This window comes from Celeribacter halophilus (assembly GCF_900114135.1).
Lineage (GTDB): Bacteria > Pseudomonadota > Alphaproteobacteria > Rhodobacterales > Rhodobacteraceae > Celeribacter > Celeribacter halophilus.
In genome coordinates this window covers 55,632-110,574 of record NZ_FORY01000005.1, presented here as the reverse complement: position 1 = coordinate 110,574, position 54,943 = coordinate 55,632, and the positions used below count along the sequence as shown (strand labels likewise).

Below are 54,943 nucleotides of genomic sequence, written 5' to 3'. Positions count from 1 at the left end.
GGACGCGGTGAAAGGGGCGGATCTCGTCGTGACCGATACTTGGGTGTCGATGCATGATCCGGCCTCCGCGCGGGAACGCCGCCACAACCAGCTGCGCCCCTACCGTGTGGATCGCAAGCTGATGGCACAGGCCAATCCGGATGCCTTGTTCATGCATTGCCTTCCGGCGCATCGCGGCGACGAGGTGACAAACAATGTCATGGACGGGCCGCAATCGGTCATTTTCGATGAGGCGGAAAACCGTTTGCACGCGCAAAAGGCGATCATGCGCTGGTGTGTCGAGTAAGCCATGTTTTTGGGCGTGTCGGTGGTGCGCCCCATTGATGAATGCAATGAAAAAGGCGCCTCGTGGGGCGCCTTTTCTACATTCTGGAAAGCGTGTCGGGCCTTAGCTGACCAAATGTGACAGGACCCAGAACACAGCCGCCGACAAGGTTGCCGCTGCGGGCACTGTGATCACCCAAGCGGCGACGATGGTCATGAAGTGACTGCGGCGGACCAGCTTGCGACGGTGGCGTTCTTCGGCTGCGATGCGCACATCCTTCTTTTTGCGCATGGTCTCGTCGAGGCGTTTCTCGTGATACCATTCGCGGAAGAAGCCCACGCCAAAGACGCCCCCCACGGCGATGTGGGTCGAGGAGACCGGTAGGCCGAGCCAGCTTGCCACGATCACGGTGATGGCGGCAGAGAGCGCCACGCAATAGGCACGCATCGGGTTGAGTTTGGTGATCTGGCTGCCGACCATACGGATGAGCTTCGGGCCGAACAGGATCAGGCCAAAGGAAATCCCGAATGCGCCGATGATCATGACCCAGTGTGGAATGTTCACCTTGCCCGCAAATTCACCGAACGCATTGGCATGAACGATTGCGGCCAGCGGCCCGACCGCATTGGCAACATCATTGGCCCCGTGGGCAAAGGACAAAAGCGCGGCGGAAATCACCAGAGGCAAACCGAAAAGTGTTTTGAGTGATTTGTTGCGGTTCTCCAACCCTTCGGACTGACGGCGCACCAGCGGGGCGGAGATGACATAGGACAGGGCCCCGATAATCGTGCCGAGTACGAGCGCTGAAAGAATATCGATCTGGATGATTTTCTTGAGGCCCTTGATCGCAAGATAGGCAGAGAAGGCTCCCATCATGATGCCGATCAGCACGGGAACCCAACGGCGGGCGGCTTCGATTTTGTCGGCCTGATAGATGATCTTGGTCTTGATGAACCACAGAAAACCCGCAGCGACCAGACCACCCAGCAAAGGTGAGACCACCCAGCTTGCGGCGATTGCACTCATGGAGGCCCAGTTCACAGAGCCAAACCCCGCGGCGGCAATTCCTGCGCCCATAACACCGCCGACGACCGAGTGGGTGGTGGAGACCGGCGCGCCGATCCATGTGGCGAGGTTGACCCACAGAGCCGAAGACAAAAGCGCAGCCATCATCGCCCAGATGAAGGTTTGGGTGTCGGCCATGGCTGTCGGGTCGATAATGCCCTTGGAAATCGTGGAAACCACGTCCCCGCCTGCCAGAAGAGCACCGGCGCTTTCGCAGAGCGCCGCGATGACAATCGCACCGCCCATAGTCAGGGCGTTGGCGCCCACAGCGGGGGCCATGTTGTTCGCCACGTCATTCGCGCCGATGTTGATCGCCATATAAGCGCCCAGAGCGGCGGCGGCGATGACAAGGGCGGAGCCGGGCTGGCCACCAAAGATCAGGGCGACGAACAAACCGGTTATGATGATGAAGGCCAGCGCAACGCCAAGCCCGACCATAGGGCGCGCGACGTGGAATGTGGCCAGTTCGACCTGACTGATGCGGTTCAGGTCCTTGTCGAGCGTCTTCCAACGCTTCGTGTGTTCTTCCTTTTCCGACATCGTCGCTCTGGCCCGTCATGAATCTGTTAAAAACGGCGCAGCGCTACCGTGCCCGGCCTTGCAATGCAAGCCTTTCACAGTCGTCAGGTGCTAAGGTGTGGCTCAGAAGTCCAGAAGCAGGTCCCGCAACTCCGGCTCGGCAACCAGAGCGGCGGCCTGTTTGGGCGACATCCAGCTTCGTTTGCGTTGGAGTTTTTCGGGGTAGTCGTCTTCGAGATGGTCCACCTCGATCGGGTAGACTGTCGCGGCCACCGGAGCGGGCAAGCCGTTGTCGAGTTTTTTCACATAGTGATACAGACCCAGCGGCTTGTCTTTCACCCGCGCAGGTTTCACGCCCGCCTCTTCCCAGGCTTCCTGAGCGGCCGTGCCCGCGCCATCGAGACCCTTGATCGGCCAGCCTTTCGGGATGATCCAGCGTCCTGTGTCGCGCGAGGTGATGAGCAGGACTTCCTTGCCCTTCTTGCCTAGGCGCCAACACAGCGCAGCCGTCTGAACGCGGTCGGGCCGGCGGAGTAGAGGATCGAAAACGCCCTCCCAAGCGGATTTGAATAGGGTAACCATGAACGAGATATGTGCCTGTTTTTGTCTATATTGCGTATATACATAAGGCATAAGCACCGAAATTGCAAGGCATCGGGTGATATGCGCCGGTTTGCATTTTTCGCCCGCTCTTGCCTTGTGCGACTTTTGCCATAGGTTTACCGGTAACATCCAATCGTTAAAATCGCGTTACCTTTGAGAGCAAGGAGCTTGTCAGCATATGTCTGAAGTCAATTCACAGGCCCGTATCGGGTTGATCGGGCTTGGCGTCATGGGGGCCAACCTGTCGCTCAACATCGCGGAAAAAGGCTTTCCCGTTGCGGTGTTCAACCGCACAGGCTCCGTCACCGATGATTTCGTCGCCTCCGCCGGAGAGTTGCGCGACAAGCTCGTGCCTGCGAAAACTTACGAAGACCTCGTGGCAGCACTCACAACGCCGCGTGCGGTGATTATCATGGTGCAAGCGGGCGGTCCCGTGGATGCGGTGATCGATGCGCTCACGCCTTTGCTCGATGAAGGCGATATGATCATTGACGCGGGCAATGCCGATTTTCATGACTCGCGCCGACGGGAAGCCGCCTTGCGGGCGAAGGGGCTGAATTTCATCGGCATGGGCGTGTCCGGCGGCGAAGAAGGGGCGCGACATGGCCCTTCGATCATGGTGGGCGGCAATCCGGCCTCCTATGAGACGATCCGCGATATTATCGAAGCCATTTCCGCCAAACATGACGGAGACCCTTGTGCGGCGCATTTCGGGCCTGACGGGGCGGGGCATTTCGTCAAGACGGTGCACAACGGGATCGAATATGCCGATATGCAAATGATTGCCGAGATTTACGGCCTCTTGCGGGATGGAGCGCACAAGGCTCCTGCGGAGATCGGCGCTTTGTTCGAATGCTGGGACAAAGGACCGCTCAAGTCCTATCTTGTAGAGATTTCCGCCAAGGTGCTTCAGGCGATTGACCCCGGCACGGGCAAGCCGATGGTGGATGTGATCGTGGATCGGGCGGGGCAAAAGGGCACCGGACGATGGACGGCAATCGAGGCGCTGACCTTGGGCCAGTCGCCTTCGACCATTGAGGCCGCTGTGGCTGCGCGTTCGTGGTCTTCGGCAAAGGATGCGCGTCTGGCCGGTGCCGATATTTTCGGTTCAGAGCCGGTGTCGGGGCTGACCTTGCCGACCGAGCCGGATTTCGAATCCGCGCTGTTGGTGGCGAAACTGGTGGCTTACGATCAGGGGTTCAAGCTGCTGAAAGCCGCGTCGGATCACTACGACTGGGGGCTTGATCTGGCCCGTGCGGCGGAGGTCTGGCGCGAGGGCTGTATCATCCGCTCGGCGCTTCTGGATGATATGGCCTCGGCGATCCGGTCGGGTCTTCCGCAAGAACAACTGATCTTCAGTGCCGACTTCGTGGCGCTGGTCAAAAACGGGCTTCCGGCGCTTCGGCGTGTTGTCGGCTATGCGTCGGCTTCCGGTCTGCCCGTTCCGGCCCTGTCCAATGCGCTGGCCTATTTCGACACGATGCGGCAGGCGCGCGGCACCACCGACCTCATTCAGGCACAGCGCGACTTCTTCGGCGCGCACGGGTTCGAGCGCACAGACGGCGGCGCGGGCCATCACGGACCGTGGGGCAGCGGCGCTCTGTAAGGGCGGCGCAGTGTAAGGCAAGGGGCGGGCGCTCTCTCGGACCGGTCTCTAGGGTCACGGGGAGCGCCGCCAGACCGCCGACGACCTACGTCCCCCGCCGTTTCGCGCGGAGTGTCGGGTCGGCTTCGGTCGGATCTTCGGGCCACGGGTGTCGAGGATAGCGGCCACGCATATCCTTGCGCACATCCGCATAGGAGGTCTTCCAGAAATTCGGCAGGTCCATCGTGACCTGAACGGGGCGCTGGGCGGGAGAGGTCAGAACCACTTTGAGCGGCACATGGTTCGGCCCGACCGTGGGGTGGCGTGTGGTGCCGAAAAATTCTTGCAACCGTCCGGTCACCTCGGGATGTTCGCCGGAGTAGTCAATCGGCAGCTTGCGCCCGACAGGGCTTTCGAACGATCCGGGCACCTCGCGGTCGAGACGCTGCATCTGGTCCCAGTCGAGCATGGCGCGCAGAGCCTCGGTGATGTCGAGCGCGCGCAGCTGGGCTTCGGTCTTCGCGCCCTTGAGATAGGGCAGGAGCCAGTCCTCCAGCGTTTCCAGAAGCGCGTCCTCCGACATGTCCGGATAGTCCGCCCCCATCAGACGCACCCGCGCCGCAAAGCGTTTCGCTGCCGCGCTCCACGGCAGTCCGATCTGGCGCAGACCGACCAGTGCGCCACGGGCAATCGCCTCTGCGGGCGCGTCTTTCCATTGCCGGTCATCCAGAACCAGCGCACCGAACATTTCCCGCCGCCGTGTTGTGACGCGGCGTTCACGCTTGTCCCAGTCACAGATATCGACCCAGTGGATCTGGTCGCCATAAAGACCGCGTAATTCGCTTTCGCTGATCTGGGCGGCCTGCCGGATGCGGGCATCCCGCGCGGCCCCGTCCGTATCCGTCACCACGATGAGACGTGCGCCTGCCAGATCGTCGGTTTCGGGCATCACGGCTCCCTTGCCGCCGGAGAGAAGGTAGCGGGGCTGGTCGCCCGGACGGCGCAATCCGATGCGGTCGGGATAGGCCAGCGCGGCCATCTCGCCAAGGCTCAGGGGCGGCGCATCCGGCAACCCTTTGCGCAGGCGCCTGGCCTCCTGTTTGATCCGCTCAAGCGTGCCGCGATCGGCATTGCCCGGAGAGGTCAGCGCGCGTATCCGCAAGGTCAAATCCACGCCCGCGCCGCGCAAGGGGTCGCGTTCGTTCAAGAGTGCGGCCAAATCTGCCGCCTGTGCCCCTGCGGTTTGCAGCATATGTGCAAGTCGAGGGTGAAGCGGTTTTGCGGCCAGAGCCTTGCCATGCGCCGTGATCCGCCCGTCAGTCTCCAGTGCGCCGAGGTTTTCGAGCAGGCTGCGCGCCTCGGACAGCGGACCGGCGGGCGGCGGGGTCAGGAAGGCAAGGTCATCTTCCGATGCGCCCCAAAGCGCCAGTTCCAACGCCAGCCCCGTAAGATCGGCGGTCTCAATCTCGGCAGGGGCAAAGGCGGGCAGGGCGCCTTCTTCGCCCTTGGTCCAGAGTCGGTAGCATACCCCTGTGGAGACACGCCCCGCGCGGCCCCGCCGCTGTTCGGCTTCGGCTTTCGAGGCCCGCTCCGTGACCAGCCGCGACATGCCGGAGGCCGGATCGAACCGTGCCCGCCGCGCCCGTCCGGCATCCACCACGATGCGGATGTCCTCAATGGTCAGGGAGGTTTCGGCAATCGACGTGGCCAAAACGATCTTGCGTCCGCTCTGTGTCGGCGCAATGGCGGCGCGCTGGTCGGCGAATTTCATGGCGCCGAACAGGGGGCGGATGGCGCAATCTGCGGGCACGCGCCCTTCAAGAAGGGACTGCACGCTGCGGATTTCGCCTTCGCCGGGCAGGAACACAAGTGCGGAGCCTTCGGCCTCGGACACCGCTTTCACGACGAGATCGGCTGTGGCCTGCTCAAGGCGTTGTTTCTTGGTCACGGGCGCGTCGAGCCAGCGGGTCTCTACAGGAAAGGCACGGCCTTCCGAGCGAATCACAGGCGCATCGTCCAGCAAGGCGGCCACGGGGGTGGCGTCCAGCGTGGCGGACATGACCACCAGCGCCAAATCGTCGCGCAGCGCCTGACGGACTTCCCAAGTGAGCGCCAGCCCGAGATCGGCGTTGAGGCTGCGTTCGTGAAATTCGTCAAAAATGACCGCGCCAATGCCGGACAGCTCGGGGTCGGTCTGCAACATGCGGGTCAGAATGCCTTCGGTCACCACTTCGATGCGGGTGGCTTTCGACAGTTTGGCCTCGCCCCGAATGCGGTAACCCACCGTCTCGCCCGCCCGCTCGCCCAGCGTTTGCGCCATGCGTTCGGCGGCGGTGCGGGCCGCAAGCCGTCGGGGCTCCAGCATGACGATCCTGCCTTTGATGACGGGCAACAGCGCCAAGGGGACGCGGGTGGTTTTCCCTGCGCCGGGAGGGGCCATGAGAACGGCGCGACCTTCGGCTTGAAGGGCGGTTGTCAGAGCGTCGAGAACATCATCAATGGGCAGGCGTGGTGTGAACATGGGCCACTTATGGGCCAAACGCCGCGCCGCGAAAAGGGGCGCGTTGAGGCAAAGCTCCACGCAAAACGATGTGCCGAAGGGGTGGACAACGCGGGCCTCTCGGGAGAAACCTGTGTCTCAGGGAAGGGCGGCAATTTTTTTGAGTGTGCCGGAAGACTGTTAATGGACATGAAACAACTTGCAGAAGACGTCATCGCCGGAAACCGTCGTGCGCTGGCGCGGGCGATCACCCTTGTGGAAAGTGGTCGGGACGATCACAGGGCGCAAGCGATCGAATTGATGGATATGATCGGGAAGTCCGGTCGTCAGGCGCTCCGGATCGGGCTATCAGGCACGCCGGGGGTCGGGAAATCCACCTTTATCGAGAGCTTCGGCATGATGCTCATCAAAGAGGGGCTCAAGGTGGCTGTTCTGGCGGTGGATCCGTCCTCCTCGCGCTCGGGAGGCTCTATTCTGGGTGACAAGACGCGGATGGAGCTGCTCTCTCGGGAGAAAAATGCCTTTATCCGTCCGTCTCCGGCGAAATCCGAACTGGGCGGTGTGGCGCGGCGCACGCGCGAGGCCGTGGGGCTTTGCGAAGCGGCGGGCTATGATCTGATCCTGATCGAGACGGTCGGCGTGGGGCAATCCGAAACCGTGGTCTCCGAGATGTCGGACCTGTTTTTGCTTTTGCTGGCCCCTGCTGGGGGCGACGAGTTGCAGGGGGTGAAGCGTGGCATCATGGAGATGGCTGACCTGATTCTGGTGAACAAGGCAGATGGTGATCTCAAATCGGCCGCCCAACGCACGTGTGCCGATTATGCCGGTGCGCTGCGGCTGATCCGCAAACGCCCGCAAGACCCGAAAGACTTTCCCAAGGCGATGACGGTCTCTGCTATCGAGGACAGGGGCTTGCGTGAGGCATGGGAAGAGATGAACACGCTGACGGACTGGCGCCGCGTCCACGGGTTCTTTGACAAGCGCCGCTCGGAACAGGCGGAATACTGGTTCGGGCAGGACATCCGGCACGGGCTTTTGTCCCAGCTTGAGAAAGAGCCGTTGAAATCCATGATCGCGGAACTGGCCCATCAGGTGGCGCAGGGGGAGATCACGCCGGGACATGCGGCGGCGGATGTGCTCAAGGCGCTTCAACAAGGTTGAGCGTTGTCGCGAGAAGGGCTTGACGATTCTCCCGTGATCGCCTATGCACCGCAAACTGAATTTCGGGCGCGGCTTCAGGGCTGTGTCCTTTTCTGTTGGAAAACGGTTTTTCCTGTCACTCTTGCTGCTTTTCGGACTTGCGTCCGTGGCGGGGGTGCGTAAAAGAGGGCCGATCAAGACAGAATATGAGTCTTTTAAACTGCGAGAGCCTAGCTTTCGAAAGTAGAAACGAGGATGAACCCATGTCGCGTCGTTGCGAACTGACCGGTAAAGGCCCGATGACTGGCAACAATGTCAGCCACGCCAAAAACAGAACCCGCCGCCGTTTCCTTCCGAACCTCAACGATGTGACGCTGATTTCGGAATCCCTCGGCCGTTCTTTCAAACTGCGGATTTCCGCCGCTGCCCTGCGCTCCGTTGACCACCGTGGTGGTCTGGATGCCTTCCTTGCGAAAGCAAAGGATGATGAGCTGTCGGATAACGCTCTGAAAATCAAGAAAGAGATCGCAAAAGCTCAGGCTGCTGCGTAATCCTTTCGGATTTCTGATTGGGAAGCCCCCGCGAAGTTTCATCTTCGCGGGGGTTTTCTCTTTTCCGCGACAGCGTGCGACAGATGTGCCGCAGGTCTCGCGGCATTCCCCCTCTTTCTTTTCACGCGTGCTTCGCTAAACTGCGCTCTGCAATGTCAGTCACTCGCACGATAAACGCCCTTGTGGTCGCTCTTTTGCTTGTCGTCACGTCCCAGTCCATGGCCGTGGCGCGGGGCACGATGCGCGATGCCACAGGTGCGGTGGTGATCTGCACTGGCACAGGACCGCTTACCGTTCTGACGGATGCGGATGGTCAACCGGTCGGACCGGCGCATATTTGTCCCGATTGTGCCCTGTCCGTGATCGCGGGGTTGGCGGAGGCATTCGACCTGCTCCCGCCTGTGCAACGCATGATGCAAGTGACCCCGCTGGTTCCGGTCCATCCTGTGCATGACACGGTCCCGCCGCGGCCCCGTGCGCGGGCGCCACCTTTGGTCTGAGTTCTTCCCTTCCAAGACACCCAAAGACCACAAGGATATGACATGACTTTCAAAACTACGCTTCTGGCCGGACTGGCCGCCTGTGCTTTCGCCCTGCCTGCTTTTGCGGATATCACTATCGAAGACGCCTATGCCCGCTCTTCCGGTATGATGGCCAAGACCGGTGCCGCTTTCTTCACCATCCACAACAGCGGCGATGAAGACGATCAACTGATCGACGCCACGTCCGACATTGCGAAAGTGACCGAGCTGCACACCCATAAAGACATGGGCGATGGCATCATGAAGATGATGCATGTTCCCGAAGGCTTCACCGTTCCCGCCCACGGGATGCATGCGCTGGCGCGTGGCGGTGATCATGTGATGTTCATGGGGCTTTTGAAGCCGATGAACCAAGGCGATATCGTCACCGTCACCCTCACCTTCGAGAAGGCCGGTGACATCACTGTTGAAATTCCGGTGGATCTGGAGCGCAAAGAAATGGAAATGCCGATGGAGCATGACCATGAACACAGCCATGAGCACGAGCATAAGCACGACTAACTCTTGCTCTGATCCGGTTTTGAAAGGCACGTGTTTCGGCGCGTGCCTTTTTTCTTGCGAAGATCGCAAAACCCTTGAAAAATGTCGGAGAGCGAAGCGGGAAATTATGGCCCGTATCGCGCTTTTCTTGACAATTGAAGAGACAGATCATGCTGAGCGTTTATACGTTGCCGGAGGCTTTCTCGCCTGCCGAATGTGATGCGATCATACTGCTGGCCCGTGAGGAAAAGCTGGCGGATGCGGGGCTTGTGAGGAACCGCTCCGACCATAACCTGCGCCGCGCCGATTTGGCGTGGCTCGACGAGCGCGCAGGCGGCGGGTGGATCATGGAGCGGATCATGAAACTGGTGGCCGAGGCCAACCGCGAATGTTTCGATTTTGCGCTGACGGAATTTGGCGAAAGCCCGCAGGTCGCCCGCTACGGGGCGGAGCGTGAGGGGCATTTCACATGGCATTCCGACATCGGCGAGGGGGCCTTGGCATCGCGGCGCAAGCTGACGATGGTGGTGCAACTGTCTGACGGGAACGACTATGAAGGTGGCATGCTGGAGCTACAACCCGATGCAAATATTCGACAAGCCGACCGCGCCAAGGGCTCTGCGGTGTTGTTCCCGTCCTTCGTGCTGCACCGTGTCACCCCCGTGACCGCTGGTGAGCGCTATTCCCTGTCAACCTGGGTGCATGGTCAGGCGTTTCGATGAGTATTTTTGCCACAAAGGAAACGCCCTTTGGCTGCTCAGGTGTTTTGAGACGCGAGAACGTCCGTGACCCAAGCGGGAACGATGCGGGATGCAGGCCCTTCATGCACCTCGTCAAAACGCGCGCCGGAGGCTTCGAGGTTTAGCTCAACTGTGCGAATGCCAAGTTGTTGTGCCATTTGGCCGAAACCTGCGGCGGGGTAGACCACGCCGGATGTGCCTATGGCGACAAAGAGGTCACTGTCTTCCAGCGCGGTTTGGATGGCGTCCATGTGGTAAGGGATTTCTCCGAACCAGACGATATCCGGTCGGGTGGCGGCAGTGCCGCAGGCGGGGCAGGGGTCTGTGACATGCATCTCCATCGGCGCGGGCCAGCGATGGCCGCAGGCGGCGCACATGGCATCTTTCAAGGCGCCGTGCATATGAATGACCTTCTGTGCGCCAGCGCGTTCCAGTAGGTCGTCCACATTCTGTGTGACCAGATAGACCGTCCCGTCATACTCCGCCTGTAAACGCGCGAGCGCCTGATGGGCGGCATTGGGTTCGGCTTTGGCAGCTTGCGTACGGCGCATGTTGTAGAATCGCTGCACCAGTTCCGGATCGCGGGCAAAGGCTTCGGGCGTGGCCACGTCTTCGACGCGGTGATCTTCCCAAAGCCCGTCCTCGGCGCGAAAGGTTTTCAATCCGCTTTCGGCTGACAGGCCTGCGCCGGAAAGAATGAAAATACCGCCTGACATTTGCGCCTCCTGTGTCTTGGTGTGTTTTGCGCCTGTGTGCATACCGCGCACGGCAGTTTCACCCTGCCTCGCGTTGCGCGGGCGAGCAAGAGGTTTGGCGGATTCGGGTGGGCGTTGTGGCACTATGCCCGCCGGTCAGCCGTTTGCCGGCTCCGGCGGGGTGTTTGGGCAGATAGGAGTGGGACTCAGCCGCAATATTGCGCGGCGGTCTCGCCGAAGGTCTTGTAGCGTTTCCAGAAGGCTTCATGGCTGGCATTGTCCGACTGGCGAATATCCTGCGCCTTTTGCGGATTCTTGAAGAACTTTGCCGCCTGACGCTGGTCCTTGTTGGAAAGGGTCAGATCGGCCGCCTGCTGGATGCAGCCGCACAGGGACCGGTTGTTGGCGGCGCGGTCAGATGCCAGACAGGCCCGCTCGATCGCACCGGCCGAAGCGCTCATCGGGGACAGGGTCGCAGTTGCGGTGGCCGCAATGGTGGCGAATGCCATTAGGGATTTCTTCATGTTTCTGCCTCTCGATCCAATGGGTGGCCCCGTCTTTTTGTGCTTACGCACCCGCAGGGTCCACGATTTTGGTGAATATCGCGCTGAGAATGCCTGAGTCTGGGCCGCGAGGCAATTGTGGAGTTTGTGATTGGGTGCGATGGGCGGAGGGTTGCCCAACCGTCAGTGAAATACCATTTTGTTGTTGTGTTTTTGAGGTGCTCCAATGGCGAAATATATATTTTTTATCGATGAGAGTGGCGATCAGGATTTGGATCGCTTTCGCGCAGGAATATCGACCAAAGGGTCTGAGCCTTTCTTGGTGTTTGGTGGTGCGCTTATTGTGGCATCGGAAAGAGAAAGCTTAGAGGAGCAGCTACAAGCCATACAAGAGCGCATTGGTAAAAACACATTGCATTGTTCCGACTTGAATCATTTGCAGCGATCCTTCTATGCGCGTTCGGCGAAAAATATGCACTTTCTCGCTTTTGGTGCGGTGTCAAAAAAAGCAACAGTGGGCGGTTACAAAAGCGAGATTGAAGGGCCGCAGCAGGCCGAATACTATTACAACAAGTGTGCTCAATATCTTTTGGAGCGCATTGCAGATTTTGCAAAGGTGAATGAGATTAAGCCTGAAGATATTCGAATCGTATTTGAGAAAAAGGGTAAACATAATTACGAGCAGTTGCGCAATTTTATATCAAGGATAAGAACTGACCCGGCGCCAAAGTATAGAAGCTCCAAGGTCTTGCGACACATTGACCCTCGAATGATTGAGGCCGTCGCAAAAAATGATGACCGATTGCTATGTCTTGCCGACTTGGTTGCTCACGCAATATTTGTAAGTCTTTCGGAAACGAAAACGAATTTCGGCATTCCTGAGCAAAGGTATTTTCGAGAGATAAAGCCAAAATTTTGGTGTGACCCTAAAACCGGACGGATCGCGAAGTGGGGGATTAAATTTATAAAGGGGCCGGTTGCAATGGAGTTGAGGGGTGAGACAATGCGGATGGTCAATAAGCTCTACAAGCCCAACGAAGCATTAATTAAAAAATAGGCATTGATTGCTACGCTTTCGTTGCTTTCTCTTGCCATTCCCCCCCTTTCCCCGCATAGAACTCAGCCAAACCATCATCTGCTGAGGCCTGTTATGACCGAGCTGAAAAATATCCGGAATTTCTCCATCGTGGCCCATATCGACCACGGCAAGTCGACGCTTGCCGACCGTCTGATCCAATCCACAAATACCGTGGCAGATCGGGATATGCAGGCGCAGTTGCTTGACAGTATGGATATCGAACGCGAACGCGGGATCACGATCAAGGCGAACTCCGTGCGCATCGACTACCATGCGCAGGACGGGCAGGATTATGTGCTCAACCTCATTGATACGCCCGGCCATGTCGACTTTGCCTATGAGGTCAGTCGCTCCATGCAGGCGGTCGAAGGCTCGCTTCTGGTGGTGGATGCTACGCAGGGGGTCGAGGCGCAGACGCTGGCCAATGTCTACCAAGCGATTGATGCGGATCACGAAATTGTCCCCGTGCTCAACAAGATCGACCTGCCCGCCGCCGAGCCGGAGCGGGTCTGTGAGCAGATCGAGGATGTGATCGGGATTGATGCCTCCGAGGCGATCGAGATTTCCGCCAAGACCGGCATCGGCATCCCCGATGTGTTGGAAGCCATCGTCACCCGTCTGCCCGCGCCCAAGGGCGAGCGCGATGCGCCGCTCAAGGCCATGCTGGTCGACAGTTGGTATGACCCCTATCTGGGGGTGGTCGTGATGATCCGTGTTATTGATGGCACGGTCAAAAAAGGCGACCAGATTCGCATGATGCAGACGCGGGCGACCTACAAGATCGACAAGCTCGCCGTGCTCAAGCCTCAGATGGTGGATATTCCCGAGCTTGGCCCGGGCGAGATCGGTATTTTTACCGCTTCGATCAAACAGGTGCGCGACACCAAGGTGGGCGACACGATCACCCACGAGAAAAAACAGTGCGCCGAACCGCTTCCGGGGTTCAAACCGTCGATTCCCGTGGTGTTCTGTGGCCTGTTTCCGGTCGATGCCAATGATTTCGATGACCTGCGTAGCGCAATCGAGAAGCTGCAACTCAACGATGCGTCCTTTAGTTCCGAAATGGAAACCTCTGCGGCGCTGGGTTTCGGCTTCCGCTGCGGCTTCCTCGGGCTTTTGCACCTTGAGGTGATCCGCGACCGTCTGGAACGCGAATACGACCTCGATCTCATCACCACCGCGCCCTCTGTGGTCTACAAAATCTATATGAAGGACGGCACGGTCGAAGACCTGCACAACCCTGCCGATATGCCCGATCTGACCTATGTCGATCACATCGAAGAGCCGCGCATCAAGGCGACGATCATGGTGCCCGATGAATATCTGGGTGATGTGCTCAAGCTCTGTCAGGACCGCCGCGGCATCCAGCTGGACCTGACCTATGCAGGGACCCGTGCGATGGTTGTTTATGACCTCCCGCTCAACGAAGTTGTGTTCGATTTCTATGATAGGCTCAAATCTATTACCAAAGGGTATGCGTCCTTCGATTATCAGTTCACGGAGTATCGTGAAGACAATCTGGTGAAGATGCAGGTGCTTGTGAATGACGAGCCTGTGGATGCGCTGTCCATGATGGTGCACCGTGACCGCGCAGAGAGCCGTGGCCGTGTCATGTGCGAAAAGCTCAAGGAGCTGATTCCGCGCCATATGTTCAAGATCCCGATTCAGGCGGCGATTGGTGGCAAGGTGATCGCGCGTGAGACCCTGTCGGCGCTGCGCAAGGACGTGACGGCCAAATGTTACGGTGGTGACGCGACGCGCAAGAAGAAGCTTCTGGAAAAGCAGAAGGCGGGTAAAAAGAAGATGCGTCAGTTCGGGAAGGTCGAAATCCCGCAGGAAGCCTTTATCAAGGCGCTTAAGATGGACAATTGACGCGCTGCGCGAAAGTCCTGTGCGATTGGTTTTCAGAGAGCCGCCCTTCGGGGCGGTTTTTTCTTGTCTGGTTGTGCATTTTGGGCGTTTGGAAGGGTCAGTTTCACCGTCATTTCCCGCTCTGCGCACCCGCTTTGAAAAGTTTTTTTGCAGGCCGGATGTTTTTTCGCGATTCCGTGCTTGACGAGGGCACGCCCCGGCCATAGAACGCCCCTCACGTTCAGGACACGGTCCTGTTCGGGCAGTGAGCGGTTGTAGCTCAGATGGTTAGAGTGCCGGCCTGTCACGCCGGAGGTCGCGGGTTCGAGCCCCGTCAACCGCGCCACCACTGCCCAAGATTAGCGCCACTTAGGCGCCGCCTGAAAAGGCACAGCGCGGTTGTAGCTCAGCTGGTTAGAGTGCCGGCCTGTCACGCCGGAGGTCGCGGGTTCGAGCCCCGTCAACCGCGCCACTTTTCTTCCTCTCGACTTTCCTCCTCAGTGACATTCGAAAACGTGAACATCGCCAAGGGCGGATCACGCTTGCTATCTTGCGGCGTTTTGACACAGCTTGCGCCATGACACATTTGACCCTGCGCGTCTCTGCGCTGCTTCTCCTTACGCTTGTCGCCTTTGCGGGCAATTCGGTGCTGACCCGTGCGGCGCTTGTCGATCCGGCAAATGGTGCGACTTCCTTTGCTGCGGTCCGGCTTTTATCCGGTGCCTTGATGCTGGGTCTGATCGGCGGATTTGCCCGCCACAGCGTCACACCGAGGCTTCGTGACCTCCCGGCGGTTCTGGCGCTCTTCCTCTATGTGTTGGGCTTCTCTCTGGCCTATCGCGCCATGTCGGCGGCGACCGGTGCGCTCATTCTCTTTGCCTTTGTGCAGATCACCATGCTCGCCGTCGCATTGCGGCGCGGGGTGCGTCTGTCCGGCTTCGGCTGGCTCGGTCTGGCGCTGGCCTTGGGCGGGCTTGTGTGGCTCCTGTCACCGGGTCTGTCGTCGCCCCCGTTGACTGCGGCCCTGTTGATGTCCGGCGCAGGTGTGGCTTGGGGGGCTTACAGCATCTTGGGGCAGGGCGGCGGCGATCCGGTCGGGCGCAGCATCCGCAATTTCATCGGAGCCGTGCCCTTGGCGCTTGTCTTGCTGCTTGTCGTGCCTGTGAGCCTCACAGCCTCCGGCTGGGCGCTCTCCGTCGCTTCGGGGGCCTTTGCCTCTGCCTTGGGCTATGTGCTGTGGTATCGCGTGCTGCCGTTGATCCCTGTGCCCTTGGCGGCCAGCGCACAGCTTTCCGTGCCGGTGATTACGGCGCTGGGCGGGGCGCTGTTGCTGTCAGAGCCGATCTCTTTGCAACTGGTCGGTGCTTGCGCGCTCGTCCTGACGGGGATTGCCCTCTCGGCGCGCAAATAGAGCGTCTGTGTCAGTCGATTCGGTAGGGCAGGGTGCCGCGGCTGTTCGGGTCGATGGTCAGGCGGCGTTCCAGCGGCGGGATCGAACGCTGGTGACAGTCCCGACGTTCGCAAATCCGGCAGGAAATCCCGATCGGCTCGAAAGCGGCAGGTTTGGTCACGTCGAGGTCGTCGGCATAGACCATCTCCGAGGCATGCGTGACCTCGCAGCCCAGCCCGATGGCGTAGCGGCGCACTGGCGCGTGGAAGGAGCCGCCGGGTTTGGATACATCACGGGCAATCGAGAGGTAGCGCACCCCGTCCGGCGTCTCGGCCAGTTGCCGCAGGAAATGTCCGGGGCGTTCGAAGGCCTGATGCACATTCCAGAGCGGACAGGCCCCACCATAGCGGGCGAATTGCAGCCGCGTGGCGGAGTGGCGTTTGGTGATCGTGCCGGCCTGATCGACGCGGACGAAATAGAAGGGGATGCCCTTCGCGCCGGGCCGCTGGAGCGTGGACAGACGGTGCGCCACCTGTTCGACCGAGGCGCCAAACCGTTCGGCCAGCATCTCCAGATCGTGACGGGTCTCCTGCGCGGCTTCCAGAAAGGCACCGTAGGGCATCAGCGCGGCACCGGCGAAATAGTTCGCCATGCCGATCCGTGCAATCTCGCGGGCCTCTTCGCTCTGGAACCGCGCCAGATCAAGCGTGGCGTCCAGAAGCTTGCTTTGCGTGGTCAGGGCCAGCTGGTGCAAAATCTGGAAGCGGCGCGTGGCGCTGGAGGCGCGCGAGGAAATGGTCAACTCGCTTGCTCTGGCATCGAAGCGGCGCAGTTCCTTGTCGCCGGAGCGCAGGGTGATGCCCTTTTGCTCCAGTGTCTCGATGGCGGCGTGCACAACATCGCGGGCCTCGCCATGCGGGCGGGCGAAATTCTCGGCGGCGCGGTCTACGGCGTCGATGTAATTGTCGCAATAGTGGAAGAAATCGCGCACCTCTTCCCAAGGGCTGGGGCGTGCCGGACTGTTTTCGCGGTCCAGCGCCTCGTCCATCGAGGCCAGCCGCTCCGTGGTCTGGCGATAGGCGCGGTGCAGTTCGAGGAAGGCGCGGGCCAGTGCGGGGGCGTTGGAGGCGGCGAGACGCAGGTCGGCCAGCGGTGGCGCGCCATCGGCAAAGACCGGATCGGCCAGCGCCTCACGCATATCCGTCACCATGCGTTCGGCGTCACCCGAGCTTAACTCCGTGACATCAAAGCCGAATTCCTGTGCCAGCGCGAGCACAACGCCGGTGGAGACCGGACGGTTGTTGTTCTCCATCTGGTTGAGATAGGGCAGCGACACCCCGAGCTTTTCCGCGAACATGCGCTGTGTCAGACCGAGCCGTGTGCGGGTCTCGCGCAATTTTGCTCCGGCATAGAGTTTTTGCTGGGCCATTTGTCCTCGCTTTTGCGGATATTCGGGCGGAATTTACCCTTTGCAAAGTGGAATTTGCCACTGCAAACCCTGTCTTGCAAGAGGGCTGTTGCCGCTAGATCCTGCGAAAGTGGCCTAGCGGATGCCCAGAGCGCGTTCGCGGTGGACGACCCAAAGCGCCGCGAGGATGGAGGAGAACGACGCGCAGAGCATGATCACCATAAGCGGCATGGCGCCGCCGTCTTCGGTCAGCACGGAGCCAGCAAAAGCCGACAGAACCGCGCCGCCGCCGATATACATCGCGCCGCCCAGACCGGCGGCTGTGCCCGCGAGATGGGGGCGCACGGAGAGGGAGCCTGCGATGGAGTTGGGAAGTTGCATCCCGTTGCCAAGGCCCAGCAGGGTGATGAAGGCAAAAAAGCTTTCGGCGGTGGCGCGTTCAAGCAGGAACAGGCACAGCGAAGCCAGCACGCCCGCCGAGCAGACCGCAGCGCCGATGAGGATCATGGCGTTCATGCCCAGCCGTGCCGAGAATTTCCCCGCCAGAAAATTGCCAAAGAAATAGCCGACGGCGGGGGCGGCCATATAGAGGCCCAAGCGGTCTTCGGTCAGGCCAAAGACATGGGAGCCTAAAAACGGCGCGCCGCCGAGAAATGCGAAATAGGCGCCGGAGGCGGTGGCGGCGGAAATGGCATAGCCCAGAAACCGTTGCGAGCGCATAAGTTCGGGAAATCCGCGCAGGGCGTCGCGCATGGAGCCTTGCGATTTGGGTGCGGTTTCTCCGGCGTCAAAATAGACTGTGACGAGCAGGAGAAGGCCCACGGCGAACAAAAGCCAGAAGCTGCTCTGCCAGCCAAACAGTGTGGTGAGGTAACCGCCGACCGTAGGGGCCACCATCGGAACCAGAGACATGCCCATGGTGACATAGGCGATCATTTGTGCGGCTTCCTCGCCCGGCACCATGTCACGCACGATGGCGCGGGACAGCACCATTGCGGTGACGATCCCCGCCTGTGCGGCACGCATCAAGAGGAAAATCTGTGCTGAAGGTGCAAAGATTGCGCCAAGAGTTGCGGCGAGGAAGATCAGGATGCCGCCGATCAGGACGGGGCGGCGCCCGAACCGGTCGGAAAGCGGGCCGATGGCCAGTTGCATCGTGGCATTGACCGCCAGAAAAATCGCAATCGAAAGCTGCATCACGCTATACTTGGTGCCGAAATATTCGGTCATCTCCGGCAGCGCGGGCAGGAACACGTTCATGCTCATGGCGGATGTGCCCGCCATAAGTACGAGTGTCGCGATATGCGGCGGGGTGGTTCTGTCGAGGAAGCGTGAGATCGGTTTTTGAGCCATTGCGCCAAGATACGCAGCCGCGCGAGCCTGTCCATGCGCAATCTGGCAGAACGCGGCTTTGTTTTTGCACAGCCCGCAGAGAGGGTCCTGCGCTGGTGTGTGACAGGTGAAGTTTCAGCGAGCCGCGGTCTGGCAATATATTTGCAGTTTTGCGTTATACAGCATCTTGGGTTTGCATCTTTTGCAAATCTGCCAGACTCCGCTATGAAATATTATTGCGAGCACCTATGGTGCCAGAGAAATGACGAGGAGGCCTATCCGTGAAAGACATCATCCAAGAACTTCACGATCGCCGCGATGACGCCCGTTTGGGAGGCGGTCAGCGTCGCATCGACAGCCAGCATGCCAAGGGCAAGCTGACCGCGCGCGAACGGATCGAACTGTTGCTGGACGAAGACAGCTTTGAAGAGTTCGACATGTTCAAAACCCATCGCTGCACCGACTTCGGTATGGAGCAGAGCAAACCCTATGGCGATGGTGTCATCACCGGTTGGGGAACGATCAACGGGCGGATGGTCTATGTCTTTTCACAGGACTTTACGGTCTTCGGCGGGTCTCTGTCGGAAACCCACGCCGAGAAAATCTGCAAGATCATGGATATGGCGGTGCAAAACGGCGCGCCTGTGATCGGGCTCAATGACTCGGGTGGTGCGCGGATTCAGGAAGGGGTGGCCTCGCTCGCTGGCTATGCCGAAGTGTTCCAGCGCAATATCATGGCCTCTGGCGTCGTGCCGCAGATCTCCGTGATCATGGGGCCATGTGCGGGTGGTGCTGTGTATTCTCCGGCAATGACCGACTTTATCTTCATGGTCAAAGACACATCCTACATGTTCGTGACCGGCCCCGACGTGGTGAAAACCGTCACCAACGAGGTTGTCACCGCCGAAGAACTGGGTGGGGCGTCGACCCATACGAAAAAATCTTCTGTCGCGGACGGGGCGTTTGAGAACGATGTGGAGGCGCTCACCGAAGTGCGTCGTCTGGTCGATTTCCTGCCGCTCAACAACCGCGAAAAGGCACCTGTGCGTCCGTTCTTTGATGAGCCGAACCGGATCGAGCCTTCTTTGGACACGATCATTCCGGACAATGCGCACACGCCTTATGATATGAAGGAAGTGATCCACAAGATCGCGGACGAGGGCGATTTCTACGAAATTCAGGAAGAGCACGCCAAAAACATCATCACTGGCTTTATCCGCCTCGAAGGCCAGACGGTCGGCGTTGTGGCGAACCAGCCGATGGTGCTCGCAGGTTGTCTCGACATTGACAGTTCGAAAAAAGCCGCGCGGTTTGTGCGCTTCTGCGATGCCTTTGAAATTCCGGTTCTGACGCTGGTTGATGTGCCGGGATTCCTGCCGGGGACATCGCAAGAATACGGCGGTGTGATCAAACACGGGGCGAAACTTCTGTTCGCTTATGGCGAAGCCACCGTGCCGAAAGTGACCGTGATCACCCGCAAAGCCTATGGCGGGGCCTATGACGTGATGGCGTCCAAGCACCTGCGCGGGGATTTCAACTACGCATGGCCGACCGCAGAGATCGCGGTGATGGGGGCCAAAGGCGCAACCGAGATCATCCACCGTGCCGATCTGGGCGATGCGGAGAAGATTGCAGCGCATACGCAGAACTACGAAGACCGGTTCGCCAATCCCTTCGTGGCCGCCGAACGGGGCTTTATTGATGAGGTGATCCAGCCGCGCTCTACCCGCAAACGGGTGGCGCGGGCCTTTGCGAGCTTGCGCAACAAGAAGCTCGAAAACCCTTGGAAAAAACACGACAATATCCCGCTGTAAGGCGGGGTGTCGGATCCCCTATGGGCCAAACTCGCTGGCATATGTCCACGGAAGACGGTGCGCTTACACTGGCGCGCCGGATGCCTGCGCGGTTCGATGTTGCGGCGACGACCGTGATCGAAGGCGGGGCAGGCCTGCGCAAGGCTCGTGTGGCGCATCAGGTGCGTCAGGACATGTGGCGTGCGCTTCAGAACCTGCGCGGCTTTGCGCCCGTGGTGCGGGTGCGCAGTTCGGGGGACAACCTTGAGATCACCGCTGGCGGCGCGGTCGCCGGACGGTTCCCGAAAACCGAGACAGAGGCACGCATCCGTGCCGTGCTCGACAATGAACACCACCGTGCCCGTTGGGGCCGATATGCAAAGGAGGCCAAGAGATGATCGCACGACTGTCCGCGTTGACCCTGCTGGCCTCTGTTATGGCTGTTTCGGCGGTCGCAGACCTGTCTCCGGTAGAGCCACAGGACTTGACCCCACCTTCGGGGCAGCCGGTAGAGTTCTATGAGACGATCATGGATCAGCCCGCGATGGGGCTGACCGCGCGGTTCCGGTTCCTTGCGCCGCAATTGTCGCACTATCTCGATAGCTTGAGCTATGAGGAGCTGGAGGCCGACCTGTCCTATCTGTGCGACAGCTATGCCCTGCCGCGTCTGAGTGTGCCCGAGCCTGCGATGATCGTGATTTCTCTGACCGAAGCTCCCGTGGAATTCGGTGCGCCCGCGCCAGATATGGCGCAGGTTTTCGAGGCCTATCACCCTGCGGACGGGTCTTGTGAATGGGAGGCGTTCTGATCATGGCGCCGAAGTTCCATATGTTCTCCAGCGGTCCGCGTCCCGTCGCTCCGTTTTCCCATGCGGTCGAGGACGACGGCTGGGTGATCCTGACCGGCCAGATGCCGACCGATCCCACAGCACCGGCCGCCCCTCTGCCCGAAGGGATCGAGGCGCAAACCCGCCGCGTGATGGACAATCTTTTGCTGATTTTGGGCGAATTGGGCCTCGGCGCAGAGCATATTATGCAGTGCCGGTGCTTTTTGACCGCGTTTGAACGCGACTATGCCCTGTTCAACGAGACCTACAAAAGCTACTTCCCCGCAGACAGGCTACCGGCACGCACCACAGTGGGCGTGACCGCTTTGGCCGTTGGCGCTCTGGTCGAGATCGACCTGATCGCCCGTAGACCTGACCCAGAGACGTGAGAGGGAAGACAGCTGATGGCACGCGATTACATGCTCAAACACAAGGGGTTTCCGGGACGTTTGCCCGGCTCCGACTATCAATTCACCATCCGGCGCGCGAACCCCAAAGGGGTGACGCCGATCAAGGCGCTGGAACGCTACAAGGATCGCAAGGCAGCGGACAAACGCGCCGATGCGGGGTTCATGAAAGCCTTGTGGGAGTATTTCGGCGAAGAAGAATTCGAACGCGGCAATCTGGACGCGGGACGGTTGTCCTGGCTGTTCGGACGCGAGGTTGTGCCGGCCGATCCGGATGATTTCGATCCGGCCTCCTATGAGGCCCGCCTGAAGATCGACGCGCGCCGCGCGATGGCCTCTTTCCCCGAAATTTTCGCGGAAGATGCTCCTGAGGACATGCCCGATTGGGACGAAATGTGGAACGGAGAGAACGACGAGTGATGCGCGGGTTTTTGCTTGGCATAACAGCATTTGCGCGAACTGCTGCCAGTTTTGGCGGACAGGGCGGCTGCGCTCTTGTGAAGATGCAGGCAAAATCCCATCCTCAAATCATGGCAAAGACGTCCAGCAACGTCGGAGCCTGTTCTGAAAACCGTTACCCTTCCCCTCTGGCGAGGTCTGTGCTTCCCCCGCACGGCCCTCGCCACTCTTTCTCCGGTCGGGGCGGTTTGCTGTTTCCGGCCTCCGGTGCTGGGCGTTGTTTCGCCGAGGCACTCCGTGTTTGCGAAATGTTCTTTGCTCAGGCGGTTGACTGGGCTAGAATCCACTCAGTCATAACCACATCAAGAGCAGAAAAATGCGCAAATCCATTCTTATTCTCGGCCTCGTCTCTTCCGCTGTCCTCGCGGGCTGCATGTCTACCGACGGTGAACGTGCCCTCGCAGGTGCCGCAGCAGGTGCAGTTGTCGCCGATGCGACCGACAACAACGCGCTCACAGGCGCGGCTATTGGCGCGCTCGCGGGCACCTATTGCGACGACGCAGGCATTTGTAACTGATCACTATGCTTTGACCGACGCGCAGGCGCGTCGGTTCGAGACCATACAAAAACGCTTCCCGGGCCAGCCCGTCCGGGGGGCTTTTTTTATGCTTGAAACGTTTTCGAAAGCCGCTGGCAGACAGCGGGCTGTGAAAGCGTCCACGACGATTGAGCGTTGTATGCGTTTCCGGTTCAAGTCGTGTTTCAACATGGACTGGAAACGCTTTGAAACCACTGGCCTGATCCGGGGATGGCCCGCCAAGACGCGGTCCCGGATGTGGCAGCTTTAGGAAAGGGAGAGGGACGGGAGATGTTCGACAAGATTTTGATTGCGAACCGTGGCGAGATTGCCTGCCGGGTGATGAAAACCGCCAAGAAAATGGGGATCAAGACGGTCGCCATTTATTCCGACGCGGACAAGAACGCGCTGCATGTTGAGATGGCGGACGAAGCCGTGCATATCGGTCCGTCGCCGGCCAACCAGTCCTATATTGTCATCGACAAGGTGATGGACGCGATCCGGCAGACCGGCGCGCAGGCGGTGCATCCGGGCTACGGGTTCCTGTCCGAGAACTCCAAATTCGCCGAGGCGCTCGCCGCCGAAGGTGTTGCTTTTGTCGGCCCGCCCACGGGTGCGATTGAGGCGATGGGCGACAAGATCACCTCCAAGAAACTGGCTCAAGAGGCCGGTGTCTCCACCGTTCCGGGGTATATGGGCCTGATCGAGGACGCGGATGAGGCCGTGAAGATTTCCAATGAAATCGGCTATCCGGTGATGATCAAGGCCTCCGCCGGTGGTGGTGGTAAGGGTATGCGGATTGCATGGAATGACGAGGAGGCCCGCGAAGGATTCCAGTCGTCCAAGAACGAGGCCGCAAGCTCCTTTGGCGACGACCGGATTTTTATCGAGAAATTCGTGACCCAGCCGCGCCACATCGAAATTCAGGTTCTGTGTGACTCCCACGGCAACGGCATCTACCTCAACGAGCGGGAATGTTCGATCCAGCGTCGCAACCAGAAGGTCATCGAAGAGGCGCCGAGCCCCTTCCTTGACGAAGCCACCCGCAAGGCGATGGGCGAGCAGGCCGTGGCACTGGCCAAGGCCGTGGATTACAGCTCTGCGGGCACGGTGGAATTCATCGTGGACGGAGATCGCAACTTCTACTTCCTTGAAATGAACACCCGTCTTCAGGTGGAACACCCTGTCACAGAGATGATCACCGGTATTGATCTGGTCGAACAGATGATCCGTATCGCCGATGGCGAGCCGCTCACGATCACGCAGGACGATGTGAAAATCAACGGCTGGGCGATGGAAAGCCGCCTCTATGCCGAAGACCCCTATCGCAATTTCCTGCCGTCAATCGGCCGGTTGAGCAAATATCGTCCGCCTGCGGAGATTGTCACCAAAACCAACATGGTGCGCAATGATACCGGCGTGTTCGAGGGCGGTGAGATCTCGATGTATTATGACCCGATGATTGCCAAGCTTTGCACATGGGGACCGGATCGGGCGACCGCGATTGAAAACATGCGCAATGCGCTCGACGCCTTCGAAGTGGAAGGCATCGGCCACAACCTGCCGTTCCTCTCGGCTGTCTATGACCACCCGAAATTTGTTTCGGGGAACATGACCACCGCTTTCATCGAAGAGGAATATCCCGACGGGTTCCAAGGGACCACGCTGCCCTATGAGGAACTGGAACGGATCGCGGCGGCGGCTGCGGCCATGTATCGGGTGACGGAGATCCGGCGCGCGCGTATTTCGGGCCGTATGGACAACCACGAGCGCATGGTGGGCGCGGATTGGGTCGTCCAGATCGGGGAGTATGATTTCCCGCTGACCATCGAAGCCGACAAAAATGGCTCCACCGTGCTGATCAACGACAAGAAACATCGTTGTGAAAGCACTTGGGTGCCGGGGCAGACTTTGGCGCTGATCGGCATGGAACACGGGACGCTGACGCTTAAGGTTGGCAAAATCCCCGGTGGTTTCCGCATCCGCAACCGTGGCGCGGACCTCAAGGTTTTCGTGCGCACGCCGCGCGCGGCGGAACTGTCGAAACACATGATCGAGAAACTGCCGCCGGACACGTCGAAAATGTTGCTCTGCCCGATGCCGGGCCTGATCGTCAAAGTCGATGTGGAAGAGGGCGACGAGGTGCAGGAAGGTCAGGCGCTTTGCACCGTCGAGGCGATGAAAATGGAAAACATCCTGCGCGCAGAACGCAAGGGCGTGGTGTCCAAGATCAACGCCGGTGCGGGCGACAGCCTTGCGGTTGATGAAGTGATTATGGAGTTTGAATAACTCTCATGCAGGCGCGGCGCGCATATCAGACAGGGGCGGGACATGCCCTTGTCTCGGGCGGTGAGGTCATAGCCTCGTCGCCTTGCCGCGCCTGTGTGTCGCTTTTGGCTCTGGCCCGTGTCAGGCACGCGGAGCCGCGCAGGGGGCGGATTTATCTATCCGCCAGCTCCTGCTGTCTGAGCGGGGTCTTGTCAATCGCACGGGTGATTTCGCGCACGTCCCACGGCACGGGCTTGCGGAACATCACGCGTCCGTCCTTGTCCACGATGACAAGCGCAAAGCCGCGAGGCCGTAGCGCCGTGCGGATCGGAGAACGCGCATCCGGATCGGTGTCGATGAGCACCACCACGTCGCGTTCCAGCAACGGGTCGGGGCGGTCTTCCAAAAGGGCGATCTGGTCACTGAAAGATGGGTCCAGAGGGCTGTCGGCAAAGATCACCAGCACGCGTGCGGCCCATTTGAACTCCGACAGTTCGGTCTCGCCCGCAGGCTGGATCAGCGGCACCGGCTCTTGTGGCGCTTCGGTGGCCTCCTGCGCAGAGGCAAAGGCGGCGGGCATGAGAAAAAGCGCAGTAAGTGCTGTGGCATAGAGATGTTTCATCGGTCCTCCCGGGGTGTATCCTATATAGGGCGGCGGGACGGCCAAACCAAGGATGATCGCACCCTTTTGGGAGATGCGAGTGAATGACGGAGAGGAGCCGGAGATGACGGACAGGAAAAAGTGGGAAGAACTGGCCACGAAAGAACTCAGGGGCAAGCCGCTTGAGTCGTTGCAGTGGGAGACTTTGGAGGGGATCAAGGTCAAGCCGCTCTATGCCGAAGACGACCTGCAGGACATGGCCCATCTCGGCAATACGCCCGGCACGGCGCCCTTCACCCGTGGCGTGAAAGCGACCATGTATGCGGGCCGCCCGTGGACCATTCGCCAATATGCGGGCTTCTCCACCGCTGAAGAATCCAACGCGTTTTACCGCAAGGCGCTGGATGCCGGCCAACAGGGGGTCTCCGTGGCCTTCGATCTGGCAACGCACCGCGGTTATGACTCGGATCACCCGCGCGTGGTGGGCGATGTGGGCAAGGCCGGTGTGGCGATTGACTCGGTCGAGGACATGAAAATCCTCTTTGACGGTATCCCGCTCGATAAGGTGTCCGTGTCGATGACCATGAACGGCGCGGTGATCCCGATCCTCGCCAGCTTCATTGTGACCGGTGAGGAGCAGGGCCATGACAAATCCGTGCTCGCTGGGACCATTCAGAATGACATTCTGAAAGAGTTCATGGTGCGCAACACCTATATCTATCCGCCCGAACCCTCGATGAAGATCATCGCGGACATCATAGAGTTTACCGCCAACGAGATGCCGAAATTCAACTCCATCTCGATTTCCGGCTACCACATGCAGGAAGCGGGCGCGAACCTTGTACAGGAGCTGGCCTTCACGCTGGCCGATGGGCGCGAATATGTGCGTACCGCGATCAACGCCGGTATGGATGTCGATAAATTCGCCGGACGCCTGTCGTTCTTCTTCGCCATTGGCATGAATTTCTTCATGGAGGCGGCAAAGCTGCGGGCGGCGCGGTATCTGTGGAACCGCGTGATGGAGGAGTTCGAACCCAAGCTCGAAAAATCCAAAATGCTGCGGACCCACTGTCAGACCTCGGGCGTATCGCTGCAAGAGCAAGACCCCTATAACAACGTGATCCGCACGGCCTACGAGGCCATGTCGGCGGCGCTCGGCGGCACGCAAAGCCTGCACACCAACGCGCTCGACGAGGCCATCGCGCTTCCGACCGAGTTCTCCGCACGTATTGCCCGCAACACTCAGTTGATCTTGCAAGAAGAGACCGGCATCACCAATGTCGTCGATCCGCTGGCTGGGTCTTACTATGTCGAAAGCCTGACCAAGGAACTGGCGGACAAGGCTTGGGCCCTGATGGAAGAGATCGAGGACATGGGCGGCATGACCAAAGCGGTCAATTCCGGCATGCCGAAGCTGCGCATCGAGGAAACAGCAGCCAAGCGTCAAGCGCAGATCGACCGTGGCGAAGAGGTGATCGTCGGCGTCAACAAATACCGCAAGGACAACGAAGACCCGATCGACATTCTCGACGTGGACAACGTGGCCGTGCGCAAGAGCCAGATTGCCCGTCTCGAAAAGATCAAAGCCACCCGCGACACCGCCAAGGTCGAAGAGACCCTTGGCGCGTTGGAAGCGGCGGCGAAATCCGGCGAGGGCAACCTCCTCGCACTGGCGGTCGAAGCCGCCCGTGCCCGTGCAACCGTGGGAGAGATTTCAATGGCGATGGAGAAAGCATTCGGACGTCACCGCGCCGAAGTGAAAACCCTCGCGGGCGTCTATGGGGCGGCCTATGAGGGGGACGAGGGCTTTGCCCAGATCCAGAAGGATGTCGAAACCTTCGCAGAGAAAGAAGGCCGTCGCCCGCGGATGCTTGTGGTCAAGATGGGGCAGGACGGGCACGACCGCGGTGCGAAAGTGATCGCCACGGCCTTTGCCGATATCGGCTTTGACGTGGACGTTGGTCCGCTGTTCCAGACGCCAGAAGAGGCCGCACAGGACGCCATCGACAACGATGTGCATATCGTCGGCATCTCGTCTCAGGCCGCCGGTCACAAGACGCTTGCGCCGAAGCTGATCGAAGCGCTGAAAGAGCAGGGTGCCGAGGACATTATCGTGATCTGTGGTGGTGTGATCCCGCAGCAGGACTACGAATTCCTCTATAACGCAGGGGTGAAGGCGATCTTCGGGCCGGGAACCAATATTCCGGCAGCGGCGCGTCAGATTCTTGATCTGATCTCGACCGAGTAAGTTTCGTAGCTCACAACACGCCATGAAAAAGGGCCGGGGGAATGATCCTCCGGCCCTTTTGCTGTGTCTCTGGAAAGATGTTACTGCGCAGGCTATTGCACCTCTGCGGCGGTGATCTCTGCGTCTTCGACCTTGTCTTCCTTGCTGTTCTCGGAAGGGGCCAGCCGCAGCACGGTGAAACCGATGATTGCGGAGATCACGGAACCTGACAAAACGCCGATCCGCACTTCGTTCATGTAGAACGCATCTTCAAAGGATAGCCCGCCGATAAAGAGCGACATGGTGAACCCGATCCCCGCAAGGGCCGCGACGCCATAGATGTGCAGCCATGTGGCCCCGAAAGGCTTTCTGGCGATGCCGAGTTTGACCAGCGCCCATGTCATGCCGAAGACGCCGATCTGTTTACCCGCGATCAGGCCCAAAGCGATACCCAAAGGCAGCGGGGAGAACACATCGGACAGTGTCACGCCGGAGAGCACAACGCCCGCATTGGCGAAGGCGAAGATCGGCACGATCAGGAAGAACACATAGGGCGAGAGGGCATGCTCCAACGAGTGCAGCGGCGACTTGCCCCATTTGTCCTTGATCGGAATGAAGAAGGCCGTAATTACACCCGCGAGCGTCGCATGAACACCGGATTTCAGCACCAGAACCCAAAGCACCGCACCCAAAAGAATGATCGGCGCGATCCGGTGGATGCCGGAGCGGTTGAGGTAGAACATGATCGCCAGCGGGATGAGCGCGAGGAAAAGGTAATCCAGATGCAGTTCTGCCGTGTAGAAAAACGCGATGATCAGGATGGCACCCAAATCGTCGAGGATCGCCAGTGTCAGCAAAAAGACCTTGAGCGAGGACGGCACCCGATCTCCCACCAGCGCCAGAATCCCGAGCGCAAAGGCAATGTCGGTGGCCGCCGGAATAGCCCAACCGCTATGAGTCTCGGGCGAGGAAAGGTTGAGTGCGAAATAGACGAGGGCAGGCATCAACATCCCCCCGACGGCCGCCATGCCCGGCAAGACCACATCACGGGGGTTCTTGAGCTTGCCCTCCATCAATTCGTGTTTGAGTTCCAGCCCCACCAGCAAGAAAAACACAGCCATCAATCCGTCATTGATCCAGAGAATCAAAGGTTTGGAGAGGCCGTTTTCACCAAGCTGCACGGTGAAATAGGATGATAGGGCACCGTCATAATAGGGGTGAAGCGAGGAGTTGGCCACGATCATGGCCGCGACAGCTGCGACCATGAGCACGATGCCGCCGGAAATCTCACTGTCGAAAAACTGTTCCAATTTGCGGAGGAGCATTGTCTTTTTCTGTTCTTTCCTGAAAGTTGATTTAAAAGTGCGCCATATATAGATGGGGCCGACCTCCAAGGTTTCAATAAGGACACGATGAATGACCTATCAGATTGATCATTTGGTGATTTCCGCCGGTGATCTCGAACAGGGACGTGACTGGGCGGAAACGCTTTTGGGCGTCGAATTCGGCCCGCGCGGGGAGCATCAGGACATGGGGACGGAAAACCGTCTCGTGGCGATGACTCGGCCGGACGGGGAAAAGGCCTATCTCGAAGTGATCGCCCCTGATCCGAAGGCACAAAGACCGGATTTTCCGCGATGGTTCGATCTGGACAACTTTGGCGGACCGCCGAAACTGACGAACTGGGTCGTCTCCTGTCCTGATCTGGAAGAGGCATGGGAGCTGGCCCCTGCCAATGTCGGCCGGATCATGTCGTTTCAAAGGGGCGATTATGCGTGGCGGATGATCGTGCCGGAAACAGGCATCCTACCTTTTGACAATTGCTTCCCTGCGTTGATTGAGTGGCACTCGGCGCACCCTGTGCCCAAGCTGCCCGATCCGGGGCTGAGGTTCCGCAGGCTCAAGATTGCCCACCCTGATGCCGAAGGGCTGCGTGCGGTGCTTGCACCTTTTGTCTCGGCCATGGAAAATGTTCGAATCGTACAAGCTCAGACACCGGCAATGACCGCTGAAATCGGAACTGACTCCGGGGAGATATGGATCGCATGACAGAGAAACCCTTCCTACGCGAGGCCGTGGCCACAGATGCCGCTGCGCTCAAAGCCATTATGGCCCCTGTGATCGCAGGCTCGACAGCCTCGTTTTCCTCCGAAGAACGTGATGAGACTGCATGGGCGGCGATGGTCGAGGACCGTCTGGCGCGAGGCCGTGCATTCTATGTCGCCGAGCTTGCCGGCGAGGTGGTGGGATATGCCACCTATGACCAGTTTCGCCCCGGCAACAACGGTTACCGGTTCACGATGGAACATTCCGTCTATCTCAAGGACACGGCCCAAGGCTACGGGCTTGGCCGGACGTTGATGCTCACGGTCGAACAACATGCGCGCGAGGCGGGGCATCACTCGATGATCGCTGCGGTGGATGCCGACAATGCGGGCTCCATCGCCTTTCACAAGGCTCTGGGCTATGAGGAGGCAGGGCGCATTCCGCAGGCGGGTTTCAAATTCGACCGCTGGCTGGACGTGTTGTTTTTGCAGAAATTCCTGTGAGTTCACAGTTTTGTCGCGGGACTTGAGCGGGCACAAAGTGTAAGCTCGCCTCATGTCGATTTGGTCTAAAATATTAGACGCGCTCAAGGCGCTCAGAGCAGGGGAAAGCCTGTCAAAAGTGTTTGAGCAGTTTCGCTCGGACCCTGAACGGCGCGTGGGCTTTGCCATCGCTGTGATCGCGTTAGGGGCGAAAATGGCCAAAGCCGACGGGCTTGTGACCCGCTCCGAGGTCACGGCCTTCCGCGAGGTGTTCCATATCGCGCCCGAGGACGAAGCCGCCGCCGCCCGCGTTTTCAACCTTGCGCGTCAAGATGTGGCGGGCTTTGAGGATTACGCCAAAAGCGTGAAAAAGATGTATGGCGCGAATTGTCAGCCGCTTATGGATATCATGGATGGTTTGTTCCATATCGCGATGGCCGACGGGACGTATCACCCCGCAGAGGATGCGTTCTTGACCCGTGTGGCCGAGATTTTCGACGTGAACGAACGCGCTTTTCGGGCGATGCGGGCGCGCTATGTGCCTGATGCGCAGCGTGACCCCTATGATGTTTTGGGCGTCGATCCCACCGCCCCCTTGGCCGAGATCCGGTCGGCTTATCATGCTTTGGTCCGCGAAACCCATCCCGACCGGATGATCGCTCGCGGCGTTCCTGAAGAGGCGATACAGCTTGCATCCGACCGGTTGGTGGAAATCAACGCGGCGTGGGAAGAAATCACCGGAGACCGCGCGGCGTGATCCGGATTGCGACCTATAACGTCGAATGGTTCGACAGTCTGTTTGACAATCAAGGCCGCCCGCTGGCTGATGACCGATGGTCCGCCCGCCACAATATCACTCGCGAGATGCAGCTTAATGCGCTCGGCATCGTGTTCAATGCGCTGGATGCCGATGCGATTATGGTGATCGAGGCGCCTGACACCAGCCGCAGACGCGACACTGTGCGCGCGTTGGAGCAATTTGCGGATTGGGCCGGGTTGCGGGCGATGGCTGTGGAGATGGGATATGTCAACGAGACGCAACAGGAAATTGCGCTCATGTATGACCCGCTTGTGTTGCGTGCGCAGCATGATCCTATGGGGACGGCTGCCGGTTTGGCAGAAGAGGGCGAGCCGCCTGCGTTCAACTCGGTATATCGGCTGGACCTCGACACGGATCGCGACCGCGAGAAAGTCCGGTTTTCCAAGCCTCCACTGGAACTTTCGCTGGAGCTTCGCGAAACGGGCTTTGCCTTTCGCATGATCGGGGTGCATGTGAAGTCGAAAGCGCCTCACGGGGCGCGCAACCGCGATGATGTGATCCGCATTTCTATCGAGAACCGGCGCAAGCAACTGGCGCAATGTATCTGGCTGCGTGAGCGGGTTGAGCAGCATTTGCACGCGGGTGAGCCGTTGATCGTGCTGGGTGACTTTAACGACGGGCCGGGGCTTGATGAATATGAAAAGCTGTTCGGCCGGTCTGGCGTCGAGATCGTCATGGGGCGCGAAGATCCGGATGTGCCACCCGAAATGCGGCTCTGTGATCCTCATGCGACCGAAGCCCTGTCGCGGCGCGGCAATCAGGGGCTTACCTCGGCGCGTTTCTATATCGAGCATGAAAAGCGTTATCTCTCGGCACTTCTGGACTATGTGATGGTGTCACAAAGCCTGACACCAAACGCCAAATGGCGCATCTGGCATCCGTTTGATGACCCGGTCTGCTTTAATACGCCGGAACTGCAACGTGCGCTCATTGCGGCATCGGACCACTTTCCGGTGACGGTTGATCTGGACCTGCCTGCGAAAGGAGAGGGGTGAAATTTCCGGCCGCAGCGCGTATATATGGGCCATGAAACATCTTGCTCTGATCCCCGTGCTGTTTTGTGCGACTCCTCTTTGGGCGGAGGCCGCGCCGGAAATCTCACCTGATACCGCACGGCCGGAGGTGGAAGACGGCTGGTCCTTGCTGCGCGAGGGATCAAGGCTGTTGCTGGAGCAATTGTTCGATGAGCTGGCCCCCGCGCTCGAAGACCTTGAGGGATTTGTAGGCGACCTGAATGCCTATGAGGCGCCGGTGATCCTGCCCAATGGCGATATCCTGATCCGTCGCAAGCCCGAGCCACCACAAGAGACCACGCCCGATGGGTCGGACGGGGCGATTGATTTGTAGCGATTAACCTTTGAGGTGGCGCACTTCGGTTTTTGCGCCGAGACTATTGGCCAAAGACTGGAACCGCGCTTTTGTGACCTCGCCGAACAGGTCTTCGGCTTCGGGGCGCAGGGTCAGGACGAGTTCTTTTTTCTTCGGATAATAGGTCAGTTTCGCCATATTCGTCGGCACATCCACGGCAAACATCGCGCCGAACCGCATGGCTTTGCCCAGAACTTCGGCGTCGCGGATTTCCTTGTCCGACAGCATGTCGATCAGGTCGGCAAAGGGTGTGTTATCGCGGGAGTTTTTGTAGCGATGCAAAAGCGCAAGGCCGAGGAAAATTCGCTCCTTATGGTTCAGTCCACCCAGATTGGCGCGCGTGGCATTGTCGAAACAGACCTCAGCGCGATAGTCGGGATGGGCCCGCCATGTCACGTCATGCAGAAGACAGGCTGCACGGATGAGCCGCATTTTCTCATATTGGCGTGCGCGGAACATCGGCTCGATGAAGGCATGCAACTGTTTACCAAAGCCCGGAATGCGCGCGTCTTTCATTTCCGAGAAGCGGCAGGCCTCGATCAACGGGTCTCTCTCGCGCACCGTTTGCGGCATTTGCTCATACAAAAGCCCCTCGCGGATGCCATAGGAAGAGACGCAAATCTCTTTTGGATGAAAGGTGCGCACCAGTTGGCGCAGCACTTCGGAGGCAATCGGGACCAGCGCCATGCGTGTCGAGGACGTCCCCGTTTTTGCCCGCAGTTTCCCCATATCGCTATTGCGGATGAACTTGATCGTGTCGGTCACGGACCGGCTCGACATCCGGTATTCATGCAGCACATGCAGGGGATAGTTGCGTCGCTCCATATCGATCCGCGCAATTGCTCGCCATGAGCCGCCGACAAGGTAAATGCGCGGGTGATCCGTGCCCATGGTCTCGGCGAGGTCTTTCATGATCGGCGCGATATGGTCCTTGATCCCCTTGCGCCCGCCTTTCAGCCCCTGAAGTTTCAGAGGCCCCAAGGGAGAGGTGACGCGTTTGCCCACTTCGCCGTGCGACACGACCGCCAATTCCATCGAAGACCCGCCAATGTCGCAGACAAGCCCGCTTGCCTCCGGCCAGCCCAGCAAAACCCCTTGCGCCGAAAGCCGCGCCTCTTCTTCGCCATCAATAACCCAAAGGCTGAGGCCAGTCTCCCGTTCAATCTCTTCGCGAAACGCCGGCCCGTCCTGCGCTTCGCGCACCGCCGCAGTTGCCACAGCAGTCAAAGGGGGGATCCCCATGCCTTGTGCAAGTTTCTGAAACCGCCGGATCGCAGACAGGGCACGTTTTTTGCCCTCGGGGTTGAGCCGTCCGGTTTCCCGCAGACCCGCGCCCAGACCGCACATGATCTTTTCGTTGTAGAAATAAGCTGGGCTTCTCGCCGCGCCATCGAAGACGACAAGACGGACAGAGTTTGACCCTACATCGACCACGCCCACGCGCGACAAGGCACGGGCCTCTTCGTCGAGAAACAGCGGGCGGCCGAACACGCCCCAATCCGGTTGTCCCGTCGCGGTTTGCGCAAGTTCGGTCATGTCGATGTTCTTCCCTTAGAGCGTTTACTGCTGAAGCTGTTTCGGGTTTGGCGAAAACCCATCCCAAACTGCATGGCTGCCGCTGTCTTTCTCACAAGTGAGCGCCTCACAGTTTCGGGAAACGCTTCGGGTTCGGGGTGACAGTGCCAAATGGCTCTGGCTTCGTCAATTGCATGGAGCGCTATGTGTCAGAATGGGGTTTCTTTGCCTCAGTCTTCCGGCGGGAACAGGCCTTGGGCAAGGCTGCGGGAAATCGGTTTGCCCGCACGCAGGGCTTCGCGGTCAAGTGCATCGACGAGGTCGCGCGCGGAGGCGGCGGAGCGCTCCATGCGTTTGACAAGCCACGGAATAAGGGCGACGGGGACTTTGATCTGGCGGTCTTCGAATTGTTTGACGAGCATGGCGGTGAGCAGCATGTCATCAGGCGGGTCGATGCGGGTCACGGTCGTGCCCTGCATGCGAGAGGCCAGATCGGGCAGGGTCAGGGACCAGTGATTGGGCGGTGTCTCTGCGGTGATCAGAAGACGACCACCTTCGGCAAGGGTGAGGTTGTGCAAATGGAAGAGCGCGTTTTCCGCCTCGCGGGAATTGGCGAGCTCAGGTAGGCCGTCGACATCTTCGACGACGACAAACCGGCGCGCGGCCAGTTCCGGAATATTTGCCGATGTGAGGTCTGCTGCAGGCAGGATTTCTGCGTTGTGTTCGGCGGCAAACACATGCGCCATATGCGTTTTCCCTGCCCCGGAAGGGCCGACGAGCACCAGCTTTCCGGAGGGCCATGTGTCGACTGCATCAAGTGTTGCCAGCGCGACGGCATTTGAGGGCGAGACGAAAAAAGCGTCACGCCCCAGCACTTGGCGGGTGGGAAGGTCAAGGATGAGCTGTTCGGACATAGGTCAGCTTTCAGGGGTGTCCTGCGAGTGGGACGTGTCAGCGCTCTGTCCGCGATAGAGGAGGCTGTCACGATATTGTTCAAGGCCGAACCGGACGAGGACGCCGAGGGCTGCGGTGATCGGGACGGCGACGAGCATGCCGACAAAGCCGAATGTGGAGCCGAAGGCCGACAGCGCAAAGATCAGCCAGACCGGATGCAACCCGATGGAGGAGCCGACAAGATTAGGGGTCAGGATGTTGCCCTCGAAAAACTGACCGATGGCAAAAATGCCGACGACGGCTGCGATCCACTGCCATTCGCCCCAGAACTGGAAAAGCGCTAGCCCGATTGATAGCGTGCCACCAACGATGGCGCCCACATACGGAATGAAGGTTAACGCGCCGGCGATGGCACCTGCTACGAGGCCGAATTTGAGGCCGACGAGCATGAGACCGGCGGCATAAAACGTGCCGAGGATGAGGCAGACCGTCCCTTGGCCACGGATGAAGGACGCCAGTGTTCGGTCAATGTCCGAAGACAGGCGGCGAATGACTGGCGCGTGGTCGCGCGGCAGCAATGCGTCAATGCGGGCCACCATGCGATCCCAGTCCATCAACAGGTAGAAGGTGATGACAGGGACGAGCACCAGAAGCATCACGACGTTGAACAGGCTCATGGCGGAGGCAATAGCACCGGAAAGCAATTCACCGCCTTTGGACTGAATGGTCTCGCCGATTTGTGCGAGTGTCTGGCGAAGCTGGCTGCCTTCATCAAGCAGGACCGGAAATTTTGCCATCAGGAAGGTTTGCAGGTTATCGATCAACTCCGGCGCAATATTGACCAGTTCTGTGGCTTGTTTGACCAGTGTCGGAAGGACAAGCAAGGCAATCACAACGAAGAGAATGGCCGCAACAATCGTGATCACAACGGTTGCCGCGACACGGTTCAAGCCCCAACTCTCAAGCCTGTCGGCCACAGGATCGAGCATATAAGCGACTGCCATGCTAAGGACAAAGGGCAGAATGATATCGCCCAGAAACCACAAAAGCGCAAAGAAGACCGCAGCAGCGATCCCCCAGTATTTCATCTGATCGCGGACCGGTAATGCCATATCGCCCTTTCGCCTTTGTCCCCATATCGCCTGTCACGATATGGGTTTCAAGGGGAAGTGTTGTCTTCTGTGCCAGAAGGGGCGGTTTCTCTGTGTCGCTACCCTGCCGCTGAAAAACTTTGGTCGTATCCGTCCTGTTCCTCAGACGTTTCAGGCGGGGTTGTGACAAAGGTCTGAACCATCTCGCTTAATGCGCGCGCGCCCTCGGACAGAAGCTTGTTGGCGGCGGTGGTCTGTTCGAACATGGCTGCATTTTGTTGGGTGACGCTTTCGAGTTCCGAGATGGAGTGGTTCACATTGGAGAGGTTCTGCGACTGGTCGCGTGTGGCTTCTGCGGAGGATTGCAGGCGCCGCGTAATTTTGTCGACAGAGGCCTTAATGCCACTCAATGCATCTCCGGTCCGTTTGACGAGATCGACACCGTCCTGTACCTGTTGGTTGGAGCGTGCAATAAGCTGATTGATTTCCCGAGCGGCATCCGAGGAGCGTTGCGCCAGAGCGCGCACCTCGGAAGCAACGACAGCGAAACCACGTCCGGCATCTCCCGCACGGGCGGCCTCGACGCCGGCATTGAGGGCTAGAAGGTTGGTCTGGAACGCGATGTCATCAATCACGGAGGTGATTTTGTTGATCTCATGTGAGCTGTTTTCCAGACCGCTCATGGCATCAACGGCCTGTTCCATGATGACAGAGCTGTCCGCGGCTTCTTTGGAGGTGGCCTCCGCAAGCGTTTGCGCGTCGGAGGATTCGGAGGCGACGGAATGAAGCGCCTTTGTCAGATCCTCTACGGCATGGGCAATTTCAGTCAATGTGGCGGCCTGACGTTCTGTTCGGGCGGAAAGGTCATTCGCGGAAGTGGAGATTTCGCGCGACTGGGTTTGAATGTCGCAGGAATGTTCGCGCACATCATGGATGGCCGCCGCCAACTTTTCGGTGGCGCTGTTGAAACTGTCTTTCAGGCCGGCATAGGCAGGGTCGAGGGCCTCGGTGATCCGTGTGCTCAAATCCCCCGATGACAATTGGTCGAGATGAAGCTCGAAGACCGTGAGGAGGTGTTGCAACGCCTGATCATGCTTTTCCCGGGCCTGATCGTTTTGTGCCTGAAGCTTTTCGCGCTCCTGTCGGGCAAGTTCGTTTTCATGCAGGGCCTCTTCGGCAGCGCGACCGGCAGCTTCGGCTTGTGCGGAGGATTTGCGGGCCTGTGCCAATGCTTCTTCGGCGCGTTGTTTTTCCTGCTGCGCAGAGGCCATAGCTGCTTTGGCCTCGTCGGCGGCTTGCAGGGCTTCTTCCGTCTTGCGGGCGGTCAACTCGCTGCCTTGCCAGCGTTTCAGGATCATATAGAAAAGCGCGCTGGATTCGAGCACGACGATGACAGCATGGAATGTGGTGCGCTCGATGTTGAACCAGAGATCGGTCGAAGGATAAACGAGCGCGGGCATTGCAAATGTCAGGACAAGGTGATGCACGGCAATGGTGCCTGCCGAGATGATAAGGGCGCGCAGGCTTGTCATCAGGCTGATCATGGCGAGCACGGCAAAATATAACATGTGACTGTCGATTTGCAGCGGATTGCCGATCAAGGCCGCATTGCATGTGATGGCGGTACCTACCATGGCTTGAGCGGTCAGAATATGTGCGGCACTTGGCTTTAACCGGGGCGCGATGAGGCCGAGTGCGGCGAATAGGCCGCCCCCGATCAGTGCGGTGGTGAGGTCGCCTTGTGCGATGGCAATCATGGCAATCATGGCAAGGCTGAAGCCAACATTTGCTTTTGACAGAATGCCTGTGGCTTCGTTTTGAATGGTGGAAAGTTCTTGAGAAGGGTTAGACATTTTCAATTCCGCAAAGCTGAGCAATTTTTGAACCATCAAGGACGAACCATGCGCCCGCGTGGGAAAGTGCGATAAGGTCGGCCTCCGATCGCGTATCGACCAAAGTGCCGAAGGGGGCGCGAAGCGGGCCGATCCGTGTGAGGCCGACCTGCGCCAATATTTGATCCGCATCTTGCCATGGTGGAATGATTGCGAGTGTCGGCGTCTCGCCACGGACAGGGCCGCTGACCACTGTGATAAGTGTCAGGCCAAAGGCGAGGACCGTCGCTATGACAGAAAATATATGCTGCATTCGGATGTCGACCTTGCGTTGACGAGGCTTGTGATGGCTCCTTCCTAGCGATAATTCCTTTAAGTTCGCTTAATCGGCCGAAGAAGTTGCAGATCGGGGGCGGGTTCTCTTGTCTGACCCACAGGGATCGCTTAGACCGATGCAAACACTGATCATTCGAGGGCTTCCCGCATGCGTTTGTCGCGTTATTTTCTTCCGGTTTTGAAAGAGACCCCGTCCGAGGCACAGATTGCGTCGCACCGTCTGATGCTGCGGGCTGGTATGATCCGCCAGCAGTCTGCGGGGATCTACTCGTGGTTGCCGCTGGGCTATAAAGTTCTCAAGAATATCGAGAATATCGTTCACGAGGAGCAGCAGCGTGCGGGCCATATTCCGCTTTTGATGCCGACGTTGCAATCAGCCGACCTCTGGCGCGAAAGCGGGCGGTATGATGATTATGGCGAAGAGATGCTGCGCATCACGGACCGTCACGGGCGCGATATGCTTTATGGGCCGACGAACGAGGAGATGATCACCGACATCTTCCGCTCTTATGTCAAATCTTACAAAGATTTGCCGCTGACGCTCTATCATATCCAGTGGAAGTTCCGCGACGAGATCCGCCCCCGTTTCGGTGTGATGCGTGGCCGTGAATTCTACATGAAGGATGGCTACAACTTCGATCTGACGAAAGAAGACGCGCTGCACGCCTACAACCGCCACCTTGTCTCCTATCTGCGCACCTATGAGCGGATGGGGCTTCAGGCGATCCCGATGCGTGCCGATGGCGGGCCGATTGGCGGGGATTACACCCATGAGTTCCTTGTGCTGGCCGACACGGGTGAATCCGAAGTCTTCTACGACAGCGAGATCACTGATCTGAAATTTGGCGACCGCGAGATTGATTACGATAATGTGGAGCAATGTCAGGCGGTGCTTGAAGAGTTCACCTCGCGCTATGCCCGCACGGATGAAACCCATGACGAAGCGGTTTTCGCCGAAGTTCCCGAGGAACGCCGCCGTAGTGCGCGCGGGATCGAGGTGGGCCAGATCTTCTACTTCGGCACGAAATATTCCGAAGCTATGGGGGCAACGGTGCAGGGGCCGGATGGCAAGCCGACGCCTGTGCATATGGGCTCGCACGGCATCGGGGTCTCGCGTCTTCTGGGAGCGATCATCGAGGCATCGCATGACGATAAAGGCATCATCTGGCCGGAAGGTGTGACGCCGTTCCACGTAGGAATCGTCAACCTGAAACAAGGGGACGAGGAAGCCGATGCCGCCTGTGAGGCGCTCTATAAATCCTTTGAGGCACTTGGGCTTGAGCCGCTTTATGACGACCGCAAGGAACGCGCCGGGGGCAAGTTTGCGACGATGGACCTGATCGGTCTGCCGTGGCGCATTACTGTTGGTCCGCGCGGGCTCAAAAACGGTGTGGTCGAAGTCACATCGCGCCGCACCGGTGAAAGCGAAGAAATGACGCCGGAACTGGCCGTCGAGAAAATCGCGAAAATCTACGCGGATTTGTAAGTTCGGTTTTCGCGACCAACCAGATCGGCAAGAAGTCGCGACAATTCAAATATGCGGGGGCGGGGTGTTTGTATCCCGCCCCCGAATCCTTTTAGCCTCTTGAACAAAGAAATCCGCACAAGACGGAAAAGAGGCAGATATGTTGAGAGCACTTGCCCTTACAGGCGGCCTGTTGGGGGCTGCCGTTGTTTCCCAGTTTCCAGAGTTTACCCAGCAATACACACAACGCCTCGGCGGTCAGGTTGAAGCACTGGAAACAGTGCTTGCCGATTTCGATGCGTCCGCGCAAAAGGCGGAGATGACCCGTGAAGAGGCGCTGGCCTCTATGGGGGGATCGGTGTTTCTTGAGAATCGCAGGCGCGACATGCGCGACACCATCGAACGGCATGCGCGGCTTTCCGACGATCTCGCTGCCTTGCAGGATGCCTCGCCTCTGGAGCGCCTGACCATGCCTCATCGCGTCACGGATACTGCTTTGGCACGGGCGACTTACGAGGAGTTCCGTCCCGCCCTTCCGCTGTCGGTTGAGGGTGCGATTTCGGCGCTGGCGGGCTATCTGGGTGGATGGCTGGCGGTCTCCGCGCTTCTGGCACTTCTGGCGTGGCCCTTCAAACGGCGCAAGTCCAAGTCGGGCCTCACGTTTTAATCCGCAATCCTCACGCCTCTTTCAACAGGGGAGACCGGTGGCGGTGCTTGACCTTTTGTGCGGCAAAGGGTTTTGTCTGGCAAACCTGTGAGGAGCTCCCCGTGGACGCGGCCAAAACGACCAAGCCCTTTTCCCGCTTCGAGTGGAAAATCGCCTTTGCCTATCTGCGCGCGCGCCGCGAAGAGGGCGGCGTGTCAGTCATGACATGGATTTCCCTGATCGGGATTACGCTGGCAGTCGCGGCGCTGATTATCACTCTGGCCGTGCGCACGGGGTTTCGCAGTGAATTTGTCGATACGATCCTCGGATCCAATGCGCATGTGACGGTGTATTCCTCGATCTATGTCACCGAGGAGGGCACCACGTCGCGCAAGATTGCGGACTATGACGATTGGGCCGAGAAATTGCGGGCCGTGCCCGGAGTGACGCGGGCGGCGCCCTTGGTGCGCGGGCAGGTCATGGCAAGCTCTCGGGGCACCAATGCGGGGGTCGAAGTCTATGGTATCGCGCCGGAAGACCTAATGACCATTCCGCGTGTGGCGATCTCGCCGGATCAGCATTGGGGCGACGTGACACGGTTTTCCGAAGGCATCGCCATTGGCTCCGGCGTGGCGCGGGACTTGGGTGTGACCGTGGGGGACAAGATCAAGATTATCTCTCCCGACGGTGCCAAAACCGCATTCGGCACAAGCCCGCGCGTGTCGTCTTTCGAGGTCGTCTATGTCTTTTCTGCGGGTCGCTATGACATCGATAAAACAAGGGCTTATCTGCCATTTTCAGAGGCGCAGACCTTTTTCAACCGCGCGGGAACAGCCGATGAGATCGAGGTCATGGTCGAGCATCCCGAAGCGGTGGACGATATGGCCATCCCGCTTTTGCAAGCGGTGGGTGAGCGCGGCATGATCTGGACGTGGCGGGATGCGTCCGGTTCGTTCCTTCGGGCCCTCGACATCGAGGACAATGTGATGTTTGTCATCCTGTCGGTACTGGTCCTGATCGCGGCCATGAACATCGTCTCCGGCCTTATTATGTTGGTCAAAAACAAGGGTCGTGACATCGGCATCCTGCGCACCATCGGCCTCACCGAAGGCTCCATCCTGCGGGTGTTTTTCATCTGTGGTGCGATCACCGGCGTGTTGGGCACGCTCTTTGGCGTGATCCTCGGAGCCTTGTTTGCGACCTATATCGATCAGGTGCTGAGCTTTGTGAACTGGCTCAACGGTGGCGGGGCGTGGGATCCGTCGATCCGGGGCATCTATGAACTGCCTGCCGAACTGCGCGGGGTTGATATTCTCAAGGCCGTGTCGCTCTCGCTGGGGCTCTCTTTTATTGTGACGATTTTTCCGGCGCGGCGTGCGGCGCGGATGAACCCTGTGGAGGCGCTGCGCTATGAGTGAGATGTTGTCCCTGTCGGGCGTCACCAAGACCTATAACGCCGGAAAACCTAACGAAGTTGAAGTGCTTCGCGGTGTCGATCTGACTGTTTCAAAAGGAGAAATTGTCGGGCTGATCGCGCCTTCGGGCGCGGGGAAATCCACGCTTTTGCACATCGCGGGTTTGCTGGACCTGCCCGATGGCGGGACCGTGCAAATCGCGGGACAGGATATGACGGGCCTCGGTGACAGACCGCGCACGGCCATGCGGCGTGCGGGAGTCGGTTTTATCTATCAATTCCATCACCTTCTGCCGGAATTCACCGCGCTTGATAACGTGGTTCTGCCCCAGCTTGCCAATGCTGTGCCCGAGGCGGAGGCCGCCGAGAGAGCATTGAATTTGCTAAATAAAGTCGGCGTCGGGAAGCGTGCGCAGCACCGGCCTTCGGCGCTGTCGGGGGGCGAACAGCAGCGGGTGGCTTTTTGCCGTGCTCTGGCGAATCGTCCGGGGCTTTTGCTGGCGGATGAGCCTACGGGGAACCTTGATCCGGAAACCTCGGCACTGGTGTTCGACGTGCTGATGGGGCTGGTGCGCGACGAGGGGCTTTCGGCGCTAATTGCCACGCATAACCTTGAACTGGCGGCGAAAATGGACCGTGTCGTGCGGCTGGATCAAGGGCGCGTCGTCGCGGTCTGAAACAGGCCATATCCGCTGTCGGCAAAGTGTCGGACACCTGTCGGACATCTGTCTGGCACTCGATCATCTGTCTGAAGCCTGTGTCAGGCACGATCAACGCCAATGCACACCAACAGACCGTGCGGACCTGCCCACCTTCAGGGCGGACAGGCCGTGAGGCGCGGCTTATTTATGCGCAGCGCCCACAAGCAAACCGACCGCAGCGACGGCCAAGACGGCTTCCAAAAGACCATTGCCGCGCGGCTGGGGGGCGGCCACAGGCGCGGCAGGCACCGCCGGAGCCGCAGGGGCGACGACCACGGGCGTCGGAGCGGGCGCTGGCACCACGGGGCCGCGTGCGAAAGCCGGCGTGGCCAAGACAAGAGCGATGCAGCCAGCAAGAGTGGAACGGGTGGTCAGTTTCGATCTGTGCATGATTGCCTCCTGTTACGATCATGGAATTAGCACGGCGCAGTGGTGTGTTTCCGTCGCATGGGGGAGGCGGGACAGCATCCTTTGGCAGATATTTGCCGAGCGTGACGCTGTCCCGAAGGCTTCCCCAATGAATCAGGGCGCGCCTGCGTAGTGTTTGCAGATTATTTGGGCAATTTGGCGGAGGTCGTCGTCGTGGTCTGGTTCGCTGTGACCTGAGGCGTATGCAGAGGATCATCCGACTCCGCCAGTGCCGGAGAGGCCATCAGTGCGGCGATGGTGAGAGCGAGTGATTTGAAGAAATTCTGCATGGTTCTGTCTCCCTTTTGTGCGTTTGGTTTGGATAAAAGCACAAGGCCCCGCCACAACAAGCCCGCGCACGGGGATGTGTTCGGGGGTGACAGGGCCGTGATGGGGAGGCCTGATTGGGGCGTGATGTGGGGCGTGATCGCAGGTCAGTCGTCCGAGGTTTCGGACTCGGGGGATGCGCGGAAAAAGGCGGCGTAACCGCTTGCGATCAGGGCGAGACCCGTGATGATGACAGGCACGACGATCACGTTGAAATCCTCGTCACTCAATTCCCAAGGCATCCGCAGCGGACAGTTGGTGCTGCCCGTCGGGGAGAAGCCACAGGCATAGCCTTGTATACCGACATACCACAGCAGAGCGGCGATGAAGGCGACAAGGCAGAGGAAAAAGAGAATGCGCATGGGGGGCTCGCTGGTGGCTCGCTGGTTGGATCAAAAGCAACCTAGCGGTCCCTGCGCGTTACGGCAATGAGGCGGCATGTATTGCAATCGCAAAGCGATTGCAGCGCCCGACCCTCCCCCACGGGAGGGCGCTTTCAGCACCCACCCTAGGGGCAGGCGCTGAGGATCAAATTTTCCTCGCACGGGACAACATCTTTTCCGTTTTTTCACGGTAGCGCATCGCAGCTATGCTCACATCGTGTATTGCAACAATCATATCGGGGTGAACATTTGGCTGTTGATTAATTTGGAGCGCATCGAGTTTCGACACTATTCTAGGCAAGTAGGAGGCAAGATTGTTTGCCTCGGTGGCAAGTGCATCTTGCCCGTTCTCTTGATAAATCAATTTTAAGCGTTCCGCAGCAGACTTGGCTTCACGCAAGTCCGATCGTGCTTGTATGTCAAGCGCAACTATATCGCGCCAGATTCTAGCATTCTCCATATCTAACTGAGCTAACAAGTTTTCTTGCGATGAGATTGCTAGATCATTTTGATGTTTAACTGATTGCTTTAATTCACGGGTCTGCAAATTCAGCGCCTCAACGCTATTCTTAAGCTCTTCGCCTTGTTGGAAAAAGCCAAGGACAAGCCAAAGAAACGCAACCGGACCGAAAGCTCCGGCCATAAAGTCTCCGACTTCATTGAATGATAGCGTTTTGAAATTCTGCCATTCGATAGCAATTGTAAAAATCCAGAACGCGACCCAGATTATCGTGAGCAATATCGCAAAGCGAACGGCAGTTTTTGTCATCAATAGCCCCCTTCACGCAGGCTTGCCTGCGTGAACCTCACTCACACATCCAATTCCTCGACAAACTTCGCATTCGCCTGAATATACTGGAACCGCAATTCCGGTTTTTTCCCCATCAGACGCTCGACCAGATCCGCCGTTTCCCCCGGTTCGTCCTCGTCAATCGTCACGCGGATCAGTTTGCGGGTTTCGGGGTTCATCGTGGTTTCTTTCAGATCCTTGGCATCCATTTCGCCAAGACCCTTGAACCGGCTCACGTCGATTTTGCCTTTGCCGCCAAGGCCTTTCTCCAACCATTCGTCGCGCTCTTTCTCGTCGAGGCAGTAGACCCGTTTCGCGCCTTGCGTCAGGCGGTAGAGCGGCGGGCAGGCGAGGTAGAGGTGGCCTTGGTCGATGAGCGGGCGCATCTGGGTGTAGAAGAATGTCATGAGCAGCGAGGCGATATGTGCCCCGTCCACGTCTGCATCGGTCATGATGATGATGCGTTCATAGCGCAGGTCTTCGACGTTGAAGCGCGTGCCCATGCCGACGCCCAGAGCTTCGCAGAGGTCGCTGATTTCCTGATTGGAGGTGAGCTTGTTCGAGGCCGCGCCCAGCACGTTGAGGATTTTACCTTTGAGCGGCAGCAGGGCTTGGGTTTCGCGTTTGCGTGCACCCTTGGCCGAACCACCCGCCGAGTCGCCCTCCACGATGAAGAGTTCGGTGTTGGAGCGGTCTTTGGATGTGCAGTCGGTGAGCTTGCCCGGAAGGCGCAGTTTCTTGGTTGCGGATTTCCGTTGGGTTTCTTTTTCCTGACGGCGGCGCAGGCGTTCTTCGGCGCGCAGCACGAGGAAGTCGAGGATGGCGCCTGCGGATTTCGTGTCGGCGGCGAGCCAGTTGTCGAAGTGGTCGCGCACGGAGTTTTCCACGAGGCGCGCGGCTTCGGAGGTGGCGAGGCGGTCTTTGGTCTGGCCGACGAATTCGGGGTCGGAGATAAAGCAGGAGACCAGTGCGCAGCCGCCTGTGATGAGGTCGTCGCGGGTGATGTCCTTGGCTTTTTTGTTGCCGACGAGTTCGCCGTAGGCCTTCACGCCTTTGAGCACGGCGGCCCAGAAACCGGCCTCGTGGGTGCCGCCTTCGGGGGTTGGCACGGTGTTACAGTAGGACTGGATGAACCCGTCGCGCGAGGGGGTCCAGTTGATCGCCCATTCGACCTTGCCGGGCACGCCGAAGCGCGGTTGGAATTCGACGGTGCCCGCGAAGGGGCGTTCGGAATAGGTGGTCACGCTGCCCAGCGTTTCGGTCAGGTAGTCGGCCAGACCGCCGGGGAAGTGGAAGGTGGCCTCGGTCGGAGTTTCGCCGTCCTCGATTTCGGTTTTCCAGCGGATTTCGACGCCGGAGAAGAGGTAGGCTTTGGAGCGCGCCAGTGTGAAGAGGCGTTTGGGTTTGAAGCGGTGTTTGCCGAAGATCTGTTCGTCGGCGTGGAAGGTCACGGATGTGCCGCGCCGGTTGGGGGCGGCGCCGATCTTTTCAACGGGGCCTTGCGGGATACCGCGGGAGAACCGCTGTTCGAACAGTTCCTTGTTCTTGGCGACCTGCACGATCATGGAATCAGAGAGCGCGTTGACCACGGAGGAGCCCACCCCGTGAAGCCCGCCGGAGGTCTGGTAGGCCTTGCCGGAGAATTTCCCGCCCGCGTGGAGTGTGCACAGGATGACTTCGAGCGCGGATTTGCCGGGGAATTTCGGGTGCGGATCAATCGGAATGCCACGTCCGTTGTCGGTGACGGTGACGGAATAATCGGCATGCAGCGTCAGTTCGATGCGGTTGGCGTGGCCCGCAACGGCTTCGTCCATCGAGTTGTCGATGATTTCGGCCACAAGGTGATGCAGCGCGCGTTCGTCGGTGCCGCCGATATACATACCGGGGCGTTTGCGGACGGGTTCCAACCCTTCGAGCACTTCGATGGAGGATGCGTCATAGGTGTCAGGGCCGGTGCCTAGGAGGTCGTCGGACATGGTTCGCTCGATTCTCGGACTGTTCTCGTTTGAACAAGGATTAGACCATCCGACGCCAAAAGGCGCAAGCGGTAGCGGCAAAGGAGGGAAAACCTTGCCCCAGATCAAAGAAAGGCGAAGGGTTTTCATGTAACATTCGGGTGACAAACGCACAATTTTACCAAAACATTGGAGATATGTTCGCATGACGACGATTCCGAAGCCTGCCGCCAATACGACTTCTGCTGCCAAACCTGTGGCGGGGGTGACATCGGAACCCAAACCCGCCGTTGCCGCCTCGGATGCGGCGCAGGGCACTGATCTGCATGGCGGGCCGAAGAATTTTCCGACCGTGACGCCGGACAAGATCCGCGATGCCTTCGAGAGCGGGAAATATCCCTACCGCAAAAAGATGACCCGCCGCGAATACGAGGCCGAAAAGGTCGCGCTTCAGGCCGAACTGCTCAAGGCACAGCTTTGGGCGCAGGAGGCCGGCGAGAAATTCGTCCTTCTGTTTGAAGGTCGCGATGCGGCGGGCAAGGGGGGCACGATCAAGCGCTTTATGGAGCATCTCAACCCGCGTCATGCTCGCGTGGTGGCCCTGAACAAGCCGACAGACAGAGAAAAGGGGCAATGGTTCTTCCAACGCTATGTCGAGCATCTGCCGACCAACGGCGAACTCGTGCTCTATGACCGCTCTTGGTATAATCGCGCCGGTGTGGAGCGGGTCATGGGCTTCTGCACGCCCAATGACTATCTCGAATTCATGCGTCAGACGCCGGAATTTGAACGGATGCTGACGCGTTCGGGGATCAAGCTCTACAAATACTGGTTCTCCGTGACACAGGCCGAACAGCAACGCCGCTTCAAGGCGCGTGAAACCGATCCGCTGAAACAGTGGAAGCTCTCGCCCATCGACAAGGCGTCTCTGGACAAATGGGACGACTATACCGAGGCGAAAGAGGCGATGTTCTTTTACACTGATACGGCTGACGCGCCGTGGACGATCATCAAGTCCAATGACAAGAAGCGGGCGCGGATCAACTGTATGCGCCACTTCCTTTCGACGATCGACTATCCGGACAAGGATTTTGATGTGGTTGGCCAGCCGGACCCGCTGATCGTGGGACATGCGGGCCATGTGGTGCATAAAAGCGATCATATCCTCGGCACGGCGCTGCATCCGGGTGCCCGCCGTGGCAAAAATGGTCAGGACTAACCCCTGATCCTGCGCATGCCCCGTCCTGCCTCCCCCCAAAAAATAAAGAGGCGGGGCGGGGTTTGCCGTAAGTCTTTCACGGAAGCCCGTTAGGCAAGTCGTTCGCGCGAGGCATTAACCGTTTGCGGCGGCGAATTTCTGCATGAGATAGGGGCCGGAAACGACGCTTTGCGTGGCCTCACCCGCGAGCGGTTTGACCTCCGCATGCCAGTTCGGCTGATGGAAATAGGCAATCGACATGCGCCGTTTGGTGGCCCAGTCCGGCGGCGTGACAACGCGGTGCAGGGTCGAGGTCCAGCGTCCACCGGTCCAGAGCGCCATGAGATCCCCGATATTGATCACAAAAGCCCCGTCAATCGGCGGCACGCCCTTCCAGTCGCCTTCGGGCGTCAGGATTTCCAACCCGCGCGATCCGGGTTCGGGCAGAAGAATGGTCAGCGAGCCATAATCGGTATGCGCCCCTGCGCGAAGCTGATTTTCTTCGGGGGCACTGTCCTGCGCGGGGTAGTTGAGTGCACGCATCCCTGAAATCGGGGTGGAAATGAAAGGCGCGAAATGGTCTTGCGGCAGGTTCAGCGCCACGGCGAAGACCTCCATGATCCGCGCGGCCAGCGCCTCCATTTCCGCATAATAGCTGCGCCATGCTTCTTTGAAGCCGGACAGCGCGGGAAAAGGTGTCGGCGCATAGCAAAAGGCCAGCGCGTCAGGATCGGTCTCGCCCTCGGGAATGGCGGCAGGCCCGCCGTTGAAACTTTCCTTGAGATCGGGCGGGGTGTCCTCGCCGCGGGATTTCGCCAAGGCTTCGGTGCCCGGCCCGAGATAGCCGTAAGGGCCGCCGGAAACGGGGGCAACGGCGTGTTTCTCATCCGGAGATTGCGCGAAGAAGCTGCGGGCTTGCGTCCAGAGCGCGTCGATCACCTCTTGGGGGACGCCGTGGCCGGTGACGGCGAGAAAGCCGGTTTCGCGACAGATGCGGTCCACCTCCGCCCCGATTTCGGCGCGTCCTTCAGGGTCGGCGGCGTGAAAGGCGGAAAGGTCGAGGAGCGGGAAATCTGTCATCTGGCGGGCTTTCTGTTGTCTTTGCGCGATGTGAGAGGCTGGACCGTGGCCTGTCAATCCGTCCGGTCCCGCACAAGGGGTTTGCGGGGAGGTTTGGAGGGATTGCAGGCGCGGGTGATCTGTTGTCTGGTCGGAAAAGGTGCGATTTTTCAGGCGGGACACAGGCGGACCCATGCAGACGACATCACAGATCAAACTGTGTCTGGCAGAGACGCGTGACGCCGAAGACGTTGCCCGCCTCGTGGCCGCATCTTTCGCACAGTATACGCCGCTGATCGGCAAGCCTCCGGCCCCCGTGCTCTATGACTATGCGGCATTGGTTGCGACGGGGCGGGTGTGGCTGGCGGTTGCGGGGGAGGAGCTGCGAGGGATGATCTACAGTTATGCGCAGGAGGATGGCGCGGTCATGCTCGATGTGCTGGCCGTCTCCGAGGCCGCGCGCGGGCAGGGGCTTGCCAAACGTCTGGTGGGGCAGGTCGAAAACGGCGCACGCGCAGAGGGGGCGCGGCTTGTGCGGGTTTATACCAATGCGGTGATGGCTGGACCGCAGGTGCTTTACCCGCGACTGGGCTACAAAGAGACCCATCGCGGAGAAAGTGACGGCTACATGCGGATCCACTACGAAAAGCGGCTTTGAGGGCGGTTAGTCCTTGTCGCGATTGTCGGTCTCGCCAAAGCCGTGCATGCGCTTGGCCCATTGAAAGGCCACGATCATGCCTTTGAACCGCGGCAGGAGGTAGAGCGACAGGGCCACCGTGCCCGTGGCGAAAATGGCGATCAATGTCAGCGGATCGGGGCGGAACTCGATAAAGACCCAGCCCAGAAGCGGCGCCATGAGGTGTCCGACCACGAGGATGGTGAGATAGGCCGGCCCGTCATCGGCGCGGTGATGGTGCAGGTCTTCACCGCAAACAGGGCATTCGTCGCGCACTTTGAGATAGCTTTTGAGCATGGGGCCGCCGCCACAGGCAGGGCAGCGGCGTTTCCAGCCCCGCAACAGGGCAGGGCGCAACTCGCGGGTTCCGTCAGCCTGCGGGGTTTGCGATGGGCGGACGCTCTCTGTCGGCGCGTCGATATGTGTTTCAGTCATTTAAGGATCGCCTCTTTCGTGCGGTTTGTGCGTGCGGAGTCGGGCGGAGTTTATCCTGTCTGTGATGTTTTGCGGTCGCGCGGATTGTCCTTGCGGCGCGATGTCGCGCCACATGCAGCCGCTTGGCCTGTTCCTCCTCCTGTTGACGCTACCATGACCAAGGATCACGCCTCTGTGAAGGGGGATATTTGCGTTGGAACCGACGGAAAGCCGCAATGGGTGCGTTTATAAACCATAGAAAGCGCGGAGGAGGAGCTTTGATGCCCCGCGTAAGAGTAACCGATATGAGGTATAAAATGAAACGTAAGACACTTATTTCCGCCGCCGCTTTGGTCGCCGTTCTGGGTAGCTCCTTTGCCGCCTATGCCGCAGGCAACGGTGCGCAAGAGCGTCCGCGTGGCGAGATGCAACAAAACGGCCCGCGTGTTGGCGGGATGCCGTTCGGGCCGGAGTTCGACTTTGCCGCTGTGGATGCGGATGGCGACGGCAAGATCACGCAAGAAGAGATCGACGCGTTCAAAGCGGCGAAATTCGCCGAGGTCGATACCAATGGTGACGGCACCGTGGATGCTGACGAGCTTTATGCACATCAGGAAGCCAAACGTGTGGAGCGGATGAAAGCCCGTGCTGCTGGGATGGTCGAAAAGCTTGACGCCAATGACGACGGCGTGTTGAGCGCGGACGAGTTGCAGCGCAAAGGCGGCGACAAGATGTTTGACCGTCTGGATCGTGACGACGACGGCGCATTGAGCGAAGAAGAGATCACCGCCATGAAACGTCACATGATGGATCGGATGCAAGACCGCGACGGGCGTCATGATGGTCCGCGCCATGCGGGCAAAGGTGACGATGGCCGGATGATGCCGCGTCGGGACGGTGGATGTGACATGCCGCCGAAACCGATGGAAGGCCACCCGAAAGCACCGGTTGATGCACCGGCCGAGGCTGCGCCGGAAGCAGCCCCCGAGGCTGCTGCCGACTGAGTTGGCTAAAAACACGGATCGGGGGCAAATGTCCCCGATCTCGCGATGGACCTGCGCGTGTGATTGGTTTACGCAGACCCGGTGATGAATATGCCACTTGATGCCTTGAACGATGTCTCCGACGAAGCCTTGCTGATTGCCTTTGGCAATGGGGACAGGGCGGCTGCGCAGGCCTTGACGATGCGCTTGACGCCGAAAATGCTGGGCTATGCGGCGCGGTACCTCAAAGACCGTGCGGAGGCCGAGGATGTGGCACAAGAGGCCATGCTGCGGCTGTGGAAAATCGCACCGGACTGGCGACAGGGTGAGGCACAGGTGAGCACATGGCTCTACCGCGTTGTGACCAACCTGTGCACGGACCGGCTGCGCAAGAAGCGCGGGAAAGGGCTCGACGAGATCGCCGAGCCGGAAGACGGTCGCCCCTCACAGGAGGCTGTTATGATGCAGCGCCAGAGGGTCGATGCCTTGCAAACGGCTCTGGGCGATTTGCCGGAACGCCAGCGCGAGGCGGTGGTGCTGCGCCACATCGAAGGTCTGGGCAATCCCGAGATTGCCGAGATTCTGGACATTAGCGTCGAGGCGGTCGAAAGTTTGACCGCGCGGGGCAAGAGGGCGCTGGCCAAGGCTTTGGCCTCCCAGCGCGAGATATTGGGGTTCGAAAATGACGGATCGTGACGACAAACGGACTGGGGAACTGACGGATGTGGCCCTGAACGCGCTTTTTGCCGAAGCGCGGGAGGAAACGGCCCTGCCGTCGGGTGATCTCATGGCGCGGGTGCTGGCCGATGCCGAGGAGGTGATGGCGCAGCGCGAGGCCGAAGAGGCTGCACGCCTTTCCGCCATGCGTCCGAAACAACGCCATCCGGTCATGGAGGCTATCATCGCCGCGCTGGGCGGCTGGCGTGCGGTGGCGGGGCTTGCTACGGCTGGCGTGGCCGGTTTGGCCTTCGGGCTTGGTGCGCCGACCACCGTGACCGCGCTTGCGACCGGCAGCTATGTGAGCGACAGCGCGCTGGGCATTGAGACCAGCGCTGGCGGATATGAGATCGACGATCTGATGCCGAGCTTTTACGATCTGGTGACGGAGGGATAAGTCATGACGGACGAGATGACGACAAAACCGGATCGCTCGGACAAGACAGGACTGCGCTGGAGCCGGATTGTTCTTGTGGCATCTCTGGCGCTGAACCTTGCGGTGCTGGGCGTCGTCGGGGGCGCGATCCTGCGCTGGGATGCGGGTATGGATCGGGCGCGTGCATTACAGGTGCGCGATTTCGGTTTCGGGCCCTTCATCGGCGCGTTTGACACTAAGGAACGGCGCGCCTTGGGGCGTGAATTCCGGCGTTCGACAGGGGACCCGAAGGTTGCGCGTCAGGAGATCGAGACCATGTTTCAGGACATGCTTGAGGCGCTCAGGGCCGAACCGTTTGAGGCTGTGCGTTTCGAGGCGCTGTTGCTGAAGCAGCAACGGGATTTCTCCGAGCGTCAGAAAATCGGCGCGGAGCTTGTGGTGGATCAGATTGCGACGATGCCCTCAGAGGCGCGGATGGCCTATGCAGAGCGGTTGGAGCAGATGATCAAGAACCCACCGCGTCCGCCGCGTATTGAGGGTGAGGACGGGAAGCCGCCCGTGCGGTCCAAGGATTAAGCGGGCAGAGGGCGCAGGCTCCGGCCAGTCGCCCTGTGCAAATGTCCAGTTATGTTACCTTATGCCGGAACCTTCCGGCTTTGTCGGGGTCAGGCCGCGTAGGAGCCAAGGGTCACCTGATTGCGCCCCTCCGCCTTTGCGGCATAGAGGGCGCGATCCGCGATTTCGAGCAGCGTATCAATGTTTGAGGGCTCAGGGCCTGATGCGCCCCCCATCGCCAGGCCGATAGAGGCGGACACGGTCACGGGTGTTCCATCCGCTGTGATCGTGGCGGGCTTCGAACAGATCACGGTTCTCAGCCGTTCCGCGACAGCGCGTGCCTCCACCAAGGAGGTCATCGGCATACAGACCAGAAATTCCTCACCGCCGAATCGCGCCAGCAGATCCATGTTGCGCAGCGTGTCGCGCAGCCGTTTGGCAACTTCGACAAGCACCGCATCACCGACGCCATGCCCGAAGGTGTCGTTTACGGATTTGAACTTGTCGATATCGATTAGCATCACGGCAAAATGCTGTTGTTTTTCGAGAGCTTGATCGATCAGGTTTTCCAGATGCGGGATCGCGTAATGGCGGTTGTAGAGACCGGTCAGCTTGTCCCGTGTGGCAAGCCGCAACCCTTCGTCGAGAGTCAGGGTCAGCAGGTCGGCCTCCTTCTTGCGGCGCATTTGGGTGCGCAGGCGCAGGGCCATTTCCTCCGGATCAGCGCCACGGGTGATGAGGTCATTGGCCCCTAGATCAAGCGCCATAAGGGCCTCATTGCGGTCCTGCTGACCGTGCACCACCACGATGCCTGCATTGCGCGTGGCCTGACGTGCTCGCAGATCGGAGATCAGCCGGAGCCCGTCACGCGACCCGCCCGCCTGTGCGGAGACCACATAAAGGTCGGAAATGTCGCCGTGATAGATGGCCTCCAGAACGTGATCGGCCCGCTCTATGGTGATGTCATCATGCACCATCCCCTTGAGACCCGCCCGCCATGACATGGCCTCCTCCGTCGTGGAGCCGATCAGGGTGATCCGTCCGGGGGTCTCGTAAGACTGCGTGGCTTCCGAGAAGCCCAGAGCATGAGCGGTCTCATTACGGCGACGGAGTTCTTCGGAGGTGGCAGAGGCCCGCATGAGGGTGCGTACACGGGCGGTCAGGGTCAATTCATCCAACGGTTTTGAGAGGAATTCGTCCGCGCCTGCCTTGAGTGCGGAAATTTTGGCATCCGGTCTTTGGGCCGGTGTGATGATCGCGACGGGAATATGGCGTGTGCGCGGGTCGGATTTCAACCGCCGGCAGGCCTCGTTCCCGCTCATATCCCCGAGATTGCTGTCAAGGATGATCAGGTTGGGCCGCTTGTCGCGCGCAAGCGCCAGAGCTTCTTCTCCGCTGGAGGCCTGTGTGACATCGTAAAAGGCCGCAGAAAGTTTGACCTTCAGGATGATCCTGTTGGTTGGCACATTGTCAGCGATGAGAATTCTGCCCGCCATGTCACTGTCCCTTCCCTTAGCTGGTCGTTTTGCGTCGATGCCATTCTGGTGCGTGTGTGTCGTTTTCAGGATTGTTATTCCGATCCGGTGTTTCTGTTGTTGCCTATGGGGAGGACTTTCGGTGAGAAAGGTTAAGAAAGCGTTTCCAATCACTGAGGGTCTCCACAGATGCAGCAAGAATCCGCCGAACTGATCGGGTTGAAAGTCCTGGGATGGCTGGCTTCCGACGAAGATATTTTCCCGGTTTTTCTGGGCGCGAGCGGCATTGCGGCCAATGAGTTGAAAGAGCGGGCAGGCGAGGTGGAGATTCTCTGCGCCGTGCTGGATTTCGTGACGATGGATGACGAGTGGGTGCAGGCTTGTGCGCGGGCCACGGGGCTCGATCCGCACGACCCCATGCGCGCGCGCCAAGCCCTTCCCGGCGGCGCGCAGATACATTGGACGTGACACCATGCAGATGACCGGACCTCAGGGGCAAAAGATCGAGGCCATCCTGTTCGATAAGGACGGGACGTTGATGGATTTCCAGCGCAGTTGGGGGCCGTGGACCGCGTGGGTGATCGAGAGTCGAAGCGCGGCGCAAGGGGCGGATAAAAACGCCGTGGCACAGGCGCTTGGCTTTGATCTTGCCGCGCAGATATTCCATCCGGACAGCGCCGTGATTGCGGGCACGCCGGAAGATGCCGTCACGATTTTGCAGCCGTTTTTCCCCGCGAACACGCCGCAAGAGATTGTCGGCTGGCTCGATCCGGACGCCACGCATTTTACGCCCGCGGTTGTGCCGGGGGTGAAGGAGAGCTGTGATACGTTCGGGCGTCTTGGGATGAAACAGGCTGTGGTGACCAATGATTTCGAAGCCGCCGCGCGGGATCATCTGGAGCTGATGGGGCTGGCGCATCTTTTTGACGAGGTGATCGGCTATGACAGTGGCTTTGGCGGCAAACCGGCGGCTGGGCCGTGTCTGGGGGCCGCCGGGCGTCTTGGTGTCGCGCCCGAAGCCTGTGTGATGGTCGGGGACAGCCTGCATGATCTGGAGGCAGGGCGGTGCGCGGGCATGATCCCTGTGGCTGTGCTGACGGGCGTGGCACGGGCGGAGGACCTCGCCCCTCACGCGGCTGTTGTGCTCGATAGCGTGGCGGACCTTCCGCAATGGCTCTGCTCATAGCTTATTGAATTCAAACAGTTTCAACAGGCTCTCTTGCGGTTTTCCCGGAGTTGGTAATTTCTTAAGAGTGTTGCGCTACATCTCTCCCATGTGAACGTGGGAGGCATGGCACTCATGCATGGTATGATTAACCGGGCGCTTCAATGCTTTATGCAGGACACTTACGGCCCTGACATCTGGGAAGCTGTTGTGCAGACAGCGGATCTTGGCTTCGACAATTTCGAGGCGATGTTGAACTATCCGGACCATGTCTCGCTGGAGGTTCTGCGCTGTGCCGCGCGGCATTTGCAGAAGCCTGCGGAAGCGTTCCTTGAAGATCTCGGCACCTATCTCGTGTCGCATCCCAATGTCGAGGCCATCCGCCGCCTGTTGCGATTCGGAGGCGATGATTGCGTTGAATTTCTTTTCTCGCTCAATGAGTTGGTGGGACGGGCACGATTGGCGCTTCCTGAACTCGAAATGCCCTCCCTGTGGGTCGAACCGGTC

At 59.3% G+C, this 54,943-nt stretch carries 58 protein-coding genes and 2 tRNA genes (2 of these 60 only partly in view); 38 read left to right on the top strand and 22 right to left on the bottom strand.

What is annotated here, in order from left to right:
- Positions 1–286 carry the final stretch of an ornithine carbamoyltransferase gene (argF, locus tag BM152_RS06615; RefSeq protein WP_066599498.1) on the top strand. Its footprint begins 638 nt before the window's first position, so the window shows 286 of its 924 coding nt (coding positions 639–924); its start codon lies beyond the left edge, outside the window; it ends in the stop codon at positions 284–286.
- Positions 287–388: 102 nt separating this feature from the next.
- On the opposite strand, the gene BM152_RS06610 is transcribed toward argF, so the two are convergent.
- Positions 389–1,870 (bottom strand): inorganic phosphate transporter, encoded by a 1,482-nt coding sequence (locus BM152_RS06610; protein WP_066599490.1) that lies wholly within the window; start codon positions 1,868–1,870, stop codon positions 389–391.
- 102 nt (positions 1,871–1,972) lie between these two features.
- Entirely contained in the window at positions 1,973–2,431 is a 459-nt protein-coding gene (locus tag BM152_RS06605) for an NUDIX hydrolase (protein WP_066599488.1), read from the bottom strand.
- A gap of 199 nt (positions 2,432–2,630) precedes the next feature.
- On the opposite strand from BM152_RS06605, the gene gndA reads away from it, so the two are divergent.
- A complete protein-coding gene (gndA, locus tag BM152_RS06600) occupies positions 2,631–4,058 on the top strand; it encodes an NADP-dependent phosphogluconate dehydrogenase (RefSeq protein WP_066599486.1) in 1,428 nt (475 codons plus the stop codon).
- Between the two features lie 85 nt (positions 4,059–4,143).
- On the opposite strand, the gene hrpB is transcribed toward gndA, so the two are convergent.
- On the bottom strand, positions 4,144–6,558 hold the full coding sequence (hrpB, locus tag BM152_RS06595; RefSeq protein WP_066599483.1) for an ATP-dependent helicase HrpB: 2,415 nt from the start codon (positions 6,556–6,558) through the stop codon (positions 4,144–4,146).
- A gap of 162 nt (positions 6,559–6,720) precedes the next feature.
- On the opposite strand from hrpB, the gene meaB reads away from it, so the two are divergent.
- The 5 genes from meaB to BM152_RS06570 all read left to right on the top strand — a co-directional run bounded on the left by meaB (position 6,721) and on the right by BM152_RS06570 (position 9,972).
- The gene (meaB, locus tag BM152_RS06590; RefSeq protein WP_066599733.1) at positions 6,721–7,698 is read left to right on the top strand and encodes a methylmalonyl Co-A mutase-associated GTPase MeaB; all 978 of its coding nucleotides are present in this window, start codon (positions 6,721–6,723) and stop codon (positions 7,696–7,698) included.
- Between the two features lie 242 nt (positions 7,699–7,940).
- The gene (gene rpmB, locus BM152_RS06585; RefSeq protein WP_066599481.1) at positions 7,941–8,228 is read left to right on the top strand and encodes a 50S ribosomal protein L28; all 288 of its coding nucleotides are present in this window, start codon (positions 7,941–7,943) and stop codon (positions 8,226–8,228) included.
- Positions 8,229–8,380: 152 nt separating this feature from the next.
- Positions 8,381–8,728, top strand: a complete 348-nt coding sequence (locus BM152_RS06580) for a DUF2946 family protein (RefSeq protein WP_066599479.1) — start codon at positions 8,381–8,383, stop codon at positions 8,726–8,728.
- A gap of 42 nt (positions 8,729–8,770) precedes the next feature.
- Positions 8,771–9,271, top strand: a complete 501-nt coding sequence (locus BM152_RS06575) for a copper chaperone PCu(A)C (protein ID WP_066599477.1) — start codon at positions 8,771–8,773, stop codon at positions 9,269–9,271.
- 149 nt (positions 9,272–9,420) lie between these two features.
- Positions 9,421–9,972: a 2OG-Fe(II) oxygenase gene (locus BM152_RS06570; protein WP_066599474.1), complete on the top strand. Its 552-nt coding sequence runs from the start codon at positions 9,421–9,423 to the stop codon at positions 9,970–9,972.
- 35 nt (positions 9,973–10,007) lie between these two features.
- On the opposite strand, the gene BM152_RS06565 is transcribed toward BM152_RS06570, so the two are convergent.
- The gene (locus BM152_RS06565; protein ID WP_066599470.1) at positions 10,008–10,706 is read right to left on the bottom strand and encodes an NAD-dependent deacylase; all 699 of its coding nucleotides are present in this window, start codon (positions 10,704–10,706) and stop codon (positions 10,008–10,010) included.
- A 185-nt stretch (positions 10,707–10,891) separates the two neighbouring features.
- The gene (locus tag BM152_RS06560; RefSeq protein WP_066599467.1) at positions 10,892–11,209 is read right to left on the bottom strand and encodes a hypothetical protein; all 318 of its coding nucleotides are present in this window, start codon (positions 11,207–11,209) and stop codon (positions 10,892–10,894) included.
- Between the two features lie 205 nt (positions 11,210–11,414).
- Between BM152_RS06560 and BM152_RS06555 the strand changes: the two genes are divergently transcribed.
- The 5 genes from BM152_RS06555 to BM152_RS06535 all read left to right on the top strand — a co-directional run bounded on the left by BM152_RS06555 (position 11,415) and on the right by BM152_RS06535 (position 15,528).
- Positions 11,415–12,245: a DUF3800 domain-containing protein gene (locus BM152_RS06555; protein ID WP_066599464.1), complete on the top strand. Its 831-nt coding sequence runs from the start codon at positions 11,415–11,417 to the stop codon at positions 12,243–12,245.
- Positions 12,246–12,338: 93 nt separating this feature from the next.
- On the top strand, positions 12,339–14,138 hold the full coding sequence (lepA, locus tag BM152_RS06550; RefSeq protein ID WP_066599460.1) for a translation elongation factor 4: 1,800 nt from the start codon (positions 12,339–12,341) through the stop codon (positions 14,136–14,138).
- Positions 14,139–14,386: 248 nt separating this feature from the next.
- A tRNA-Asp gene (locus BM152_RS06545) sits at positions 14,387–14,463 on the top strand.
- A gap of 49 nt (positions 14,464–14,512) precedes the next feature.
- Positions 14,513–14,589 (top strand) — tRNA-Asp (locus BM152_RS06540).
- 105 nt (positions 14,590–14,694) lie between these two features.
- Positions 14,695–15,528: a DMT family transporter gene (locus BM152_RS06535; protein ID WP_066599456.1), complete on the top strand. Its 834-nt coding sequence runs from the start codon at positions 14,695–14,697 to the stop codon at positions 15,526–15,528.
- A 10-nt stretch (positions 15,529–15,538) separates the two neighbouring features.
- Here the strand turns inward: BM152_RS06535 and BM152_RS06530 are convergent, their stop codons facing one another.
- Positions 15,539–16,936: a helix-turn-helix domain-containing protein gene (locus tag BM152_RS06530; RefSeq protein ID WP_066599453.1), complete on the bottom strand. Its 1,398-nt coding sequence runs from the start codon at positions 16,934–16,936 to the stop codon at positions 15,539–15,541.
- 114 nt (positions 16,937–17,050) lie between these two features.
- Positions 17,051–18,268: a multidrug effflux MFS transporter gene (locus tag BM152_RS06525; RefSeq protein WP_066599451.1), complete on the bottom strand. Its 1,218-nt coding sequence runs from the start codon at positions 18,266–18,268 to the stop codon at positions 17,051–17,053.
- Positions 18,269–18,528: 260 nt separating this feature from the next.
- Here BM152_RS06525 and BM152_RS06520 point away from each other — a divergent pair, with 260 nt between their 5' ends.
- The 7 genes from BM152_RS06520 to BM152_RS06485 all read left to right on the top strand — a co-directional run bounded on the left by BM152_RS06520 (position 18,529) and on the right by BM152_RS06485 (position 24,538).
- Positions 18,529–20,061, top strand: coding sequence for an acyl-CoA carboxylase subunit beta (locus BM152_RS06520; RefSeq protein WP_066599447.1), 1,533 nt, complete (start codon positions 18,529–18,531; stop codon positions 20,059–20,061).
- 20 nt (positions 20,062–20,081) lie between these two features.
- Positions 20,082–20,438 carry a hypothetical protein gene (locus BM152_RS06515; RefSeq protein WP_066599445.1) on the top strand — a complete coding sequence of 119 codons (357 nt, stop codon included), beginning with the start codon at positions 20,082–20,084 and terminating at the stop codon, positions 20,436–20,438.
- Entirely contained in the window at positions 20,435–20,848 is a 414-nt protein-coding gene (locus BM152_RS06510) for a DUF6497 family protein (RefSeq protein ID WP_066599439.1), read from the top strand. Before BM152_RS06515 ends, BM152_RS06510 begins: the two co-directional genes overlap by 4 nt.
- 2 nt (positions 20,849–20,850) lie before the next feature.
- Positions 20,851–21,255, top strand: a complete 405-nt coding sequence (locus BM152_RS06505; RefSeq protein ID WP_111481354.1) for a RidA family protein — start codon at positions 20,851–20,853, stop codon at positions 21,253–21,255.
- A gap of 30 nt (positions 21,256–21,285) precedes the next feature.
- Positions 21,286–21,693, top strand: a complete 408-nt coding sequence (locus BM152_RS06500) for a hypothetical protein (RefSeq protein WP_066599727.1) — start codon at positions 21,286–21,288, stop codon at positions 21,691–21,693.
- 355 nt (positions 21,694–22,048) lie between these two features.
- The gene (locus BM152_RS06495; protein ID WP_066599437.1) at positions 22,049–22,249 is read left to right on the top strand and encodes a glycine zipper 2TM domain-containing protein; all 201 of its coding nucleotides are present in this window, start codon (positions 22,049–22,051) and stop codon (positions 22,247–22,249) included.
- A 291-nt stretch (positions 22,250–22,540) separates the two neighbouring features.
- Entirely contained in the window at positions 22,541–24,538 is a 1,998-nt protein-coding gene (locus BM152_RS06485) for an acetyl-CoA carboxylase biotin carboxylase subunit (protein WP_066599431.1), read from the top strand.
- Positions 24,539–24,689: 151 nt separating this feature from the next.
- On the opposite strand, the gene BM152_RS06480 is transcribed toward BM152_RS06485, so the two are convergent.
- Positions 24,690–25,139: a DUF4174 domain-containing protein gene (locus BM152_RS06480; RefSeq protein ID WP_066599429.1), complete on the bottom strand. Its 450-nt coding sequence runs from the start codon at positions 25,137–25,139 to the stop codon at positions 24,690–24,692.
- A 103-nt stretch (positions 25,140–25,242) separates the two neighbouring features.
- Here BM152_RS06480 and scpA point away from each other — a divergent pair, with 103 nt between their 5' ends.
- Positions 25,243–27,366, top strand: coding sequence for a methylmalonyl-CoA mutase (gene scpA / locus BM152_RS06475; protein WP_066599425.1), 2,124 nt, complete (start codon positions 25,243–25,245; stop codon positions 27,364–27,366).
- A gap of 92 nt (positions 27,367–27,458) precedes the next feature.
- Here the strand turns inward: scpA and nhaA are convergent, their stop codons facing one another.
- Positions 27,459–28,670 carry a Na+/H+ antiporter NhaA gene (gene nhaA, locus BM152_RS06470; RefSeq protein WP_066599422.1) on the bottom strand — a complete coding sequence of 404 codons (1,212 nt, stop codon included), beginning with the start codon at positions 28,668–28,670 and terminating at the stop codon, positions 27,459–27,461.
- 91 nt (positions 28,671–28,761) lie between these two features.
- Between nhaA and BM152_RS06465 the strand changes: the two genes are divergently transcribed.
- From BM152_RS06465 to BM152_RS06445, 5 genes are read left to right on the top strand one after another with little or no spacing between them, the layout of a single operon-like run.
- The gene (locus BM152_RS06465; RefSeq protein WP_066599421.1) at positions 28,762–29,394 is read left to right on the top strand and encodes a VOC family protein; all 633 of its coding nucleotides are present in this window, start codon (positions 28,762–28,764) and stop codon (positions 29,392–29,394) included.
- Positions 29,391–29,894, top strand: a complete 504-nt coding sequence (locus BM152_RS06460) for a GNAT family N-acetyltransferase (protein ID WP_066599419.1) — start codon at positions 29,391–29,393, stop codon at positions 29,892–29,894. Before BM152_RS06465 ends, BM152_RS06460 begins: the two co-directional genes overlap by 4 nt.
- A gap of 52 nt (positions 29,895–29,946) precedes the next feature.
- The gene (locus BM152_RS06455) at positions 29,947–30,630 is read left to right on the top strand and encodes a molecular chaperone DjiA (RefSeq protein ID WP_066599416.1); all 684 of its coding nucleotides are present in this window, start codon (positions 29,947–29,949) and stop codon (positions 30,628–30,630) included.
- The gene (locus BM152_RS06450) at positions 30,630–31,688 is read left to right on the top strand and encodes an endonuclease/exonuclease/phosphatase family protein (protein ID WP_066599725.1); all 1,059 of its coding nucleotides are present in this window, start codon (positions 30,630–30,632) and stop codon (positions 31,686–31,688) included. Before BM152_RS06455 ends, BM152_RS06450 begins: the two co-directional genes overlap by 1 nt.
- Positions 31,689–31,719: 31 nt before the next feature.
- The gene (locus BM152_RS06445; protein ID WP_066599413.1) at positions 31,720–32,040 is read left to right on the top strand and encodes a hypothetical protein; all 321 of its coding nucleotides are present in this window, start codon (positions 31,720–31,722) and stop codon (positions 32,038–32,040) included.
- A 3-nt stretch (positions 32,041–32,043) separates the two neighbouring features.
- On the opposite strand, the gene BM152_RS06440 is transcribed toward BM152_RS06445, so the two are convergent.
- From BM152_RS06440 to BM152_RS18950, 5 genes are all read right to left on the bottom strand, one after another.
- Positions 32,044–33,597, bottom strand: a complete 1,554-nt coding sequence (locus BM152_RS06440; RefSeq protein ID WP_066599410.1) for a Ppx/GppA family phosphatase — start codon at positions 33,595–33,597, stop codon at positions 32,044–32,046.
- 209 nt (positions 33,598–33,806) lie between these two features.
- Positions 33,807–34,490, bottom strand: coding sequence for a P-loop NTPase family protein (locus tag BM152_RS06435; RefSeq protein ID WP_066599407.1), 684 nt, complete (start codon positions 34,488–34,490; stop codon positions 33,807–33,809).
- Positions 34,491–34,493: 3 nt separating this feature from the next.
- Positions 34,494–35,582, bottom strand: a complete 1,089-nt coding sequence (locus BM152_RS06430) for an AI-2E family transporter (RefSeq protein WP_066599404.1) — start codon at positions 35,580–35,582, stop codon at positions 34,494–34,496.
- 98 nt (positions 35,583–35,680) lie between these two features.
- Positions 35,681–37,414: a methyl-accepting chemotaxis protein gene (locus BM152_RS06425; protein WP_066599402.1), complete on the bottom strand. Its 1,734-nt coding sequence runs from the start codon at positions 37,412–37,414 to the stop codon at positions 35,681–35,683.
- The gene (locus tag BM152_RS18950) at positions 37,407–37,706 is read right to left on the bottom strand and encodes a hypothetical protein (RefSeq protein WP_066599399.1); all 300 of its coding nucleotides are present in this window, start codon (positions 37,704–37,706) and stop codon (positions 37,407–37,409) included. Before BM152_RS18950 ends, BM152_RS06425 begins: the two co-directional genes overlap by 8 nt.
- Before the next feature lie 171 nt (positions 37,707–37,877).
- Here BM152_RS18950 and proS point away from each other — a divergent pair, with 171 nt between their 5' ends.
- The 4 genes from proS to BM152_RS06400 all read left to right on the top strand — a co-directional run bounded on the left by proS (position 37,878) and on the right by BM152_RS06400 (position 41,931).
- Positions 37,878–39,215, top strand: a complete 1,338-nt coding sequence (gene proS, locus BM152_RS06415) for a proline--tRNA ligase (protein WP_066599396.1) — start codon at positions 37,878–37,880, stop codon at positions 39,213–39,215.
- Between the two features lie 139 nt (positions 39,216–39,354).
- Positions 39,355–39,861 (top strand): DUF2937 family protein, encoded by a 507-nt coding sequence (locus BM152_RS06410; protein WP_066599394.1) that lies wholly within the window; start codon positions 39,355–39,357, stop codon positions 39,859–39,861.
- Positions 39,862–39,962: 101 nt separating this feature from the next.
- Positions 39,963–41,258, top strand: a complete 1,296-nt coding sequence (locus BM152_RS06405) for a lipoprotein-releasing ABC transporter permease subunit (protein WP_066599723.1) — start codon at positions 39,963–39,965, stop codon at positions 41,256–41,258.
- Positions 41,251–41,931: an ABC transporter ATP-binding protein gene (locus tag BM152_RS06400; RefSeq protein WP_066599392.1), complete on the top strand. Its 681-nt coding sequence runs from the start codon at positions 41,251–41,253 to the stop codon at positions 41,929–41,931. The genes BM152_RS06405 and BM152_RS06400 overlap by 8 nt, the downstream gene beginning before the upstream one ends.
- Before the next feature lie 165 nt (positions 41,932–42,096).
- On the opposite strand, the gene BM152_RS19415 is transcribed toward BM152_RS06400, so the two are convergent.
- From BM152_RS19415 to parE, 5 genes are all read right to left on the bottom strand, one after another.
- Positions 42,097–42,345: a hypothetical protein gene (locus tag BM152_RS19415; RefSeq protein ID WP_066599389.1), complete on the bottom strand. Its 249-nt coding sequence runs from the start codon at positions 42,343–42,345 to the stop codon at positions 42,097–42,099.
- Positions 42,346–42,506: 161 nt separating this feature from the next.
- Complete coding sequence (locus BM152_RS19235) at positions 42,507–42,653, bottom strand: hypothetical protein (protein ID WP_156444341.1); 147 nt, start codon at positions 42,651–42,653, stop codon at positions 42,507–42,509.
- Positions 42,654–42,797: 144 nt separating this feature from the next.
- Complete coding sequence (locus BM152_RS06390) at positions 42,798–43,052, bottom strand: hypothetical protein (RefSeq protein WP_066599386.1); 255 nt, start codon at positions 43,050–43,052, stop codon at positions 42,798–42,800.
- Positions 43,053–43,218: 166 nt separating this feature from the next.
- Positions 43,219–43,842 (bottom strand): hypothetical protein, encoded by a 624-nt coding sequence (locus BM152_RS06385; protein ID WP_066599384.1) that lies wholly within the window; start codon positions 43,840–43,842, stop codon positions 43,219–43,221.
- Positions 43,843–43,883: 41 nt separating this feature from the next.
- Positions 43,884–45,839, bottom strand: coding sequence for a DNA topoisomerase IV subunit B (parE, locus tag BM152_RS06380; protein WP_066599379.1), 1,956 nt, complete (start codon positions 45,837–45,839; stop codon positions 43,884–43,886).
- Positions 45,840–46,023: 184 nt separating this feature from the next.
- Between parE and ppk2 the strand changes: the two genes are divergently transcribed.
- Positions 46,024–47,037, top strand: a complete 1,014-nt coding sequence (gene ppk2 / locus BM152_RS06375) for a polyphosphate kinase 2 (RefSeq protein ID WP_082715274.1) — start codon at positions 46,024–46,026, stop codon at positions 47,035–47,037.
- A 114-nt stretch (positions 47,038–47,151) separates the two neighbouring features.
- Here the strand turns inward: ppk2 and BM152_RS06370 are convergent, their stop codons facing one another.
- Entirely contained in the window at positions 47,152–48,096 is a 945-nt protein-coding gene (locus BM152_RS06370) for an isopenicillin N synthase family dioxygenase (RefSeq protein WP_066599714.1), read from the bottom strand.
- 172 nt (positions 48,097–48,268) lie between these two features.
- Here BM152_RS06370 and BM152_RS06365 point away from each other — a divergent pair, with 172 nt between their 5' ends.
- On the top strand, positions 48,269–48,733 hold the full coding sequence (locus tag BM152_RS06365) for a GNAT family N-acetyltransferase (protein ID WP_074914062.1): 465 nt from the start codon (positions 48,269–48,271) through the stop codon (positions 48,731–48,733).
- Between the two features lie 6 nt (positions 48,734–48,739).
- Here BM152_RS06365 and BM152_RS06360 read toward each other — a convergent pair whose 3' ends face one another.
- Positions 48,740–49,186, bottom strand: a complete 447-nt coding sequence (locus tag BM152_RS06360) for a DUF983 domain-containing protein (RefSeq protein WP_082715273.1) — start codon at positions 49,184–49,186, stop codon at positions 48,740–48,742.
- 296 nt (positions 49,187–49,482) lie between these two features.
- On the opposite strand from BM152_RS06360, the gene BM152_RS06355 reads away from it, so the two are divergent.
- The 4 genes from BM152_RS06355 to BM152_RS06340 all read left to right on the top strand — a co-directional run bounded on the left by BM152_RS06355 (position 49,483) and on the right by BM152_RS06340 (position 51,817).
- On the top strand, positions 49,483–50,169 hold the full coding sequence (locus BM152_RS06355; RefSeq protein ID WP_074914058.1) for an EF-hand domain-containing protein: 687 nt from the start codon (positions 49,483–49,485) through the stop codon (positions 50,167–50,169).
- Between the two features lie 84 nt (positions 50,170–50,253).
- Positions 50,254–50,844, top strand: a complete 591-nt coding sequence (locus BM152_RS06350; protein ID WP_066599373.1) for an RNA polymerase sigma factor — start codon at positions 50,254–50,256, stop codon at positions 50,842–50,844.
- Positions 50,831–51,262 (top strand): hypothetical protein, encoded by a 432-nt coding sequence (locus tag BM152_RS06345; protein ID WP_066599370.1) that lies wholly within the window; start codon positions 50,831–50,833, stop codon positions 51,260–51,262. Before BM152_RS06350 ends, BM152_RS06345 begins: the two co-directional genes overlap by 14 nt.
- A gap of 3 nt (positions 51,263–51,265) precedes the next feature.
- Complete coding sequence (locus BM152_RS06340; RefSeq protein WP_066599367.1) at positions 51,266–51,817, top strand: periplasmic heavy metal sensor; 552 nt, start codon at positions 51,266–51,268, stop codon at positions 51,815–51,817.
- Positions 51,818–51,906: 89 nt separating this feature from the next.
- On the opposite strand, the gene BM152_RS06335 is transcribed toward BM152_RS06340, so the two are convergent.
- Positions 51,907–53,292: a diguanylate cyclase gene (locus BM152_RS06335; protein ID WP_066599364.1), complete on the bottom strand. Its 1,386-nt coding sequence runs from the start codon at positions 53,290–53,292 to the stop codon at positions 51,907–51,909.
- Positions 53,293–53,460: 168 nt separating this feature from the next.
- Between BM152_RS06335 and BM152_RS06330 the strand changes: the two genes are divergently transcribed.
- The 3 genes from BM152_RS06330 to BM152_RS06320 form a co-directional block, all read left to right on the top strand.
- A complete protein-coding gene (locus BM152_RS06330; RefSeq protein WP_066599358.1) occupies positions 53,461–53,739 on the top strand; it encodes a DUF3572 domain-containing protein in 279 nt (92 codons plus the stop codon).
- Between the two features lie 4 nt (positions 53,740–53,743).
- The gene (locus BM152_RS06325; RefSeq protein WP_066599355.1) at positions 53,744–54,457 is read left to right on the top strand and encodes an HAD family hydrolase; all 714 of its coding nucleotides are present in this window, start codon (positions 53,744–53,746) and stop codon (positions 54,455–54,457) included.
- A 114-nt stretch (positions 54,458–54,571) separates the two neighbouring features.
- On the top strand, positions 54,572–54,943 hold the 5' portion of the coding sequence (locus BM152_RS06320; RefSeq protein ID WP_066599352.1) for a heme NO-binding domain-containing protein. The gene runs 222 nt beyond the window's last position; only the first 372 of its 594 coding nucleotides appear in the window; its start codon is at positions 54,572–54,574; the stop codon falls past the right edge of the window.

What these genes read in the sequence shown, in the direction of transcription:
- BM152_RS06500 (WP_066599727.1), top strand. Translation starts at nt 21,286, where the DNA reads ATGCTCAAACACAAGGGGTTTCCGGGACGTTTGCCCGGCTCCGACTAT.
- BM152_RS06325 (WP_066599355.1), top strand. Translation starts at nt 53,744, where the DNA reads ATGCAGATGACCGGACCTCAGGGGCAAAAGATCGAGGCCATCCTGTTC.
- BM152_RS19415 (WP_066599389.1), bottom strand. Translation starts at nt 42,345, where the DNA reads ATGCACAGATCGAAACTGACCACCCGTTCCACTCTTGCTGGCTGCATC.
- BM152_RS06530 (WP_066599453.1), bottom strand. Translation starts at nt 16,936, where the DNA reads ATGGCCCAGCAAAAACTCTATGCCGGAGCAAAATTGCGCGAGACCCGC.
- BM152_RS06565 (WP_066599470.1), bottom strand. Translation starts at nt 10,706, where the DNA reads ATGTCAGGCGGTATTTTCATTCTTTCCGGCGCAGGCCTGTCAGCCGAA.
- BM152_RS06495 (WP_066599437.1), top strand. Translation starts at nt 22,049, where the DNA reads ATGCGCAAATCCATTCTTATTCTCGGCCTCGTCTCTTCCGCTGTCCTC.
- BM152_RS06555 (WP_066599464.1), top strand. Translation starts at nt 11,415, where the DNA reads ATGGCGAAATATATATTTTTTATCGATGAGAGTGGCGATCAGGATTTG.
- BM152_RS06605 (WP_066599488.1), bottom strand. Translation starts at nt 2,431, where the DNA reads ATGGTTACCCTATTCAAATCCGCTTGGGAGGGCGTTTTCGATCCTCTA.
- ppk2 (WP_082715274.1), top strand. Translation starts at nt 46,024, where the DNA reads ATGACGACGATTCCGAAGCCTGCCGCCAATACGACTTCTGCTGCCAAA.
- BM152_RS06370 (WP_066599714.1), bottom strand. Translation starts at nt 48,096, where the DNA reads ATGACAGATTTCCCGCTCCTCGACCTTTCCGCCTTTCACGCCGCCGAC.
- BM152_RS06385 (WP_066599384.1), bottom strand. Translation starts at nt 43,842, where the DNA reads ATGACAAAAACTGCCGTTCGCTTTGCGATATTGCTCACGATAATCTGG.
- BM152_RS06340 (WP_066599367.1), top strand. Translation starts at nt 51,266, where the DNA reads ATGACGGACGAGATGACGACAAAACCGGATCGCTCGGACAAGACAGGA.
- scpA (WP_066599425.1), top strand. Translation starts at nt 25,243, where the DNA reads ATGACGGACAGGAAAAAGTGGGAAGAACTGGCCACGAAAGAACTCAGG.
- BM152_RS06515 (WP_066599445.1), top strand. Translation starts at nt 20,082, where the DNA reads ATGGGCCAAACTCGCTGGCATATGTCCACGGAAGACGGTGCGCTTACA.
- BM152_RS06505 (WP_111481354.1), top strand. Translation starts at nt 20,851, where the DNA reads ATGGCGCCGAAGTTCCATATGTTCTCCAGCGGTCCGCGTCCCGTCGCT.
- BM152_RS06390 (WP_066599386.1), bottom strand. Translation starts at nt 43,052, where the DNA reads ATGCGCATTCTCTTTTTCCTCTGCCTTGTCGCCTTCATCGCCGCTCTG.
- BM152_RS06510 (WP_066599439.1), top strand. Translation starts at nt 20,435, where the DNA reads ATGATCGCACGACTGTCCGCGTTGACCCTGCTGGCCTCTGTTATGGCT.
- BM152_RS06330 (WP_066599358.1), top strand. Translation starts at nt 53,461, where the DNA reads ATGCAGCAAGAATCCGCCGAACTGATCGGGTTGAAAGTCCTGGGATGG.
- BM152_RS06360 (WP_082715273.1), bottom strand. Translation starts at nt 49,186, where the DNA reads ATGACTGAAACACATATCGACGCGCCGACAGAGAGCGTCCGCCCATCG.
- BM152_RS06570 (WP_066599474.1), top strand. Translation starts at nt 9,421, where the DNA reads ATGCTGAGCGTTTATACGTTGCCGGAGGCTTTCTCGCCTGCCGAATGT.
- BM152_RS06425 (WP_066599402.1), bottom strand. Translation starts at nt 37,414, where the DNA reads ATGTCTAACCCTTCTCAAGAACTTTCCACCATTCAAAACGAAGCCACA.
- BM152_RS06445 (WP_066599413.1), top strand. Translation starts at nt 31,720, where the DNA reads ATGAAACATCTTGCTCTGATCCCCGTGCTGTTTTGTGCGACTCCTCTT.
- lepA (WP_066599460.1), top strand. Translation starts at nt 12,339, where the DNA reads ATGACCGAGCTGAAAAATATCCGGAATTTCTCCATCGTGGCCCATATC.
- BM152_RS06575 (WP_066599477.1), top strand. Translation starts at nt 8,771, where the DNA reads ATGACTTTCAAAACTACGCTTCTGGCCGGACTGGCCGCCTGTGCTTTC.
- BM152_RS06350 (WP_066599373.1), top strand. Translation starts at nt 50,254, where the DNA reads ATGAATATGCCACTTGATGCCTTGAACGATGTCTCCGACGAAGCCTTG.
- BM152_RS06400 (WP_066599392.1), top strand. Translation starts at nt 41,251, where the DNA reads ATGAGTGAGATGTTGTCCCTGTCGGGCGTCACCAAGACCTATAACGCC.
- hrpB (WP_066599483.1), bottom strand. Translation starts at nt 6,558, where the DNA reads ATGTTCACACCACGCCTGCCCATTGATGATGTTCTCGACGCTCTGACA.
- rpmB (WP_066599481.1), top strand. Translation starts at nt 7,941, where the DNA reads ATGTCGCGTCGTTGCGAACTGACCGGTAAAGGCCCGATGACTGGCAAC.
- BM152_RS06485 (WP_066599431.1), top strand. Translation starts at nt 22,541, where the DNA reads ATGTTCGACAAGATTTTGATTGCGAACCGTGGCGAGATTGCCTGCCGG.
- BM152_RS06410 (WP_066599394.1), top strand. Translation starts at nt 39,355, where the DNA reads ATGTTGAGAGCACTTGCCCTTACAGGCGGCCTGTTGGGGGCTGCCGTT.
- BM152_RS06355 (WP_074914058.1), top strand. Translation starts at nt 49,483, where the DNA reads ATGAAACGTAAGACACTTATTTCCGCCGCCGCTTTGGTCGCCGTTCTG.
- BM152_RS19235 (WP_156444341.1), bottom strand. Translation starts at nt 42,653, where the DNA reads ATGCAGAATTTCTTCAAATCACTCGCTCTCACCATCGCCGCACTGATG.
- BM152_RS06610 (WP_066599490.1), bottom strand. Translation starts at nt 1,870, where the DNA reads ATGTCGGAAAAGGAAGAACACACGAAGCGTTGGAAGACGCTCGACAAG.
- BM152_RS06580 (WP_066599479.1), top strand. Translation starts at nt 8,381, where the DNA reads ATGTCAGTCACTCGCACGATAAACGCCCTTGTGGTCGCTCTTTTGCTT.
- BM152_RS06525 (WP_066599451.1), bottom strand. Translation starts at nt 18,268, where the DNA reads ATGGCTCAAAAACCGATCTCACGCTTCCTCGACAGAACCACCCCGCCG.
- parE (WP_066599379.1), bottom strand. Translation starts at nt 45,839, where the DNA reads ATGTCCGACGACCTCCTAGGCACCGGCCCTGACACCTATGACGCATCC.
- gndA (WP_066599486.1), top strand. Translation starts at nt 2,631, where the DNA reads ATGTCTGAAGTCAATTCACAGGCCCGTATCGGGTTGATCGGGCTTGGC.
- BM152_RS06535 (WP_066599456.1), top strand. Translation starts at nt 14,695, where the DNA reads ATGACACATTTGACCCTGCGCGTCTCTGCGCTGCTTCTCCTTACGCTT.
- BM152_RS06460 (WP_066599419.1), top strand. Translation starts at nt 29,391, where the DNA reads ATGACAGAGAAACCCTTCCTACGCGAGGCCGTGGCCACAGATGCCGCT.
- BM152_RS06435 (WP_066599407.1), bottom strand. Translation starts at nt 34,490, where the DNA reads ATGTCCGAACAGCTCATCCTTGACCTTCCCACCCGCCAAGTGCTGGGG.
- meaB (WP_066599733.1), top strand. Translation starts at nt 6,721, where the DNA reads ATGGACATGAAACAACTTGCAGAAGACGTCATCGCCGGAAACCGTCGT.
- BM152_RS06560 (WP_066599467.1), bottom strand. Translation starts at nt 11,209, where the DNA reads ATGAAGAAATCCCTAATGGCATTCGCCACCATTGCGGCCACCGCAACT.
- nhaA (WP_066599422.1), bottom strand. Translation starts at nt 28,670, where the DNA reads ATGCTCCTCCGCAAATTGGAACAGTTTTTCGACAGTGAGATTTCCGGC.
- BM152_RS18950 (WP_066599399.1), bottom strand. Translation starts at nt 37,706, where the DNA reads ATGCAGCATATATTTTCTGTCATAGCGACGGTCCTCGCCTTTGGCCTG.
- BM152_RS06480 (WP_066599429.1), bottom strand. Translation starts at nt 25,139, where the DNA reads ATGAAACATCTCTATGCCACAGCACTTACTGCGCTTTTTCTCATGCCC.
- BM152_RS06465 (WP_066599421.1), top strand. Translation starts at nt 28,762, where the DNA reads ATGACCTATCAGATTGATCATTTGGTGATTTCCGCCGGTGATCTCGAA.
- BM152_RS06455 (WP_066599416.1), top strand. Translation starts at nt 29,947, where the DNA reads ATGTCGATTTGGTCTAAAATATTAGACGCGCTCAAGGCGCTCAGAGCA.
- BM152_RS06345 (WP_066599370.1), top strand. Translation starts at nt 50,831, where the DNA reads ATGACGGATCGTGACGACAAACGGACTGGGGAACTGACGGATGTGGCC.
- BM152_RS06335 (WP_066599364.1), bottom strand. Translation starts at nt 53,292, where the DNA reads ATGGCGGGCAGAATTCTCATCGCTGACAATGTGCCAACCAACAGGATC.
- BM152_RS06430 (WP_066599404.1), bottom strand. Translation starts at nt 35,582, where the DNA reads ATGGCATTACCGGTCCGCGATCAGATGAAATACTGGGGGATCGCTGCT.
- BM152_RS06365 (WP_074914062.1), top strand. Translation starts at nt 48,269, where the DNA reads ATGCAGACGACATCACAGATCAAACTGTGTCTGGCAGAGACGCGTGAC.
- BM152_RS06440 (WP_066599410.1), bottom strand. Translation starts at nt 33,597, where the DNA reads ATGACCGAACTTGCGCAAACCGCGACGGGACAACCGGATTGGGGCGTG.
- proS (WP_066599396.1), top strand. Translation starts at nt 37,878, where the DNA reads ATGCGTTTGTCGCGTTATTTTCTTCCGGTTTTGAAAGAGACCCCGTCC.